49 protein-coding genes, 1 CRISPR repeat array and 1 riboswitch (2 of these 51 cut by a window edge) are annotated in these 57,671 nt (G+C 50.7%); of the genes, 25 read left to right on the forward strand and 24 right to left on the reverse strand.

The annotated features are described in order from the left end of the window. Nucleotides 1-770: the 5' portion of a glyoxylate bypass operon transcriptional repressor IclR gene (gene iclR, locus AC3ISQ_RS01545; RefSeq protein WP_489350232.1), read on the reverse strand. 61 nt of this gene lie to the left of the window's left edge; only the first 770 of its 831 coding nucleotides appear in the window; its start codon is at nt 768-770; its stop codon lies beyond the left edge, outside the window. Nucleotides 771-917: 147 nt separating this feature from the next. Here iclR and metH point away from each other — a divergent pair, with 147 nt between their 5' ends. Both metH and AC3ISQ_RS01555 read left to right on the forward strand, forming a co-directional pair. Next, the gene (metH, locus tag AC3ISQ_RS01550; RefSeq protein ID WP_489353083.1) at nt 918-4,604 is read left to right on the forward strand and encodes a methionine synthase; all 3,687 of its coding nucleotides are present in this window, start codon (nt 918-920) and stop codon (nt 4,602-4,604) included. Between the two features lie 43 nt (nt 4,605-4,647). Beyond that, the gene (locus AC3ISQ_RS01555; protein WP_489350233.1) at nt 4,648-5,214 is read left to right on the forward strand and encodes a glycerol-3-phosphate responsive antiterminator; all 567 of its coding nucleotides are present in this window, start codon (nt 4,648-4,650) and stop codon (nt 5,212-5,214) included. 80 nt (nt 5,215-5,294) lie between these two features. On the opposite strand, the gene AC3ISQ_RS01560 is transcribed toward AC3ISQ_RS01555, so the two are convergent. Further along, nucleotides 5,295-6,743: an FGGY-family carbohydrate kinase gene (locus tag AC3ISQ_RS01560; protein WP_489350234.1), complete on the reverse strand. Its 1,449-nt coding sequence runs from the start codon at nt 6,741-6,743 to the stop codon at nt 5,295-5,297. Nucleotides 6,744-6,767: 24 nt separating this feature from the next. After that, nucleotides 6,768-8,048 (reverse strand): MFS transporter, encoded by a 1,281-nt coding sequence (locus tag AC3ISQ_RS01565; protein ID WP_489350235.1) that lies wholly within the window; start codon nt 8,046-8,048, stop codon nt 6,768-6,770. 406 nt (nt 8,049-8,454) lie between these two features. Between AC3ISQ_RS01565 and AC3ISQ_RS01570 the strand changes: the two genes are divergently transcribed. From AC3ISQ_RS01570 to AC3ISQ_RS01580, 3 genes are all read left to right on the forward strand, one after another. Next, nucleotides 8,455-9,240: an SDR family oxidoreductase gene (locus tag AC3ISQ_RS01570; protein WP_489350236.1), complete on the forward strand. Its 786-nt coding sequence runs from the start codon at nt 8,455-8,457 to the stop codon at nt 9,238-9,240. An 81-nt stretch (nt 9,241-9,321) separates the two neighbouring features. Next, nucleotides 9,322-10,776 carry an FAD-binding oxidoreductase gene (locus tag AC3ISQ_RS01575; protein WP_489350237.1) on the forward strand — a complete coding sequence of 485 codons (1,455 nt, stop codon included), beginning with the start codon at nt 9,322-9,324 and terminating at the stop codon, nt 10,774-10,776. A 49-nt stretch (nt 10,777-10,825) separates the two neighbouring features. Beyond that, nucleotides 10,826-12,172, forward strand: coding sequence for an MFS transporter (locus tag AC3ISQ_RS01580; protein WP_489350238.1), 1,347 nt, complete (start codon nt 10,826-10,828; stop codon nt 12,170-12,172). A gap of 37 nt (nt 12,173-12,209) precedes the next feature. Here AC3ISQ_RS01580 and AC3ISQ_RS01585 read toward each other — a convergent pair whose 3' ends face one another. The 5 genes from AC3ISQ_RS01585 to AC3ISQ_RS01605 are packed head-to-tail and all read right to left on the reverse strand — an operon-like array spanning nt 12,210 to nt 16,590. Then, on the reverse strand, nt 12,210-12,548 hold the full coding sequence (locus AC3ISQ_RS01585) for a PTS lactose/cellobiose transporter subunit IIA (RefSeq protein WP_489350239.1): 339 nt from the start codon (nt 12,546-12,548) through the stop codon (nt 12,210-12,212). A gap of 2 nt (nt 12,549-12,550) precedes the next feature. After that, the gene (locus tag AC3ISQ_RS01590) at nt 12,551-12,859 is read right to left on the reverse strand and encodes a PTS sugar transporter subunit IIB (protein ID WP_489350240.1); all 309 of its coding nucleotides are present in this window, start codon (nt 12,857-12,859) and stop codon (nt 12,551-12,553) included. Further along, complete coding sequence (locus AC3ISQ_RS01595) at nt 12,856-14,331, reverse strand: M17 family metallopeptidase (RefSeq protein WP_489350241.1); 1,476 nt, start codon at nt 14,329-14,331, stop codon at nt 12,856-12,858. The genes AC3ISQ_RS01590 and AC3ISQ_RS01595 overlap by 4 nt, the downstream gene beginning before the upstream one ends. After that, on the reverse strand, nt 14,324-15,292 hold the full coding sequence (locus tag AC3ISQ_RS01600; RefSeq protein WP_489350242.1) for a glycosylasparaginase: 969 nt from the start codon (nt 15,290-15,292) through the stop codon (nt 14,324-14,326). Before AC3ISQ_RS01600 ends, AC3ISQ_RS01595 begins: the two co-directional genes overlap by 8 nt. Nucleotides 15,293-15,312: 20 nt before the next feature. Beyond that, complete coding sequence (locus tag AC3ISQ_RS01605) at nt 15,313-16,590, reverse strand: PTS sugar transporter subunit IIC (RefSeq protein ID WP_489350243.1); 1,278 nt, start codon at nt 16,588-16,590, stop codon at nt 15,313-15,315. 158 nt (nt 16,591-16,748) lie between these two features. Here AC3ISQ_RS01605 and AC3ISQ_RS01610 point away from each other — a divergent pair, with 158 nt between their 5' ends. From AC3ISQ_RS01610 to cas2e, 9 genes are all read left to right on the forward strand, one after another. Beyond that, entirely contained in the window at nt 16,749-17,624 is an 876-nt protein-coding gene (locus AC3ISQ_RS01610; RefSeq protein ID WP_489350244.1) for a hypothetical protein, read from the forward strand. Between the two features lie 107 nt (nt 17,625-17,731). Next, a complete protein-coding gene (gene cas3, locus AC3ISQ_RS01615) occupies nt 17,732-20,401 on the forward strand; it encodes a CRISPR-associated helicase/endonuclease Cas3 (RefSeq protein WP_489350245.1) in 2,670 nt (889 codons plus the stop codon). A 349-nt stretch (nt 20,402-20,750) separates the two neighbouring features. Continuing rightward, on the forward strand, nt 20,751-22,265 hold the full coding sequence (gene casA / locus AC3ISQ_RS01620; RefSeq protein ID WP_489350246.1) for a type I-E CRISPR-associated protein Cse1/CasA: 1,515 nt from the start codon (nt 20,751-20,753) through the stop codon (nt 22,263-22,265). Next, nucleotides 22,255-22,743: a type I-E CRISPR-associated protein Cse2/CasB gene (casB, locus tag AC3ISQ_RS01625; protein WP_489350247.1), complete on the forward strand. Its 489-nt coding sequence runs from the start codon at nt 22,255-22,257 to the stop codon at nt 22,741-22,743. The genes casA and casB overlap by 11 nt, the downstream gene beginning before the upstream one ends. Before the next feature lie 10 nt (nt 22,744-22,753). Beyond that, nucleotides 22,754-23,842 (forward strand): type I-E CRISPR-associated protein Cas7/Cse4/CasC, encoded by a 1,089-nt coding sequence (gene cas7e, locus AC3ISQ_RS01630; protein ID WP_489350248.1) that lies wholly within the window; start codon nt 22,754-22,756, stop codon nt 23,840-23,842. 2 nt (nt 23,843-23,844) lie between these two features. Beyond that, a complete protein-coding gene (gene cas5e, locus AC3ISQ_RS01635) occupies nt 23,845-24,519 on the forward strand; it encodes a type I-E CRISPR-associated protein Cas5/CasD (protein WP_489350249.1) in 675 nt (224 codons plus the stop codon). Then, on the forward strand, nt 24,506-25,099 hold the full coding sequence (cas6e, locus tag AC3ISQ_RS01640) for a type I-E CRISPR-associated protein Cas6/Cse3/CasE (protein WP_489350250.1): 594 nt from the start codon (nt 24,506-24,508) through the stop codon (nt 25,097-25,099). Before cas5e ends, cas6e begins: the two co-directional genes overlap by 14 nt. A gap of 40 nt (nt 25,100-25,139) precedes the next feature. Further along, on the forward strand, nt 25,140-26,060 hold the full coding sequence (gene cas1e / locus AC3ISQ_RS01645; RefSeq protein WP_489350251.1) for a type I-E CRISPR-associated endonuclease Cas1e: 921 nt from the start codon (nt 25,140-25,142) through the stop codon (nt 26,058-26,060). Then, nucleotides 26,060-26,344 (forward strand): type I-E CRISPR-associated endoribonuclease Cas2e, encoded by a 285-nt coding sequence (gene cas2e / locus AC3ISQ_RS01650; RefSeq protein WP_489350252.1) that lies wholly within the window; start codon nt 26,060-26,062, stop codon nt 26,342-26,344. Before cas1e ends, cas2e begins: the two co-directional genes overlap by 1 nt. Nucleotides 26,345-26,437: 93 nt before the next feature. Next, a CRISPR array of direct repeats spans nt 26,438-28,724; the repeat unit is 29 nt; unit sequence GTGTTCCCCGCGCCAGCGGGGATAAACCG. 197 nt (nt 28,725-28,921) lie between these two features. Here the strand turns inward: cas2e and AC3ISQ_RS01655 are convergent. Beyond that, nucleotides 28,922-29,053, reverse strand: coding sequence for a hypothetical protein (locus tag AC3ISQ_RS01655; RefSeq protein WP_489350253.1), 132 nt, complete (start codon nt 29,051-29,053; stop codon nt 28,922-28,924). A gap of 152 nt (nt 29,054-29,205) precedes the next feature. Continuing rightward, entirely contained in the window at nt 29,206-29,832 is a 627-nt protein-coding gene (locus AC3ISQ_RS01660) for a LysE family translocator (protein WP_489350254.1), read from the reverse strand. A 155-nt stretch (nt 29,833-29,987) separates the two neighbouring features. Between AC3ISQ_RS01660 and AC3ISQ_RS01665 the strand changes: the two genes are divergently transcribed. After that, nucleotides 29,988-30,470 carry an Lrp/AsnC family transcriptional regulator gene (locus AC3ISQ_RS01665; RefSeq protein WP_489350255.1) on the forward strand — a complete coding sequence of 161 codons (483 nt, stop codon included), beginning with the start codon at nt 29,988-29,990 and terminating at the stop codon, nt 30,468-30,470. Between the two features lie 47 nt (nt 30,471-30,517). Here AC3ISQ_RS01665 and panS read toward each other — a convergent pair whose 3' ends face one another. The 3 genes from panS to AC3ISQ_RS01680 all read right to left on the reverse strand — a co-directional run bounded on the left by panS (nt 30,518) and on the right by AC3ISQ_RS01680 (nt 35,069). Further along, nucleotides 30,518-31,438 carry a ketopantoate/pantoate/pantothenate transporter PanS gene (gene panS / locus AC3ISQ_RS01670; protein ID WP_489350256.1) on the reverse strand — a complete coding sequence of 307 codons (921 nt, stop codon included), beginning with the start codon at nt 31,436-31,438 and terminating at the stop codon, nt 30,518-30,520. 98 nt (nt 31,439-31,536) lie between these two features. Further along, nucleotides 31,537-32,904 carry a lysine-sensitive aspartokinase 3 gene (lysC, locus tag AC3ISQ_RS01675; RefSeq protein WP_489350257.1) on the reverse strand — a complete coding sequence of 456 codons (1,368 nt, stop codon included), beginning with the start codon at nt 32,902-32,904 and terminating at the stop codon, nt 31,537-31,539. A 109-nt stretch (nt 32,905-33,013) separates the two neighbouring features. After that, nucleotides 33,014-33,208, reverse strand: a riboswitch (Lysine riboswitch). A 52-nt stretch (nt 33,209-33,260) separates the two neighbouring features. Further along, nucleotides 33,261-35,069 (reverse strand): cation:proton antiporter, encoded by a 1,809-nt coding sequence (locus AC3ISQ_RS01680; protein WP_489350258.1) that lies wholly within the window; start codon nt 35,067-35,069, stop codon nt 33,261-33,263. A gap of 228 nt (nt 35,070-35,297) precedes the next feature. Between AC3ISQ_RS01680 and pgi the strand changes: the two genes are divergently transcribed. Further along, nucleotides 35,298-36,944, forward strand: a complete 1,647-nt coding sequence (pgi, locus tag AC3ISQ_RS01685) for a glucose-6-phosphate isomerase (protein ID WP_489350259.1) — start codon at nt 35,298-35,300, stop codon at nt 36,942-36,944. Between the two features lie 51 nt (nt 36,945-36,995). Here the strand turns inward: pgi and AC3ISQ_RS01690 are convergent, their stop codons facing one another. The 4 genes from AC3ISQ_RS01690 to malE all read right to left on the reverse strand — a co-directional run bounded on the left by AC3ISQ_RS01690 (nt 36,996) and on the right by malE (nt 42,460). After that, entirely contained in the window at nt 36,996-38,429 is a 1,434-nt protein-coding gene (locus tag AC3ISQ_RS01690; RefSeq protein WP_489350260.1) for a capsule assembly Wzi family protein, read from the reverse strand. A 306-nt stretch (nt 38,430-38,735) separates the two neighbouring features. Continuing rightward, nucleotides 38,736-39,626 carry a maltose ABC transporter permease MalG gene (gene malG, locus AC3ISQ_RS01695; protein WP_489350261.1) on the reverse strand — a complete coding sequence of 297 codons (891 nt, stop codon included), beginning with the start codon at nt 39,624-39,626 and terminating at the stop codon, nt 38,736-38,738. Nucleotides 39,627-39,641: 15 nt separating this feature from the next. After that, the gene (gene malF / locus AC3ISQ_RS01700; RefSeq protein ID WP_489350262.1) at nt 39,642-41,213 is read right to left on the reverse strand and encodes a maltose ABC transporter permease MalF; all 1,572 of its coding nucleotides are present in this window, start codon (nt 41,211-41,213) and stop codon (nt 39,642-39,644) included. 62 nt (nt 41,214-41,275) lie between these two features. After that, entirely contained in the window at nt 41,276-42,460 is a 1,185-nt protein-coding gene (gene malE, locus AC3ISQ_RS01705; protein ID WP_489350263.1) for a maltose/maltodextrin ABC transporter substrate-binding protein MalE, read from the reverse strand. Between the two features lie 381 nt (nt 42,461-42,841). Between malE and malK the strand changes: the two genes are divergently transcribed. The 3 genes from malK to malM all read left to right on the forward strand — a co-directional run bounded on the left by malK (nt 42,842) and on the right by malM (nt 46,418). Further along, on the forward strand, nt 42,842-43,951 hold the full coding sequence (malK, locus tag AC3ISQ_RS01710; RefSeq protein ID WP_489350264.1) for a maltose/maltodextrin ABC transporter ATP-binding protein MalK: 1,110 nt from the start codon (nt 42,842-42,844) through the stop codon (nt 43,949-43,951). 159 nt (nt 43,952-44,110) lie between these two features. After that, the gene (locus AC3ISQ_RS01715; protein WP_489353085.1) at nt 44,111-45,400 is read left to right on the forward strand and encodes a maltoporin; all 1,290 of its coding nucleotides are present in this window, start codon (nt 44,111-44,113) and stop codon (nt 45,398-45,400) included. Nucleotides 45,401-45,503: 103 nt separating this feature from the next. Further along, on the forward strand, nt 45,504-46,418 hold the full coding sequence (gene malM, locus AC3ISQ_RS01720) for a maltose operon protein MalM (protein ID WP_489350265.1): 915 nt from the start codon (nt 45,504-45,506) through the stop codon (nt 46,416-46,418). 62 nt (nt 46,419-46,480) lie between these two features. On the opposite strand, the gene AC3ISQ_RS01725 is transcribed toward malM, so the two are convergent. Beyond that, nucleotides 46,481-46,762 carry a hypothetical protein gene (locus AC3ISQ_RS01725; RefSeq protein ID WP_489350266.1) on the reverse strand — a complete coding sequence of 94 codons (282 nt, stop codon included), beginning with the start codon at nt 46,760-46,762 and terminating at the stop codon, nt 46,481-46,483. 276 nt (nt 46,763-47,038) lie between these two features. Between AC3ISQ_RS01725 and ubiC the strand changes: the two genes are divergently transcribed. Further along, complete coding sequence (gene ubiC, locus AC3ISQ_RS01730; protein WP_489350267.1) at nt 47,039-47,554, forward strand: chorismate lyase; 516 nt, start codon at nt 47,039-47,041, stop codon at nt 47,552-47,554. Nucleotides 47,555-47,570: 16 nt separating this feature from the next. Next, nucleotides 47,571-48,437, forward strand: coding sequence for a 4-hydroxybenzoate octaprenyltransferase (ubiA, locus tag AC3ISQ_RS01735; protein WP_489350268.1), 867 nt, complete (start codon nt 47,571-47,573; stop codon nt 48,435-48,437). Nucleotides 48,438-48,482: 45 nt separating this feature from the next. Here the strand turns inward: ubiA and epmB are convergent, their stop codons facing one another. Further along, a complete protein-coding gene (gene epmB, locus AC3ISQ_RS01740) occupies nt 48,483-49,511 on the reverse strand; it encodes an EF-P beta-lysylation protein EpmB (protein ID WP_489350269.1) in 1,029 nt (342 codons plus the stop codon). A 39-nt stretch (nt 49,512-49,550) separates the two neighbouring features. Between epmB and efp the strand changes: the two genes are divergently transcribed. From efp to sugE, 3 genes are all read left to right on the forward strand, one after another. Further along, nucleotides 49,551-50,117 (forward strand): elongation factor P, encoded by a 567-nt coding sequence (gene efp, locus AC3ISQ_RS01745; protein ID WP_489350270.1) that lies wholly within the window; start codon nt 49,551-49,553, stop codon nt 50,115-50,117. A gap of 66 nt (nt 50,118-50,183) precedes the next feature. Next, a complete protein-coding gene (locus AC3ISQ_RS01750; RefSeq protein ID WP_489350271.1) occupies nt 50,184-50,315 on the forward strand; it encodes an entericidin A/B family lipoprotein in 132 nt (43 codons plus the stop codon). Between the two features lie 149 nt (nt 50,316-50,464). Continuing rightward, nucleotides 50,465-50,782 (forward strand): quaternary ammonium compound efflux SMR transporter SugE, encoded by a 318-nt coding sequence (gene sugE, locus AC3ISQ_RS01755; RefSeq protein ID WP_489350272.1) that lies wholly within the window; start codon nt 50,465-50,467, stop codon nt 50,780-50,782. A 54-nt stretch (nt 50,783-50,836) separates the two neighbouring features. Here sugE and frdD read toward each other — a convergent pair whose 3' ends face one another. The 4 genes from frdD to frdA are packed head-to-tail and all read right to left on the reverse strand — an operon-like array spanning nt 50,837 to nt 54,140. Then, the gene (frdD, locus tag AC3ISQ_RS01760) at nt 50,837-51,196 is read right to left on the reverse strand and encodes a fumarate reductase subunit FrdD (RefSeq protein ID WP_489350273.1); all 360 of its coding nucleotides are present in this window, start codon (nt 51,194-51,196) and stop codon (nt 50,837-50,839) included. Nucleotides 51,197-51,208: 12 nt separating this feature from the next. Then, nucleotides 51,209-51,601, reverse strand: coding sequence for a fumarate reductase subunit FrdC (gene frdC / locus AC3ISQ_RS01765; protein WP_489350274.1), 393 nt, complete (start codon nt 51,599-51,601; stop codon nt 51,209-51,211). Nucleotides 51,602-51,616: 15 nt separating this feature from the next. Continuing rightward, nucleotides 51,617-52,351, reverse strand: a complete 735-nt coding sequence (locus AC3ISQ_RS01770; RefSeq protein WP_489350275.1) for a succinate dehydrogenase/fumarate reductase iron-sulfur subunit — start codon at nt 52,349-52,351, stop codon at nt 51,617-51,619. Further along, nucleotides 52,344-54,140, reverse strand: coding sequence for a fumarate reductase (quinol) flavoprotein subunit (frdA, locus tag AC3ISQ_RS01775; RefSeq protein WP_489350276.1), 1,797 nt, complete (start codon nt 54,138-54,140; stop codon nt 52,344-52,346). Before frdA ends, AC3ISQ_RS01770 begins: the two co-directional genes overlap by 8 nt. A 385-nt stretch (nt 54,141-54,525) precedes the next feature. Between frdA and epmA the strand changes: the two genes are divergently transcribed. Next, nucleotides 54,526-55,503, forward strand: a complete 978-nt coding sequence (gene epmA, locus AC3ISQ_RS01780; protein ID WP_489350277.1) for an elongation factor P--(R)-beta-lysine ligase — start codon at nt 54,526-54,528, stop codon at nt 55,501-55,503. Between the two features lie 59 nt (nt 55,504-55,562). Here epmA and mscM read toward each other — a convergent pair whose 3' ends face one another. After that, nucleotides 55,563-57,671, reverse strand: the 3' portion of a protein-coding gene (gene mscM, locus AC3ISQ_RS01785) for a miniconductance mechanosensitive channel MscM (RefSeq protein WP_489350278.1). 1,251 nt of this gene lie beyond the right edge of the window; only the last 2,109 of its 3,360 coding nucleotides appear in the window; its start codon lies off the right edge, out of view; the stop codon is at nt 55,563-55,565.

Genomic DNA, 57,671 nt, shown 5'->3' on the forward strand with positions numbered 1-57,671 from the left:
AACTCGGTCACGCGATCGTCGGTAATTCGCGATATCGGGCCAGAAATGGAAATAGCGGCGAACGCTTCCCGATGCTCATCGAAAATGCAGGCTGCTACGCAGCGTAAACCGAGCGCATGTTCTTCATCATCAAAGGAAAAACCCTGTTTACGGATTTGTGCCAAGCCTTCTTTCAGATTGTGCGGCGTAAGAGTGCGCGGGGTATAGGTGTGCATCCCTTTTTTATGCAGCAGTTTGGTGACCTGATCGTCTGGTAACGTGGCGAGAAACGCCTTGCCCGCACCGGAGGCATGCATAGGTAACTTGCCGCCGATCGGCGCTGACATCCGCATCAGCGCGGTACATTGCACTTGATCGATAATCACCGCCTGGTATTCGCTAGTATCCAACACCGCCAGATTGACCGTCTCGCCGGATTCTTCCATCAAGCGGCGCAGCGTCGGATGCACCATCGCCAACAGGTTACGGCTTTGCAAGAAGCTACTGCCGACCACAAAGGCGTGCGCACCCATCGTCCACAGCCCGAGATCGCCGACCTGACGCACAAAGCCTTGCTGTTGCATGGTGGTCAACAAACGGTGAGTGGTGGAATTAGGTAATCCGGCTTGCTGCGCCAAATCGGTTAGCGCCACATTCCCCTGCGCTTCGGCAATATATTCCAATAATTTCAACCCACGAGTCAGCGACTGTACTTGGCCGGTTGCTGCACTGGCTGTCGGAGCGGCGGTGCGAGGCTTTTTACCGCGTTTGGCGGGAGTCGGCGTAGCCATAATGGTTTATCCTTATTTCCGTATCATGGAATTCATTTTCGTTTTTTTAATCGTAATAGCAAGGTGAAAAACTCTCAACAGCACCCGGCAACTTTGCTGCAACAAGCTGTGCTAGGATGGCTCAATAAGCATACGGCAGATTGGGTAATGACAGTGACGAATCGAGTAGAACAACTGCGCCAGCAGCTCGCGCAGCGCATTTTAGTGTTGGACGGCGGTATGGGCACCATGATCCAGAGTTACAAGCTGGAGGAGCAAGATTTCCGTGGTGAGCGTTTTGCCGACTGGCAGAGCGATCTGAAAGGCAACAACGATCTGCTGGTACTGACTAAACCAGACGTGATCAGTGCTATTCACCATGGTTATCTGGAAGCGGGTGCGGATATTCTTGAAACCAATACCTTCAACTCCACCACCATCGCTATGGCCGACTATCATATGGAGTCGTTGTCTGCCGAGATTAACTATCAAGCCGCTTGTTTGGCGCGAGCCTGTGCCGATGAATGGACGGTGCGCACGCCAAATCAGCCGCGTTACGTGGCAGGTGTCCTCGGGCCGACCAACCGTACCGCGTCGATCTCGCCTAAAGTTAACGATCCGGCATTCCGTAATGTTTCTTTTGATGAGCTGGTTGCAGCCTATCGTGAATCGACTCGCGCGCTGGTGGAAGGCGGCGTTGATCTGATCATGATTGAAACCATCTTTGATACCCTGAATGCTAAAGCCGCCGCCTTTGCGGTGCAAACCGAATTCGAAGCGTTGGGTGTATCACTGCCAATCATGATTTCCGGCACCATTACCGACGCCTCTGGACGCACGCTTTCCGGTCAAACCACCGAAGCGTTTTATAACTCTTTGCGTCACGTCGAGCCTCTCACTTTTGGTCTTAACTGCGCGTTGGGGCCGGATGAACTGCGTCAGTATGTCTCTGAGTTATCCCGAATTTCTGAAACTTACGTCACCGCGCACCCGAACGCTGGTTTACCGAACGCCTTTGGTGAATACGATCTCGACGCCGAAGAGATGGCGAAACAGGTGAAGGAATGGGCGCAGGCCGGTTTCTTGAACATCATCGGCGGTTGCTGCGGCACAACGCCGGCGCATATCGCGGCGATGGTTGAAGCTGTAGCCGGTGTGCCGCCACGTCAGTTGCCGAAACTTCCGGTCGCCTGCCGACTGTCTGGCCTTGAGCCACTGACTATCGATGGCAACACGCTGTTTGTGAATATCGGTGAGCGTACCAACGTCACCGGTTCGGCACGTTTTAAACGACTGATTAAAGAAGATAAATACGACGAAGCGCTGGACGTGGCACGCCAGCAGGTAGAAAGCGGCGCGCAGATTATCGACATCAACATGGATGAAGGGATGCTCGACGCCGAAGCGGCGATGACGCGTTTCCTCAACCTGATCGCCGGCGAACCGGACATCGCTCGCGTCCCGATCATGATCGACTCCTCCAAATGGGATGTGATCGAAAAAGGCCTGAAATGCATTCAGGGCAAGGGCATTGTTAACTCGATCTCGATGAAAGAAGGTGAAGAAGCCTTTATTCACCATGCCAAACTGGTGCGCCGTTATGGCGCTGCGGTGGTGGTGATGGCATTCGACGAAGTGGGGCAAGCGGATACCCGCGAGCGTAAGTTTGAAATCTGCCGTCGCGCCTACAAAATCCTGACTGAAAAGGTCGGTTTCCCGCCGGAAGATATTATTTTCGATCCGAATATTTTCGCCGTTGCGACCGGTATCGAAGAGCACAACAACTACGCCGTCGACTTTATCGAAGCCTGCGGCGACATCAAAAAACATCTGCCACACGCGATGATTTCCGGCGGTGTGTCTAACGTTTCCTTCTCATTCCGTGGCAATGATCCAGTACGTGAGGCGATCCACGCAGTCTTTCTGTATCACGCCATTCGCAACGGCATGGACATGGGGATCGTCAACGCCGGTCAGTTAGCGATCTACGACGATCTTAGCGCTGAATTGCGCGATGCCGTCGAAGACGTGATCCTTAACCGCCGTGACGACAGTACCGAGCGCATGTTGGAGCTGGCGGAAAAATACCGCGGCAGCAAAGACAAAGAAGCGGATGTGCAGCAAGCGGAATGGCGCGGCTGGCCAGTGGCAAAACGACTGGAATATTCGTTGGTAAAAGGCATCACCGAGTTTATCGAGCCGGACACCGAAGAAGCGCGTCAGCAGGCACCGCGTCCGATCGAAGTGATCGAAGGACCGTTGATGGCGGGGATGAACGTGGTTGGCGATCTGTTCGGTGAAGGCAAAATGTTCCTACCGCAGGTGGTGAAATCCGCCCGCGTGATGAAGCAAGCGGTGGCCTATCTGGAGCCATTCATTCAGGCGAGCAAGGAGAAAGGATCTTCTGCCGGGAAAATCTTGCTGGCGACCGTCAAAGGTGATGTTCACGACATCGGTAAAAACATCGTCGGCGTGGTGCTGCAATGTAATAACTACGAAATTATCGATTTAGGCGTCATGGTGCCGACGGACAAGATCCTGAAAACCGCGCGTGAAGAGAAGGTCGATATCATCGGACTGTCTGGTTTGATCACCCCGTCTCTGGATGAGATGGTCAACGTGGCGAAAGAGATGGAACGTCAGGGCTTTACCTTGCCGTTGCTGATCGGCGGAGCCACCACTTCTAAAGCGCATACTGCGGTGAAGATCGAACAAAACTACAGCGGTTCCACCACTTACGTACAGAATGCCTCACGTACTGTTGGCGTGGTTTCGGCGTTGCTGTCGGCTACTCAACGCGATGATTTCGTGGCTCGTACTCGCAAAGAATATGAAACCGTGCGTATTCAGCATGGGCGCAAAAAACCGCGTACTCCGCCAGTCAGTTTGGAAAAAGCACGAGCCAACGCCACGCAGATAGATTGGGAAAACTATACGCCACCAGTGCCAAACCAATTGGGTGTATTCCCGGTTGAAGCCAGTATTGAAACGCTACGCCATTACATCGACTGGACGCCGTTCTTTATGACCTGGTCGTTGGCAGGTAAATATCCGCGCATTTTGGAGGATGAAGTGGTGGGCGAGGAAGCCAAACGCCTGTTTGCCGATGCCAATCAGATGCTGGATATGCTGTCCGCTAACCGCAGCCTGAATCCGCGTGGTGTTTATGGCTTGTTCCCGGCTAACCGCGTTGGCGACGATGTGGAAGTGTATCGCGATGAACAGCGTGACGATGTGCTGGTGGTGAGCCGTCATCTGCGTCAGCAAACGGAAAAAACCGACTTCGCCAACTACTGTTTGGCGGATTTTGTTGCGCCGAAAAGTAGCGGTAAGGCCGATTACTTTGGCGCTTTTGCCGTGACCGGCGGGTTGGAAGAAGATGCGTTGGCCGCGGCTTACGATGCCCAGCACGATGATTACAACAAGATCATGGTGAAAGCTTTGTCAGATCGCTTGGCGGAAGCTTTCGCCGAATACCTGCATGAACAGGTACGTAAGCTGCATTGGGGCTTCTCTGCTGATGAGAATCTGAGTAACGAAGAGCTGATCCGCGAGAATTACCAAGGCATTCGTCCGGCTCCGGGCTATCCGGCCTGCCCGGAACATACTGAAAAGGCCGAAATTTGGCGTTTGCTGGATGTTAATCGCCATACCGGTATGGAATTGACCGAGTCCTTCGCCATGTGGCCGGGCGCGGCGGTTTCCGGCTGGTACTTCAGTCATCCAGACAGTAAATACTTCGCCGTGGCTCAGATCCAACGCGATCAGGTTGAGGACTACGCCGCACGTAAAGGCATGAGCGTCAGCGAGGTTGAACGCTGGCTAGCGCCTAATCTCGGTTATGATGCTGATTAATTAACTTCCCCCTCGCCATGAGGGGGTTTATTAAGGGAAAACCGTGTCGATTATTGAGCTGTTAAAGCTGCATCCGGTGATTGCGGCGGTAAAAGATAACGAAAGTCTGCAAGTGGCGGTGAAATCAGACTGCCAGATTATTTCGGTGTTATACGGCAACATCTGCAATATTGGCCGCATTGTGCAGCAGATCAAAGAAGCGGGGAAATACGCCTTTGTACATGTTGATCTGCTGGAAGGCAGTTCGAACAAAGAGATCGTGATTAACTTCCTCAAGATCGTCACCGCGGCTGATGGCATTATCAGTACCAAAACCTCGATGGTTAAAGCCGCACGCCAACAGGGTTTTTACGCCATCCACCGCCTGTTTTTGCTGGATTCCATCTCATTCCACAATATTGACAAACAGGTCGCGCAATCAACGCCAGACTGCATCGAAATCCTGCCCGGCTGTATGCCGAAAGTTTTAGGCTGGGTTGCGGAGAAGATCGATCTACCGATTATTGCTGGTGGCTTGGTTTGTGATGAAGACGATGCACAAACCGCGTTAAAAGCCGGAGCGGTCGCCGTCTCCACCACCAACCACGATGTGTGGAAGTTAAAGTTGTAGTGACTGTTCTCCCATTTCAGCACAATGCCCATTTAAATGGGCATTGTGACTCCCAGTGACCAGTATTATGGTCATCAAGGTTAATCCACCAATGGACTCAACGCCTGTAACAGCGGGTCGAGGTGTTTATTCACCTGTTGATAGACCTGCTGATTGAGCTGATGATAGAAGCGGTGGTTGTCGCTGTTTGGTGTGAAACTATCGCTCATTCGCACCAGCTTCTCCGCTGCCTGCTGGTAGTTATCAAACACTCCCACCGCCATTCCTGCGTTAATGGCACAACCGACTGCCGCCGATCCTTTCATTAAGTTACGGCAGGTTGGAATGCCAAACACATCGGCAAATATCTGCATAAACAAGTCGCTGTTGGCACCACCGCCGGAAATAATCAGTTTGGTGAACGGTGTGTTCAGTTCTAACGCCATTTTATCCATATGATTTTTCATGGTGAAGGCGATGCCTTCCAGCACCGAGCGGTACATATGCGCGCGGGTATGACGACCATCAAAGCCAATCATCGCTCCTTTACGGTATTCCGCTTCAGAAGGTGGTGCCCAGTCGTGGACGGTGATTAACCCTTCACAGCCAGCAGGCACGCGTTCGGCTTCTTGATTGAGTAACTCTTCAATACTGACACCTGCGTCGTGGGCTTCGCAAAGCGCGGCGGCACCGAATTGATCGCGGAACCAACTGATGGTCCACATACCGCGGCGCACCCCCATGCATTCATACAGGTAACGGCCGGGAATAGAGGCTTGGAACGGCCAAAAGTTTTGCGCATCTTTAACGTTAGCTTGGCCGTGTACCATCGCGCCGATGTAGGTGCCAAGGGAAATCAGCGCTACGCCAGCTTCCAACGAGCCTGCGCCTAACGCTTCGACTGCTTTATCGTGGGCGGTCGCGACTACCGGAATACCCGCCGGCAACCCAAGCTGCTGGGCAACTTGCACAGTAAGTTGGCCGAGGATCTCGCCCGGTTTCACCACGTCAAACACCTGATCGCGCGTGAGGTTACAGCTTTGCCACGCAGCAGGATCGGTACTCCAGTCAAGCCGATCGTTATCCATCGGCCACCAACCGATATAATTGGCGCAGGTATCTTTCAGCTCACCAGTCAGGCGATGGGTGATATAGCCAGAAGTGGTGGTGATATAGCGAACGCCTTGATAAGCGTCGATGTATTCATAAGGCTTGTTTAGGCGCTTATCCATCCAGTTGATCACCGGGTAGGCCAGCTCGCCGTTCTCCTTCAATAGCACGCGGCAACAGCGCACGATGCAGATCCCCATCGCCAGAATGTCTTTGCCTTGGCCTCCACGTTCGGCAAAACGTTGCATGGCGCGGCGAAAAGCCACCTTGAGCGAATCCCAGAGATCGTCATCGGGATGTTCCGCTAGTAAAGGTGCCGGAATATCCATTTTGCGTAGTTGCTGTTTACCTTCACAAACGGTGTTGCCGTCCAAATCAAAAATCACCACTTTGGCGCTTTGGGTGCCCACGTCGACACCCATCAAATATTTAGTGCTCATTGAATGACTCCCTTAAACAAGAAACTATTCCGTCACTGTCTGTGTGATTGTGTTTTTGGCGCCAGTGCGTTTGATATTGTTAAATAACAAGAAAGTGAAGAGCACCACCAGACAGACCGCACCTAATCCCATCAACCACATGTTGCGATAGGCTTCGGCGGCGGGTAGGGTGTCTTGCCAATGACCGATGATCGGGTAAACAAAAACATCGGGCAGGAAGCCAATCACCGAGCAGATACCGACGGTAGTACCCATTATGTATTGCGGCGTGCGTGCCTCACCGATACAGGCGAAATACAGGCCGCGTGAGGCGTAACAGGCGAAAGCCAACAGCAGAATTAACCCGATGCCCACACCGACAGAAGTCGGATTCTGGTTGGTAAACAGCAATATCACCAACGTGGCAATACTGACCAGTGCTAATAATTGGATCACCCGTGTTGGAGATTTCAGGCGCGAATAGGTAGTAATCAATCCCCCCAATGGACCACAGATGGCGCGGAAAATCTTGTTGATCACAATCCCCATATAACTGGCCGCGACTAGCGTCATGCCATACATTTCAGTCAGATAGTTAGTGGAGTAGCTGAGAATGGCGTAGATGGTATACACGCCAAAAATAATCATACTGCAATACCAAGTAGTGCTGATTTTCAGCACTGAGATGATGTCGCTTAGGCTGAATTTACGTGGTTTTTCAGTATGGTCGGTAGTTGTGAAACCATCGCTGACATAGAACCAACACAGAATGCCCAGCAAAATATAAACGCCGCTGTAAATTAAAATCACTGTTTTTAGGCTGTTAGGATCTTCTGGCATAAACAGTGAAAACGTCCACATGGTAAACACCGCCAGCGCCATCACTCCAACGCCGCGCAGGCCTTCCATCCAGCCCATGATCTTGCCTTGTTCTTCATGGGAACCTAGCAGTGATGCGGCTTTAATCGACACTGACCACAGCATCAGAATGGTGGTAATGGCAAAAGCCACCTGAATTAAAATCATCACCCAAAATGGTGGGTAAGTCGCCATCAACAACCCCAATAATCCGGTGGCGATCATGGCAAACGTCATCATTTTCTTATGGGAAAACTTATCGGCAATAATACCGCTAGGCGCATAAAGTACGATGGCAGTAATTCCAAAGGTACTCATGATTAACCCGATTTCGGTATTGGAGAATCCCATGAATTTTGCCATGGGTATTTGGTAGATATAACGTAAATAGGCTAGATCGAAACTCACTCCGCCGCTGATGCTTATTATGGCTAGCGTTAGCCAACGGTGAAAATTGGATTCTTTCATGGTGTGGTTCCGCAAGTTTTTATCGCGTTAAACAAAAAAAGAGAAAAGCAACCTTCCCGCTAAGCAGGAAGTTACTTTTCTCTTCGTCTCATTCAGTAACTGTAATAATAAATATCATGTGATACGCTATTTCTCTGTGAGAGCTATCACAAAACTATTTTTGCCGATAAATTTAAAATAATTTACAACCAAATAACCCTATTTGTGTAGATGATGGTCATTCATTATATTAAAGCTTGAACGTTGAAAAATGATTTTGTGAGATTTATCACGGAATGCGTTCATTCGAACATGTTACTTTGCCACCCAGTTACTAGAGCCGAAGAGAAAAGTAACTTCCCCGCTAACCGCAGGGAAGCTTACTTTTCTCTTTTTTTATGCGTTTTTTCAGGCTAAGGGCAAAAATATGTCACTGAATATGTTAAATGAATTCTCACTGGATTTCTTTTCACTGAAAGGCAAAACGGCGATTGTGACCGGTGGCAACAGTGGTTTGGGGCAAGCCTTCGCTGTGGCACTAGCTAAAGCTGGAGCTAACCTGTTTATTCCCAGCTTTATCATGGATAAAGGTGAAACCCGCGAAATCATTGAGCAGCAGGGCGTGCGCGTTGAGTTCATGCAAGTGGATATCACCGAAAAAGGCGCTCCGGCCAGAGTGATTGCACAATGCTTGGAAACCTTCGGTTCAGTCGATATTCTGGTGAATAACGCCGGAATTTGTAAGCTTAATAAAGTGCTAGATTTTGGTCGGGAAGATTGGGACCCGATGATCGATATCAACCTGACTGCGGCGTTTGAATTAAGCTATGAAGCGGCCAAATTTATGATCCCGAAAAAACAAGGGAAAATAATCAATATTTGCTCCTTGTTCTCTTATTTAGGTGGGCAATGGTCACCTGCTTATTCCGCAACCAAACATGCATTAGCCGGTTTTACCAAAGCTTATTGCGATGAATTGGGACAGTACAATATCCAAGTCAATGGTATTGCTCCGGGGTATTATGCAACCGATATTACGGTTGAAACCCGGAAAAACCCGACCACTAATCAGCGCGTATTAGACCATATTCCGGCTAACCGTTGGGGAGAAACGCAGGATTTGATGGGGGCAATGGTGTATTTGGCTAGTCGCGCCTCGGATTATGTCAACGGGCATTTATTAGTCGTTGATGGTGGTTATTTAGTGCGTTAAGTAAAGGGATTAAATAAATAGGGTGGTTCCTATTTAATCTTGTCATACCTCTTTTATTCTTATTATCAGGAAGGGTTATTTATGTCTCTGTCACGTGAAGCCATTGTCGATCGTTTAAAAGAAATCGTTGGTCCAGAACGAGTTATTACCGACGAAGAAGTGCTAAAGAAAAACAGTGTCGATCGTTTCCGTAAATATGCCGATATTCACGGCGTATTTACGTTGCCATTGCCCGCAGCGGTGGTGAAATTAGCGGACACTCAGCAAGTTGCTGATGTATTGGCATTTATGAATCAGCACGGTATCAACGCCGTCCCTCGCACCGGCGCTTCGGCGACCGAAGGTGGGTTGGAAACGGTGGTGAAGAACTCGGTGGTGTTGGACGGCTCCGGCATGAATAACATCATCAATATTGATATCCGCAACATGCAGGCTACCGCGCAATGTGGTGTGCCGCTAGAAGTGTTGGAAAATCAATTACGTGCCAAAGGTTACACCACCGGCCATTCGCCGCAGTCTAAACCGCTGGCGCAAATGGGCGGATTGGTGGCAACGCGTAGTATTGGACAGTTATCCACGCTGTATGGGGCGATCGAAGATATGGTGGTCGGCTTGGAAGCGGTATTTCCAAACGGTCAAATCACGCGTATCAAAAACGTGCCGCGCCGTGCGGCTGGCCCGGATATTCGCCACGTGATTATTGGCAACGAAGGCGCGTTATGTTTCATCACCGAAGTGACGGTGAAAATCTTCAAATATATGCCGGAAAACAATCTGTTCTATGGTTATGTGCTGGACAACATGCAGACTGGTTTCGACATTCTGCGTGAAGTTATGGTGGACGGCTACCGTCCGTCGATCGCCCGTTTGTATGACGCTGAAGATGGCAGCCAACACTTTACTCATTTTGCCGATAGCAGATGCGTGCTGATCTTTATGGCCGAAGGTGCCAAAGGTATTGCGCAGGCGACCGGGGCGGGAATTGAAGAGATCGTTAAACGTTATCCAGAATGCACCAAGGTTGACAGCAAACTGATCGAAACCTGGTTCAACAACCTGAATTGGGGGTCGGATAAAGTCGCTGCCGAGCGCGTGCAAATTATGAAGACCAATAACATGGGCTTCACCACCGAAGTCTCCGGCGATTGGGGCAGCATCAATCAAATCTATGAAAACGTGATCCGCCGCATCCGTGATGAATTCCCTCATGCCGACGATATCACCATGCTGGGCGGACACTCTTCTCACAGCTACATCAACGGCACCAACATGTATTTTGTCTATGACTACAACGTGGTGGGCTGCAAACCAGAAGAGGAAATCGAGAAATACCACAACCCGCTGAACAAGATCATCGTGGAGGAAACCATCAAACAGGGCGGCTCGATGGTGCATCACCACGGCATCGGCAAACACCGCGTACATTGGACCAAAGATGAACACGGCAGCGCCTACTACATCTTGAAAGCGCTGAAAGAGGTGTACGACCCGAACGGGATTATGAACACCGGAACCATTTACCCGATTGAAAAATAGAAAATATGCCCGGTTCGCCGGGCTTTTACGTGTTAGGGAGGGGAACATCATGGCGTCACAATCCGCACCACCAGTGCGTATGGATGATATTCCGCTGAACGCGTTTCATCTAAAAATGGCGGGGCTGACTTTTGGTGCGCATCTGACGGATGGCTATGTGCTGGGTGTGATCGGTTTCGCCTTGGCGCAACTGAAACCACAAATGGGTTTAACGCCGTTTTGGGAAGGCATGATCGGCAGCTCGGCGTTGATCGGTCTGTTTTTGGGTAGTTTAGTGTTGGGCTGGATTTCCGATCACCTCGGACGGCAGAAGATTTTCAGTTTTAGCTTTGTGATCATCACGCTGGCTTCGTTGATGCAGTTTTTCGCCACCACGCCGGAACAGTTGTTCTGGTTGCGAGTCTTGGTGGGGATTGGTTTAGGCGGCGACTACGCGGTCGGGCATACCCTGTTGGCGGAGTTTGCACCGCGCAAACATCGCGGAATTTTACTGGGATCGTTTAGCGTTATTTGGACGCTGGGGTATGTTGCTGCCAGCTTTGTTGGGCACTTTATGACAGAGTTTGGGCCGGATGCCTGGCGTTGGTTATTGGCTTCTAGCGCCATACCCGCGGTGTTGATTATGTTGCTGCGTATTGGCACACCGGAATCGCCACGTTGGCTGATGCGTAAAGGGCGGATTGCCGAAGCGCATCAGGTGGTGAAGCGTTGTTTTGGCGCACACGTGGTATTGAATGACGAAATCGCGGTGGAAACAGCCCACCCTATCCGCACTCTGTTTTCCGCCCGTTATTGGCGGCGTACAGCATTTAACAGCCTATTTTTTGTCTGTTTAGTGATCCCCTATTTCGCCATTTATACCTTCTTGCCGTCGATCCTGACATCTTTGGGACAAAGCCAGAATTTCAGCACCGATTTGCTGTTAAACGGATTGTTGATGCTCGGTGCTTTGGTCGGGATTGCGTTAACGCAATGGTTGCCACGCCGCCGCTTTTTGATTGGTGCATTTTGGCTATTGGCTATCAGTCTGGGGACACTGGCTTTCGTACCGCCGGGTGGGGGAGCGATGTTGATATTGTTCGCTTTGTTTACCTTGACTATTTCTGCCGCCAGTAATTTGGTGGGCGTGTTCCCGGCTGAAAGTTTCCCTACCGATATTCGTTCGCTGGGTGTGGGTTTTGCGACGTCGATGAGCCGCTTAGGTTCAGCGGTGGGTACTGGGTTGTTGCCATTGTCGATGCTGGCGTTGGGGCTGCAAGGAACCACGTTGATTCTGACTGCGGTGCTATTACTTGGCGTATTGGTGTCGGTACTTTGGGCACCGGAAACTAAAGGCATGACGCTGGTGGGCGCTTCCTCGGTAAAGCCCCGCAGCCAGGTGTTAGGAGTCTATTGACATGAAGTATTCCCCGCGTGAGCGGGGATAAGTAGGGCTAACATTTATCGGCGATCTTCTTATGCAGCGCGATCACCTCACGCCCCATTTCCAACATCATGATGGCGTTCATTAGGTGATCCTGCGCATGTACCATCACCAAATGCACCGGGATCTTGCCACTGCCTTCGTCTAGGCCGATCAGTCGGGTTTGCACTTCATGCGCACCGTGCAACGCTTTCTCTGCCTGCTGCATAAACTCTTCGGCTTTGGCAAAGTCTTCTTCCACGCGGGCGCAACGCATTGCCTGCATCACCATGCTACGGGCGCTACCGGCGTTGACGATCAATCCCATCACTTCAACTTCGAGATCAAACTCTTCCATTTCGATATTCATGATTATTCCTCAATGAGTGCCAGTGCTTGATCCAGCACTTTGTCACCTTTCATGGTGCCATAGGCCATCATGTCGATACAGCCGACTTTTTTACCGTGTTCGGCAGCGATTTTTTCGCATTCCGCCAGTTTGTATTTGATCTGGGGTCCCAGTAAGGCGACGTCGAAGTTAGCTACTTCAGTTTTGTAATCGCGTACCGATTTGGCACAGATCTCTACTTCTAACCCGCGAGTTTTGGCGGCTTCCTGCATTTTTTTGACTAGCATGCTGGTGGACATACCCAGGTCACATATCAACAGAATTTTTTTCATCGATGATTCTCCAAATCTTCCAGCAGATGCTGCATTAACAAAGGAATAGGGCGGCCAGAGGCGACGCTGCGACCACTTTCACGCCATAGCGCGGTGCCGCTGACATCCAGATGTGCCCAAGGAATGCCTGCCGGACTGAAACGACTCAAGAAATAGGCGGCGGAGGTACTGATGGCGGCGTTGTTGGTCGGCGTATTGCACAAATCGGCAATGGCGCTACTGACCTGCCCAGCAAAACGGTCATCCAGCGGCAGTGGCCAGACTTCATCACCGCAGCGTTGGCCAGCATCGGTGAGAGCGGTAGATAAGGCCTGGTCCTGCGTCATCATCCCGCTTAATTCGTAGCCCAATGCTTTGACCACCGCACCGGTTAGCGTGGCGATGTCGATAATGTAGCGCGGCGTTTGGTTATCGGCGGTGATTTGCCCGGCGTAAGCAATGGCATCGGCGAGCACCAAACGGCCTTCGGCATCGGTGTTATTAATTTCTACCTGCAAGCCATTATAGGCGGTGCTGACCTCTCCGGGGCGCATGGCGTCGGGGCCAATCATGTTTTCTGCTAGCGCTAATACACCGACGAGTCGCACTGGTAGCTTGAGCTGTGCCGCTGCCAGCAACAGGCCGAATACGTTGGCGGCACCGCACATGTCGTATTTCATGGTGACCATGCCGTCGCCGCCTTTCAGCCATAGCCCGCCGGTATCGAAGGTCACACCTTTACCAACATAAGCGCGATAGGCACCGTTGTTACAACCTTCATAGCGCAACACCAGTAGCCGTGGTGGATTGCTGGCTCCTTTGCCGACCGCGTGCAGCAGCCCTAATCCTTGTTGCTGAATCTGTTGTTCGTCCAGCACTTCGCAGTGCAGATTAGAATAGGCAGTGATTTGCCGGGTGATCTCTTCCACCACCATCGCTGGCGTGGCGCGATCGCTAGGGAGATCGGCGATACGTCGTGCGGCAATCATGCCGTTGGCGGTGGCGTGAGTCTGTGCCAACAAGGTTTTCAATTCGGTCAACTGTGGCGGTAAGCACCACAAAATCAGTTCCTGCCCCCGCACGTTCTCACTCGGTTTTTTCAGGCCGAGATCGCTCAATTGGTAATCCTGATTAAACAGGAAATGCAGTAGCGAAGTGAGTATGGCGCGTTGTTGCTGATTAGCGAGATCAAACCCGCTGGCGTCGAGTACCCATTGGGAACAGTGAGTCGTGCGTAATAACGGGCGTAGTGCGTTAATCAGTTTGTTGGTCAGCGCATCCTGCCAAAAACTGACTGGCAGCAGACTGAGGTGTCCTGCGGGGTGGCAACCGTAGGCGCAATCGGCAACCTCTTGCTGTGCGCGTTGTGTCATCGCGCTGAGCAGATCGCTATTGAGCGCCAGCGTTGAATGCAACGGGCTATCGGGATAGCTGATCACGTAACTATTGGCGCTCAACGCTGGCGTTTGGGCGATGGCCTGATAACTAATCATAATGCGCTTCCTCTTCGATTGGAGCGCGGATGCGCGCGGCGTAATCAATCATCCATTGTTCGTCGGCCGGTTTATAGTGCGTGTGCCCGGCGCGGCGCTCGGCGAGATAAACGGTCGGTGCCTGATTGGCGGTCGCGACGACAAAAGAGAAGGTTTTGATATTGGTGGCAGCGCCGAACTCGCCATTGCGATTCATGCAAACTACCGACAAATCGCCCACACGACCGAAGCGTGCCATCAATTTATCTTCCAGTTCGAACACCACTGAATCCGCGGCCTGCTGTGGTGACATCCCTTGCTCCATTCGACGCACGATCTCGTAGCTGGTGCAGCCTTTCATCAGATCTTCACCTACGCCGGTCGCGGTGGCGGCACCAGTCTGGCTGTCGCAATAGAAACCGGAGCCGATGATGGGTGAATCACCTAAGCGTCCACGGCGTTTCATAAACAATCCGCTGGTGGAAGTGGCCACGGACATCGAACCTCGTTGATCCAAACTGATTGCGCCCACGGTGTCGTGGCCATCGTAAGGGCTAAGGCCTTTATCGATGGTTTCACGGCAGCGCTTGCGATAGTGCTGGAGGGCGCGTTCGGTCAGCATGGTTTTTTCGCTGAAACCTTGGCTCAGCGCCCATTCTCTGGCACCTTGCCCGACCAACAGGCTGTTGAAACGTTCACGGCTCAGGGCATGAGCCACTTTTATCGGGTTGGCAATATCCACCAGATTACCGACCGCACCGAAGGCCAGACTGTCGCCGTCCATAAAGGCGGCATCCAGCTCAACTTCTGCATTTTCCGTGGGCAAACCGCCGTAACCGACCGATTTGTACAACGGAAAGTCTTCCACCGCGACTACCGCATCAACCACCGCTTGTGCCGCCGTGGCATTGTTAGCCAGCGTTTCACTGGCCTGCGTAACGCCTTCTAGCGCCATGCGCCAGGTGGCAATCATTCCCCACATAGGATGCTCCAAATCGGTGGTTATTTACTTTCAGACAGCAAGTACTGCTTATCCAGAATCCGTAAGAACGGCAGGTACAACATGGCACCAATCAATAGGTTGACTATCTGCATCAGGCTGCCGCTTAAATGCCCAGTGACGATAAAACCGCTGATCACCGGTGGTAGCGTCCAAGGGATAAACACCCCGGTGGTGACGGCAACAGCGCCGAGTTTCATCGCCACGTATTGCACGGTGACTAACACAATGGGCACCAGATTGAACGGGATCAGCATGATCGGATTCATGATGATGGGCATACCGAACAGAATCGGCTCGTTGATGTTGAATACCGAGGCACCCGCACCCAGTCTGGCGACTTCGCGCATACTTTTACTGCGTGCGAAGAACAACATGGCGATCACTAACGATAGCGTGGCACCAGCACCGCCCATCCAAATCATGTCGAAGAATTGTTCGGTAATGATATGCGGCGGAGTGACGCCAGCCTGGATCGCGGCGATGTTGTCGGTCTGGTTTTCCATCCACAGTGGACGAATGATGCCGTTAACCATCGAACCGGAGTTGATGCCTACCGACCACAGAATGGTGATGCTCAATACAGTCAGTAACGCGCCAAAATAAGAGGTGCCGAAGTGACGGATTGGCGTAGCAACCACTTGATAAATAAATTGATGGAGTGTTTGGTAAGAGGTGTGTTCGAAGCCGATGCGGATCGCCAATACCAAAATAATCACGATCAGCGCAGGCAGCAGGGCGGCAAAGGATTCTTGCACCGCTGGCGGTACGCCTTCTGGCATCTTGATGATCAGTTTTTTACGTTTCAGCCAGCAGAACAGCTCGGTATACAGCAACGAACCAATCATTGCCACGAACAGCCCTTTGCTGCCAATCCATTCGGTTGGGATTACCGTAACGTTGCCGATGGCTTCGACTTTGATAAACGGCGTTAGGATCAAGAAGCACACCAGCGCCAGAATGCCGCTGGAAACCTGATCTTCTTCATAATGCTCTGCCAACCGATAAGCGACTAAGAAGCTGATAAACAAAGACATGGTTGAGAACACCGCGTTAAACGGGATCTCGATGATGTTGCTCCAGGTCGCGCCGAACATACCGGTCATAAACTGCTGATAGCTCTGATTCGGGAACGAGGAAATGATCAGCAGTACCGAACCGACGATGATGAACGGCATAAAGGAAACGTAGGAGGCACGGATGGCGCATAAATGCCGCTGTTGCGCTGCCTTGGCTGCCAGTGGCATCAACTTGGCTTCGATAAATCCCAACATACTCATGGCAGCCTCTTTAAGAAAAGAATGGTTTTCTGATGGCGACGATTATCAGTGAATGGTAGGCGGATAAATTTGAGACAGTTCACAAAGTGACACTTGATTAATAACAGTCTCATAACGTTGGGTATATAGTCGGTAGGAAAGACTCAGGAGAATAGGCGATGGAAATCAAGCTGCACGCCAATGCGACTACCACGCCGCGTGTTCGGCGTTATATCCAGCAATCAGACAAGAGTGACCGTGCGTTGGCGCTAGAACTGGGGATCTCTGTCGCGACGGTGCGCCGTTGGCGGCAGCGGCAGGATGTGGACGACCAACGTACCACGCCAAAAACGGTACATAAAGTTCTGAGACTAGAGCAAAGTCTGTTGATCAATTGGCTGAGACAAAAACTTCAGGTGTCGCTGGATGAGCTGGTGGTATTGGTGAATCAGGGCTTGGATTTGACGATTTCCCGCGCAGGATTGGATCGTTACCTGCGGCGCTTGGAACAGCCGCATATGCATGTGCTAAAAGCGCAGGATTTGCGTGGTAAGAAGGCGATTAAAGCCGGTTTGTCATTCGGTAAACTGCGCTTATTCTACCAACGAATCAACCTATTACCGGATGATGGCGGTGAGATCCACATCCTTTGGGCACAGGAAGCGGTCAGCGGTTGGATCGCTGCTCAGGCGTTTGCTGGGGCATCGGCGATGTTAGTGGTCAATTGGCTGGAATCGCTGTTATCGCAACTACCGGGCGCTATTCAATGTATTGAGACTGAAAATAAAAAACTGTTTGGCAACGATCAATCTCCGGAGCATCCATTGCAAAAATGGTGTGCTGAACAAGGGATTCCGTTATCGCTGCACGAGCAAACCGATAGCGACATCGCGTTGCGGCTGAATATACCGTTAGCTTTGTTATTACCAGTGGCAGAAGGACATGAACTCAATCACGTCTTACAACAGTTTTGCCACAGCTATAACCAACTGTGGCCGCAGAAGAAATTGAATGACAGTGTGCCGGAAGCGTTTTGGTGGAAACAGGGTATTTAAGTAAACAGTGAAAATCGATTTTATAAATTGTGAACTAGGTCAATGATATAGTGTGAGTATTTGGGACACTACCTGCTGGGTTTAATTACAGGATTAAATGACGGCTGATGGCACCGGGAAATGTTTGCTTTGCTTACTGGGGGAAGACCAATAAGGATGAGTCAGATAGGGCTTATCATTTATTACCTTATCATTGCTTAGATGTCACTGCAGTTGCTGCTTATTGGTGGGATCATTGCACCAGCCTGCGGCAGACTTTTTGTTGTCAGCAATCGGCTAGCGAAATAGAAGTACGAGCATGGTTGCTATTTTTTATTGCGATGCATGACTCTGGGAAATGGGATGTCCGTTTTCAATGTAAAGTCAAAAAATCATGGTTAGCACTACATCCAGAAGACAAAAATAGTGAATTACCTGGATTGGAACAGTGTCGAAATTTTGATCATGGTGCGGCAGGATTATTTTGGTTTATTGATGATTACCAGCCTTTAGTTGCCAGCAACAACGAATTGAGTTTTGGTGAGCGACCGCTTCACCCTTATATTTCTTGGATGCCATGGATAGAAGCGGTCAGCGGTCATCACGGCTATGTACGGAGAGAAACACATTTATCTGTAGATCACTATAAATTGCCACACGCCTTTGACGCCTTATCCGCTCGCGATAAGGCGGCGCGTGGCGAATGGATTGAGATACTTGAAGAGTTGTTTCTTATTCCTGCAGGATTAACCCTTAAATCTATTCCACCAACAGCCTCGCCACTCTTAGCAGGTTTCTGTTCTGTTTCTGACTGGTTAGGTTCCTGGCATAGTGATGACACCTTCTCCTATTGTGCGAAACCGGCAAAAAATAATGTGGAATTGCAGGATTATTTTACATCTCGATATGAAAAAGATGCCGCATTGGTCGTACAACGCAGTGGTTTGTTGACGGAAGTAAATTCTTATGCTGGCGTTCAGGCTTTATTGGATAAAAAATACCGCCCACGTCAGTTACAAATACTGGTTGATGAGATACCTGTCGAACGGGGTTTAACGCTCATTGAAGCACCCACAGGTTCAGGGAAAACAGAAACCGCCCTGGCTTATGCGTGGAAACTCATTGATAGCCAACTAGCGGATAGTATTATTTTTGCACTGCCGACGCAGGCAACAGCCAATGCGATGCTCAAACGAATGGAAGACTTAGCGAACTGCTTATTTGAGCATCCTAATTTGACTCTGGCTCACGGGAATTCAAGATTTAATAAGCAGTTCCAAGAAATCAAGCATAAAGGGAGCAACCCACAAGGGGAAGAGGCCTGGGTGCAATGTTGTGAATGGCTGGCTCAGAGTCGTAAACGGGTATTTCTTGGGCAAATAGGTGTTTGCACTATCGATCAAGTATTGGTCTCTGTGTTGCCTGTTCGTCATCGATTTATTCGTGGTTTCGGTGTCGGGAGGAGCGTATTAATTGTCGATGAAGTTCATGCCTATGACAGTTATATGAATGGCTTACTCGATGCGGTTTTACGCGAGCAACAGTTAGCTGGAGGAAGTGCAATTTTACTTTCTGCGACTTTGTCGGCGCAGCAACGGCAACGGCTGCTTTCCAGTTATGCTAATCCTCAAGCTGTATCTGAGAATAATAATCCTGTTTCAGAATCTTATCCCTTGATCAGTTGGTGTAATACCAAGGGAGCATTATGTCTGGATTTACAGCAACACCCCGAACACCTCCCGCCAGCTTTTCAATTGAACCTAGAGGCACGACATACAGAAAATCTCATGCCTGACTCTGTTTTGCTTAGCAAAATGGTGGATGCTGCGCGTAGTGGGGCGCAGGTCTGCATTATTTGTAATTTGGTGGATGATGCACAGCAGGTCTATCAACAACTGCGAGAGTGCACTGATTCGGATATTGACGTCATGCTGTTTCATGCTCGTTTTACGCTGACCGACCGTCAAGAGAAAGAAGGCGATGTGCTGAGCTATTTCGGTAAAAATGGCAATCGCAGTCGTGGGCGGATATTAGTTTCGACTCAGGTTATTGAGCAAAGTTTAGATGTGTGTTTTGACTGGTTAATCACCCAACTCTGCCCGGTCGATCTCCTGTTTCAGCGCTTGGGCCGTTTGCATCGCCATAAAGAAAACCATCGGCCGGCATCTTTTACCGTTCCCCGCGCTACGGTATTACTACCTGATAGTGAAGGATATGGAACACACGGTTTGATTTATAACCATACCCGTGTGATGTGGCGGACACAGCAGCATATTGAAGCGTTACGGGAAGAACCGCTGAATTTCCCACAAGCCTATCGCCACTGGATCGAGCCAATTTATAGCGAAGTGGAAGATGTGCTGGAACCTGAGTGGGTTACACAAGGAATGGAGCATTATGCTGATGATCAATTCAATAAACGACATAAAGTCAGACGTATGCTGGATTGGGCTGAAAATACGGCTCTTGCCGATGATCATAGCGAAGTTTGTGCTGTCACGCGCGATGGTGAAATGAGTTTGCCTGTTGTGCCTTATTTATCCACTCCACAGGGCAAAAGTCTATTAGATGGGCGAGTCGTGGAACAATTAGACGTATTCCAGTTACAGGAAGCGTTGTCGATGAATCGTGTAAATGTGCCACATTCTTGGAAGGGTTTATTTGAGCAGAAGACGGATGAAGATGGTGTGTTATGGCTGGAAGGGCAAAGTGATTTAGGCCGTTGGCACTTTCAAGGAAAAAAGCTCTCTCTAAGTTATTCGATGGAGACAGGGATGGTAAAAACCATCCCTGTCTAGCCCAAATGGTTTTGGGAACATTTCTATCTTGTGTGCATTCGAGTTCAGAATGACGGTTTATCCCCGCAGGTGCGGGGAACACGCTTACAGAGAGTAGATAAAACTAATAGTAAGTCAAGTTTGCATTAAATTTATCGAGTACATAATGACTTGATAGTTTGTGATTGTGAAGATAATCTAGCCACTCTTTAACAAGGGAGGTTAGCTATGTCCACGTTGGTACAGGGTATTCTTGAGATAATAAAATTGCTAAACACCATCAATCCGTTGGCGATCGTTTTTACTGCTCTGGTTGTGGTGCTAGTAGTGGTATTGAAAAGTTAATGAGCTGTTTCAAAAGGAAATTAATATGGATCTTCTGTCAGAGAAATGGATTCCGGTTCGTGCGCTAAAAGGTGGTTCCTCGCAAGTCATTACGCTACAAACTCTACTCTGTAGCGAAGAACAGTGGGTTTTGTGCCTGCCGCGTGATGATATGGAACTTGCCGCGCTGCAGTTATTGATCTGTTTAGTGCAGGTGATGTTCCAGCCGCAAAACGATGCACAACTCCGACAACATCTTAATAATGTTCTTTCTGAAACCGTTTTTGATGAAACCACGTTGCGCTGGAAAGAAACTTTTCAGCTTCAACACCCCGATTCACCCTTTATGCAGGTTAAAGGTGTTGCAGCCAAAGAACCTACCGAAATGGACAAATTACTTGCCGGATTAACCGGGGCGACAAATTGTTCCTTCATTAATGAGCCGGGGCAGGGCAGTGCGTTATGTGGTGGTTGTGCAGCCATTGCACTGTTTAACCAGGCCAATAATGCGCCGAGTTTTGGCGGTGGATTTAAGAGTGGTTTACGGGGTGGTTCACCGGTAACGACTCTGGTTCAGGGAAATGACCTACGTACCACGGTTTGGTTAAATGTTCTGACTACTGATCGCTTAACGCTATTCCTGCCCGATGAACCCGGTATCGAAAATAAATTTGTCTGGCAGGTGCCGATAAAAAATGCTGCTACCATTCCTGCGGGCAGAATCGGTTTATTGCGAGGGCTATTCTGGCAGCCTGATCATATTGAACTTTGCCCGCCTATTGGTGCAGGCCAGTGCAGTGGTTGTGGCCATCATAGTGAGCAACGCTATGATGGTTTTTTAAAGGCTAAGTTTAATTTTACTATTGAGGATATTTGGCCTCACCCGCATTCACCACGCCTATTACAGACCAAAAAAGACCAACTGGAAGAGAAATTTCTCGCTTTCACGACGGCAATTCCTTCATGGACGCAAATCAGCCGTATTCTGATTGAAAAGCAAAGTGAAAAAAATAGTGAAGGGCATCGCGTTGCGGCTGTTGTTCAGCAGGCGAAAGAGTTGCTTAAAGGGCAAAGGTTGCGTCTGATTATTGGGGGATATCGTAATAATCAGGCTTCAATTCTGGAGCGCCGACATGATGTGCTGGCTTTTAATCAAGGCTGGCAGCAACACCCGGAAATTATTACTGAAATTGTAGACATTGGGCTGGGTTATAAAAGCGCTTTACGCAAAGCGCTTTACACTTTTTCACAAGGTGTCAGCAACAGTGAGATTAAAGGTGCTGGTGTTGCAGTACATGAGGAAGCGGAACGTCAGTATTATCGACAAAGTGATTTAATTATCCCACCGTTACTGGCATCACTGAATTTTGATCAGGCAAAGGACGCATTACGAGTTCTTAATGCTGAGCTTTATAAACTTTGCGAGCGCTTATTTGAAGAAGCGACTCTGCCTTATGTTCATCATCCAAAATTGGCGGTGGCATTAGCTGTCGCTCGCCGTTCGTTATACAAAAATCTTTCTGCACTGCAACCACAAGGAGGTCATCACCATGTCGCTTGATACCATGGCGTTGTATCACGCTTGGACTCGGCTTGATGCTGGAGCTCGGGCACAACTTCGGCGAGTTTCCGAACCTGATGATTTAAAAGATATTCCGGTGTTTTATCGCCTAGTTTCATCTTTTGGTTGGGATGACCCAGCAAATGAAAGACCGTTACTGCGTATGGTGTTTTGCCTGACCGCTGGTCGTGACGCCATTAGCCATAAAGAAAAAGATCCACAGCAGAAATATGGCATCAGTTTAGGCAAAGCGCTGGCGAAAAGTGATTGCATTAATGAACGGCGTATTTTTCAGCTTCTGCGTACCGAATGGCCTACTGATATGGTGCAACTGCGTCGTTTACTGGCACATGCAGAGCCTGAGCTTTATTGGCCAAGTTTTGCCAACCAGTTGATCTGGTGGGATAAGAATAAGAAAGAACGTCAACAATTGCTGGAAGATTTTGTACTCGCCACTCCTCAAAAAAAATCATCGTAAGGACACTGTCATGAATAACTTTATCAACTTTCATATTCTTATTTCCCATAGCCCGTCATGCCTTAACCGTGACGATATGAATATGCAAAAGGATGCGGTATTTGGGGGTAAGCGGCGGGTGCGAATTTCCAGCCAGAGCCTGAAACGCGCTATTCGTAAAAGCGATTATTATGCTCGTCATGTCGGAGGCTCGAGCATTCGCACGATTCATCTAGAACTACTTAGAGATCACCTGCGTGAAATTTTTGCTGATCGCTTTGATAGTGCTCTCATTGACCGCACGCTGGCTTTGCTTTCAGGAAAAACCATTGATGAATCGGAAAAAATTGATGCTGATGCGGTGACTCCTTGGCTTGAAGGTGAGTTTGCTTGGTTTTGCGAACAGGTAAAGTTAGGTGATGCTGAAGGGTTAGATGAGAAAAAACTGATTAAAAAACTGAAAGACCAATGCCTCGCACTACGAGCTAACCTCCAGAATGGTGTCGATATTGCATTAAGTGGCCGCATGGCAACCAGCGGCATGATGAGCGAATTAGGGAAAGTGGATGGGGCGATGTCTATTGCTCATGCTATTACCACTCATACCGTTGATTCTGATATTGACTGGTTTACCGCTGTTGATGATCTACAGGAGTTAGGTTCGGGACATCTTGGCACCCAGGAATTCTCTTCCGGTGTTTTTTATCGCTATGCCAGTTTGAACATTAGCCAGCTTCAGGAAAATTTAGGCGGTGTTGAACGCAGCAAAGCGCTGGAAATCGCTGCGCATCTGGCACACATGTTGGCGACAGAAACGCCGGGTGCCAAACAACGTACTTTTGCCGCTTTTAACCCCGCCGATCTGGTGATGGTCAATTTCTCTGACTTCCCATTATCACTGGCGAATGCCTTCGAAAAACCGGTGAAAGCAAACGAAGGCTATCTCAAGCCATCAATTGAAGCCTTTGCTGATTATTGGCAACGTGTTGCTAAAGGATATGGATTGATTGGGCCCGCGGCTGAATTCCAACTTGCAGGTGGTAGTTTACCGCAAGGGGTGAAGGCCATGGAGAGCCTTGAGCAACTCAAGCAGTGGGTTCGTAATAACGGCGAGGTATAGCGATGAACCAGTATCTGATTCTGCGTCTGGCAGGTCCGATGCAGTTCTGGGGATTACCGACATTTGAAGGTACTCGCCCAACCGCTGCTTTTCCAACACGTAGCGGCTTGCTTGGATTATTGGGTGCTTGTTTGGGTATTCGTCGTAATGACAGCACGAATCTACAGATGTTGTCGGACAGCGTGCGTTTTGCTGTCCATTGCGACAGGGTTACAGCAGATGGGATACCACTCAAAGTAATAAAACTCACTGACTATCATACGATTCAAGATGCGCGAGTCGATTATGCGGGGTTAAAAAGTCATCAAACGATACAAACTTGGCGTGAGTACCTATGTGATGCCTCTTTTACTGTCGCGTTGTGGTGTACACCCTCTTCGGGATTTAACCTGGAAACTCTTAGTGATGCGGTACAAAAACCTCGTTTTACACCTTATTTAGGACGACGAAGTTGCCCTATGACAGCACCGCTTTTTGTGGGGCATTGTCAGGCTGAAGATCCTGTCACAGCACTTGCCGAATATGGTTCGAATGCGGGCGATATTTACAGCGAAGAAGCGCTTAATACGACTAATTCACGTTACAGGATGAGAGACGAACCCATTGTTACCTTGCCACGGCAGTTTGCCGCAAGGGAGTGGTTTGTTATTCAGGGAGGGCGAAATGTATCTGAGTAAAATCTTTATCAACTGGCAATGGGCTAAAGATCCCTATCAGTTACATCGTGCGCTTTGGCAGCTATTTCCGGATCAACCTGAAAAATCGCGGGATTTTCTGTTTCGACTTGAAGAGTTACAGCTCGGAAAAGGTGCAACGGTTTTGCTCCAGTCGTCGCAGCTCCCTTGCGATGCAGCAGTTGCTCAAATAATGGCGAGTAAGCCGATAAATTATCGGCTTAGTCAGGGCGCGAGATTACGTTTTAGATTACGGGCAAATCCGGTCAAAACTATCAAAGACGAACAGTGCAGGCTGAATAATCGTGGGCAAATTAAAAGTTGCCGTGTGCCATTACTTCGTGAAGAAGAGCAAATCGCGTGGTTGCAACGTAAATTCTCGGACTTTGCTCATTTGGAAGGCATTGGCGTTATTCAGGAAAAGGCCATGTTCTTTCATAAAAGTCAGCTTGCTGGAAAGATTCAACCAGTCTGCTTTGATGGTGTTTTGACGGTGTTGGATGCGGATAAACTTCTTACGGTTCTTGCGAAGGGGATCGGGCCTGCGAAAGCAATGGGATGTGGTTTGCTTTCCATTGCTTGAATAGCAAGGCTGCTTTGGTGCCTGAAATGGAGATATTTTAATGAGCTACATCCCGCTTTCCCCTATCCCTTTGAAAGACCGGAATTCAATGGTTTTTTTGCAATATGGGCAAATCGACGTCATTGATGGGGCATTTGTCTTGATCGATAAAACCGGAATTCGCACTCATATTCCGGTTGGATCGATTGCCTGCATCATGCTTGAACCCGGAACGCGGATCTCTCATGCGGCGGTAAGATTGGCTGCAACGGCGGGGACTCTGTTGGTTTGGGTGGGGGAGGCTGGTGTACGAATGTATGCCAGTGGTCAACCCGGCGGTGCGCGCTCGGATCGTTTGTTGTATCAAGCAAAATTAGCTCTGGACGAAGATTTACGTCTTAAAGTGGTGCGAAAAATGTTTGAGCTGCGCTTTGGTGAACCTGCACCTACCCGACGTTCTGTTGAGCAATTACGGGGGATCGAAGGCGCGAGAGTGCGGCAAACCTATGCTCTGTTGGCGAAGAGTTACGGTGTGAAATGGAATGGGCGGCGTTATGACCCCAAAGATTGGGAAAAGGGGGATGTGGTTAATCAATGTATCAGTGCTGCAACATCATGCTTATACGGTATTACAGAAGCGGCGATATTGGCAGCAGGGTATGCCCCGGCCATCGGGTTTGTTCACACAGGGAAACCGTTGTCATTTGTTTATGACATTGCTGATTTGGTTAAATTTGAAGGAGTCGTGCCGAAGGCATTTGAAATTGCAGCGGGGACACCTGTATCGCCAGATAAAGCTGTCCGATTGGCCTGCCGTGATATTTTTCGCAGTCAGAAAACGTTAGCTCGTCTGATCCCATTAATTGAAGAGGTGTTAGCCGCAGGTGAGATTGATTTACCAAAACCTTTTGAAGATGCTCAACCGCCAGCGATCCCTGAGCCTGACTCTCTTGGGGATATTGGGCATCGGAGTCGTGGTTGATGAGTATGTTAATGGTGGTGACTGAAAATGTTCCTCCTCGTTTGAGAGGACGATTAGCTGTTTGGTTATTAGAAGTTCGTGCCGGAGTTTATGTGGGAGATGCTTCGCGTCGGGTACGAGAGATGATTTGGCAACAAATCACTCAATTGGCAGACGAGGGAAACGTGGTGATGTCTTGGGCGACTAACAGTGAATCTGGTTTCGATTTTCAAACGTGGGGAGAAAATCGACGTATGCCGGTGGATCATGATGGTTTGAGGTTAGTCTCTTTCAGCCCATTGTAAAATCAATGAGTTAGTGTTCTTTAAAATTGTGAAAAAGTTGGTGGATTTTTCTCTATAGAAAAACGTGTTTAATAACAGTAGTATAGTTTTAGTGTGTTCCCCGCGCCAGCGGGGATAAACCGTTAGCCATATTTAACTCTATGAAATAGCTATAGTGTTCCCCGCGCCAGCGGGGATAAACCGCGGATCAGGCGACTGTGGTGGATGCGCCACGCGTGTTCCCCGCGCCAGCGGGGATAAACCGAGTCGATGTTGCGCTAGAGCCCGGTGATGTCAGTGTTCCCCGCGCCAGCGGGGATAAACCGATACGCATCAAGACCGTTGGCTACATACAGCGGTGTTCCCCGCGCCAGCGGGGATAAACCGAGAGCCGTTGTGAAAGTGGCTCTCATCTTCGTGTGTTCCCCGCGCCAGCGGGGATAAACCGAGACGTTTGGGTAGGTATTGGACTGATGAGCTGTGTTCCCCGCGCCAGCGGGGATAAACCGCAGGTGATGATCGATAGTTACCTAGTGTATTGGTGTTCCCCGCGCCAGCGGGGATAAACCGCGACTTAACCACCTTGCCAATGCCTATGTTCAGTGTTCCCCGCGCCAGCGGGGATAAACCGTGAAAATGGCATGCTAAAAGGCATCCCAGAATGTGTTCCCCGCGCCAGCGGGGATAAACCGGTGAGCATGTTTCATTTGCCGAGCGCGGCTGGGTGTTCCCCGCGCCAGCGGGGATAAACCGCCAGATTAACCCCCTCATACCGCACCACAACTGTGTTCCCCGCGCCAGCGGGGATAAACCGCTGGCTGACTCGCAATATAAAGAAGTGGCCACGTGTTCCCCGCGCCAGCGGGGATAAACCGTAACATGTGGGTGAACTAATGAGAGTGCAAAGGTGTTCCCCGCGCCAGCGGGGATAAACCGACTTCCGTCACGCTCGAGGAGGCTTGGCAGTTGTGTTCCCCGCGCCAGCGGGGATAAACCGGTGGAGCCGTTCGGTGCAGAACAGGCCATCCGGTGTTCCCCGCGCCAGCGGGGATAAACCGCCGTAGTTGGGGTTGTTTTCACCGCCCGCCAAGTGTTCCCCGCGCCAGCGGGGATAAACCGCATACGTAGATTCACTGCTTGCAGCACTGGACGTGTTCCCCGCGCCAGCGGGGATAAACCGCTATCTTAAAAGCCTGGATAAATCGACGGCGGGTGTTCCCCGCGCCAGCGGGGATAAACCGCGCCCGACGGTGCCCCGTCGCCAAACAACGCAGTGTTCCCCGCGCCAGCGGGGATAAACCGCGACCTTCCAAATCAAACAGCTTGGCATCACCGTGTTCCCCGCGCCAGCGGGGATAAACCGCATCGGAATGATGTTGGCTCAGACCGAGCTTGGTGTTCCCCGCGCCAGCGGGGATAAACCGCAAACGGAATGATCTGACGCGCGGTCTTAATGGTGTTCCCCGCGCCAGCGGGGATAAACCGCCCTCTAATCCTGCAATACCACTTGAAACAACGTGTTCCCCGCGCCAGCGGGGATAAACCGCAGGGCGGATACGTACTCTTGTGAGTAGAGTGGTGTTCCCCGCGCCAGCGGGGATAAACCGAAAAATATGAGTGCGCGGGTAATATTCGTCTTGTGTTCCCCGCGCCAGCGGGGATAAACCGAGGTCAATGCTCGCGGGTACACGATCCATAAAGTGTTCCCCGCGCCAGCGGGGATAAACCGCGTAACGAATGGGTGACCCTCATGGGGAAGGGGTGTTCCCCGCGCCAGCGGGGATAAACCGCGCCAGCGGCGAATGTTAATCCACAGCTCACGGTGTTCCCCGCGCCAGCGGGGATAAACCGCTGGTTCATCTTCACTCTGAGCGCGTCATGGTGTGTTCCCCGCGCCAGCGGGGATAAACCGTTGGAATGTCAGTCGGTGATGGTTGCTGCTTGCGTGTTCCCCGCGCCAGCGGGGATAAACCGAGTCTCTTTCATACACGTCTTGCCGCTGACAGGTGTTCCCCGCGCCAGCGGGGATAAACCGCCCTTCGTATCCCCGGTTGCTTTCAGGTTAGTGTGTTCCCCGCGCCAGCGGGGATAAACCGTGATGAATGACGATCAATTGCTCGTCGGCCCGGTGTTCCCCGCGCCAGCGGGGATAAACCGCGCTGAATGTGTCATTCAGTAAAGCGTTTCAGGTGTTCCCCGCGCCAGCGGGGATAAACCGGGGGCGTGGTACGACGCCGAAAATGCGGAATTGTGTTCCCCGCGCCAGCGGGGATAAACCGTAGTGCTGTGACGTACTCTTGTGAGTAGAGCGGTGTTCCCCGCGCCAGCGGGGATAAACCGACAGGCCAATGATAAAATTAGACACTTGGTTGGTGTTCCCCGCGCCAGCGGGGATAAACCGGAAGTTTAACGTTATATGGGGTCTGTGCTCCTCACTCCACGGTTTTGCGCAGGTTATTCATTGATTGAACACTTTTTTTAGCCATTTTTTGTCGGTAATTTTTTGATGTAGTGCGATAACTTGACGGCTCATTTCCCATCATAATGGCGTCCATCAGGTGATTCTGTGCGTGTACCACCACTAAGTGCACCGAAATTTCACCTCTGTCTGCGCCATAATTTGACAAAGTCTTCTTCCACGTGCGCGCAATGCATCACCATGCTATGGGCGTTGACGATTAATCCCATAACTTCAACTTCGAGATCAAACCCTTCCATTTCGATATTCATGATCACACCTCAATGAGTGCCAGTAGCGGAAGGACATGAACTCAATCACGTTTTACAACAGTTCTGCCACAGCTATAACCAACTGTGGCCACAGAAGAAACTGAATGACAGTGTGCCGGAAGCGTTTTGGCGAGGTGATGTGTCTATTTAGATCACAGCATTTTCCATAACATCCCTAACGAAGCGGCGAGCATAATGATTGCCACGCTTCTGAAAAGCCAGCGTTGTGCATGTGTGCTGGTAAGAAAATATCTTATCTTTAATGCCCCTAAAATAAATATGGCTCCCACGATTAACAAAATGATGATGGTCAGTGGAACCAACATAAAAGCCCATATTTGCAACGAAACGGTATCTAGTGTGATTACTAGTGGCAGTAGAGCCATATAAAAAGCAATGGTCTTTGGGTTGCCCAGAGTAATCGTCAAACCGGATAACCAAGCTGAAGTTAAATCACGCCGACTGATTTTCTGATCAATAACCACAGCTTGTGGATTGTGGTTCCAAAATTGCCAAGAGAGCCAACCAAGATAGAAGATTGCTCCCAGAGTGATTAAAGAAAAAATCGCGCTGTAGGTGTGTGCCACCATCGCCAGCCCGAATACTGCCAATGACAGGTAAATTAAATCACCAATAACGATACCCGCGAGCATAGTAAAGCCGGTGAGAGCTCCGCCACTGACGCTTCGAGCGACCAATGCGGTCATTCCCGGGCCTGGGATCGCTGCAGCTAATCCCAATGCCATGATGTAAGCCAAAACTTGTGCAGGTTCTAACATGATGTATTTTTCCTTTTTCGTGATGTTGTAAGCCATTAATTTAAAAATATTATTAACTTTCTATAAGGAAAGTTGTTGCCTATTATTGTTGATAATGCGACCAATAAGGGCAGTATCTACCCATATTTGGTTCTATAGAGAAAGGAAATTACCCAATGACGTTGAGCCTAACGGATATCAAGATTTTGACCTTGCTACAAAAAGATGCTCGCATGACCAACCAAACATTGGCGGACAAAATAGGGCTGTCTTCTTCACCTTGTTGGCGAAAAGTACGTAAGTTAGAGGAAGATGAGGTTATTCAGGGTTACCGTGCCGTTTTGGATCGTCGCAAAATTGGTCTTGGCGTGATGGTATTTATCCGCATCGTTATTGATTGTCACAGTGAAGCAGAAGCACACAAGTTTGAACAAGAAGTGACAGATTTAGAAGACGTAGTGGCTTGTTACAGCATTGGTGGCGACGCCGATTTCCTTTTGCAGGTCGTTTCACCCGATTTAGATTCTTATGCGGAATTCGCGATGTCGGTTATCAGACGCCTGCCCAGAATAAAAGAAATGCAAAGTATGTTCGTACTTAAAGAGATCAAACCGTTTAACACTTTCCCTATCAAGAAAACACTTAAAGCAAACCAATAATACGCAAGCCACTCATTTTGCTGAGTGGCTTGCGCCATTTGTTGACGCTATTGTTTTTTCTTGATCGGGCGACCTGACCAGTAACCCGCTAACAGCGAGCCGGACAGGTTGTGCCATACGGAGAACAGCGCGCCCGGCAGTGCCGCCAGCGGGGAGAAGTAGATTTTACCCAGCGTAGCCGCCAGACCTGAATTTTGCATACCCACTTCAATCGCCAGTGTACGGCAAGTTGATTCATCGAAACCGAACAGTTTACCGCCCCAGTAACCGCTTAATAACCCGATGCCGTTGTGCAGGATCACTGCAATGATCACCACCAAACCGACAGAGGCGATATGGCTTTGGCTGCCTGCGACCACGGCGCTGATAATCGCTAAAATACAAACCATCGACAGTGCGGGTAAGAAAGGCTCGATCCGTTTTACGGTGTGAGTGAAGGTATGATGGATGATCAGCCCCAGACCAATAGGGATCACCACGATCTTCAGAATACTCAGCAACATACCCATGATATCGACGCTGATTTCGGCATCAACGTACAATCGCGTCAGTAATGGCGTGGCAAAGACACCCACCAACGTAGAGACGGCGGAAATCGTCACCGATAACGCAACGTCACCTTTCGCCAAATAGATCATCACGTTGGAGGCTGTGCCACTGGCGACGCTACCGACCAGCACCATACCTGCCGACAAGTCTGGTGGCATGCGGAACAGCATCGCCAAGATCCACGCCGCGAGCGGCATGATCAGATAGTGCAGAAAGGTTGCCGCAGCGACCGGGCCGGGGCGCGACAGTACACGTTTGAAATCATCGAGTCGCAGCGTGACGCCCATAGCGAACATGATCAGCATGAGCAGCGGGCTAATGTAGGGACTGATACCGGTGAAGGTGCCCGGTGTGTAGTAAGCCGCAACAGAGAGCAGGACGGCCCACAATGGGAACAGACGAGTCAGTTTGGCCAACATGAGAATCGTTTTCCTTAACTACAAAACGCGAAGTAATAAATAATAGTAGAGAAATCAAGAATGCGGGCATGGTGAACCCTGCCCGCGAACGGTGTGACTTATTCGAATAGGTTATGGTGCAGTGTACGAACAACCTGTTCTGCATCGGCACCAGGCACCAAGAAGCACAGGTTGTAGCTGCTGGCTCCGTAACAGATCATACGAATGTTGAACGGGTCGAGAACGCCGAACACCTCTTTGCCCACACCACGCGCTTGAGCAAGCTGGTTGCCGATCAACGCGACTAACGCCAGATCTTCTTCTACTTCCACTCGGCACAGCGAAGACAACTCAGTGAGTAATGAAGTGGTCAACAGGCTGCCTGCGCTGGTAGTCGAACCTGTGGTATCCATCGTCAGTGCCACGCTCACTTCTGAGGTGGTGATCAGATCGACCGAGATATTGTGACGCGCCAAGATACCGAACACTTCCGCCAAGAAGCCGCGTGCGTGCAGCATGTTGAGGCTGTGCAGCGTCAGCAACGTTTGCTTACGGCGCAGTGCCAGAGCGCGGAACAGCGGTGGGTTCTCAGTGGTATTGCACACCAACGTGCCGCCAGCAGCCGGGTCTTTGCTAGAACCGACAAACACCGGAATATCGCTACGTACCGCAGGCAGCAAAGTGGCGGGGTGCAGGACTTTGGCGCCGAAGGTCGCCATTTCTGCCGCTTCGCTAAAGGTGATTTTGTCGATACGTTTGGCGGAAGGCACCACGCGGGGATCGGTGGTGTAGATGCCCGGTACATCGGTCCAGATATCAACACGGCTGGCGCCAAGCGCCTCGCCCAACAGAGCGGCGGTGTAGTCGCTGCCGCCGCGGCCTAACGTGGTAGTGCGGCCTTTCGGTTCACTGCCGATAAAACCTTGAGTGATCACCAACGCTTGCTTCAGGCGCGGAGCCAACAACGTTTGGCACAGTTCTTTCAGTGCTGCGCCGTCTGGCGTTGCGCGACCAAAGTGATCGTCGGTACGCATCACTTTACGCACATCAAACCATTCGGCTTCGACTTGACGCTGGCGCAGGATCTCGACAAACAACAGAGTTGACATCAGTTCGCCGTGGCTGACCAGTTCATCTGTTAACGCGTGAGACGTGGCTAATGCGGCAGCCTCCGACAGCATGGTGATGTTTTCCAACATGCGATCGATTTCATCGCGGATCACTTTAGGATTATCGAGGCGATCGAGAATAGCGTATTGGATGCGGCGAATTTCATCGAGTTGATAGCTGCGCGTTTCGATGTCACAACCTTCGGCCAGCGCGACGAGAAAATTGGTTACGCCAGCAGAAGCGGAAAGTACCACTAAACGGACATTGGAATTCGAAAGAACGACATCGGCGCTGCGATTCATGGCCTCAAAGTCGGCCACGCTGGTACCGCCAAATTTTGCCACCACAGTGTCGTGTTGAGGGGCTGCTTGATTCATGGTAAACCTCGTGTCAGGGATGCCGTTTCAGACGGCATTTTATTTCCATAGCCTTGGCACAAGGAAAGAGCGGTAAACAGGGAGCAGGCGTAGAGGTTAAAGCTACGATACACCCAGAAGCGCCCCACCTTGTTGACCGCCGACGATGCGCGATCCAGGGTGACAACTCAAGGGATTCAGCCCCTGTAGCCGATACGGTGATTGCCGTTGTTCACCGTACCTCGGCGTCGCACCCCCTCCTGTGTCGTCTGCGGAAACCGGCTCCTCTGACACTCTACCTGGGCGACGCGCCTCTTCTGGCTTGCACACGCGGTGTGCAAGTAGGCTGTTAGGAATAGCGGGTTTATTCATCGCTGTCAACGGGCAGACGCTGAGGGATTTTCATCTTGTACCAATGCAATTAGCGTACAAGGTAAAACCGGCACGGCGTTAGCACCTAATGGCTGTAATTTACCGTCTTCTTGCTGATAAAATAGTGGGATAACACCTTGATGCATATTCAGATATTCCTGCCAGCCAAAATTCTCGTTCAACTTAGTGGCTTTGATCACGGCGCCTTTGGCGATCATACTGCTCAAGCGGCCGTAGGTGGCCTCTTGATTAAACAGGACTTCATGACGGCGGAAGCGCGAACTTTCTGAGCTGTTGGTGCGACCTTTCAGCGGGGCACCGGAACGGATGGAGAACACGCGTTCGTCACTAAAAATGTGGCCGAAGTGATAGATCGCCAATGCGTTCTGATGTCGGTTAGGAGATAGCGCCAAGACCTGTGCCGTTTCGCTTAGATCGAGGGTGTTCTCGGCATGTTCGGAGTAAGCATGACCATAATAGGCGGGGATACCGTCCATACGTGCTTGGCGATAATATTCCCAACTGCTGTCAGTGACGACGACCGGGATGTTTAGTTTGAGCAGAGCTTGCGCGATCATCCGCGCCACACTGTTGGCCCCGACAATCAATACGCCGCGTGGCTTACGTTGCTGTACTCGCAACCAACGCGCCATCATGCCACTGGTCAGGCTTTGTAGTACCACGGTACCGATGATGATAGCGAAAACTACGGTTACTAGCTGGTCTGCGCCTTGATAACCGGCACGTTGCAAGGTGAGGGCGAACAATGAACTGACCGCCGCCGCCACGATACCGCGCGGAGAGATCCAACACAGTAATAGACGATCGCGCCAATGCAGGCTGGAACGCCAGGTGGAAACGGCAATACACAATGGACGGGCGATAAACTGCGCCACCAGCAACAATCCCAGCAGCGGCCAACCCATACTGAATAGCGCATGGATATCCAACCGCGCAGCCAGAATGATAAACAGCGCAGAAATCAGGATCGCCGACAGTTCCTCTTTAAACGCTAGAATCTCGCTGGTATCCACATCGCGCATATTGGCGAGCCAGATACCCATTACGGTAACGGTCAGCAGGCCTGATTCGTCGGCAATGGCGTTGGACACCCCAAATGCGGTCAGCATGATCGACAGCACTGCTAGGTTTTGCAGGTAAGCGGGTAACCAAACGCGGCGCAGCGCGATGCCGAGCAGATAACCAAACAGCGCACCGCTAATTAGACCGACGGAAACGGTGAAGCCGAGTGTCCAGAGTAGATGTAAATAGGATTCAGCTCCCTGTTTCGCCACGATAAATTCGAAAACTAACAGCGTAAAGATGGCACCGACCGGATCGATAACGATCCCTTCCCAGCGTAATACCTGATTAATGCTGGCTTTGGGGCGAACCACACGCATCAGTGGGGCGATCACTGTCGGGCCAGTGACCACGGTGACTGCACCGATCAAGGCGGCGAGTTCCGGTGGCAGGTCGAGCAGCAACCAACAGGCGACGCTGATCACCAAGAAGGTCATCAACATGCCGATACTGACCAGATTGCGCACCACACCACCCAGCCCACGGATTTCGTCGACGCGTAGCGTTAATGCCCCTTCAAACAGAATGATGGCGACAGACAGTGACACGACCGGGAACAATAGATCGCCAAACAGCAGATCCGGCTGCACCATATGTACCACTGGCCCCAAAATGATCCCGAACAGCAGCAATGGCAAAATGGCAGGGAGGCGTAGCGACCAAGCCAACCATTGCGCCAACAACGAGCTTAAACTGATGACAACCAACATCAGCGGGGCGGATAATTCCATGAAAACTTCCTTTCCTGAGCGGCATTAACGCCAGTTTTCATACAGTTTAGTGACATTTACGCAACCACAGCAACAGACTGTTAGCGTAAAAATGCGAGCATCACTCTGAAAAAAACGCCACTTTTGACAGATAAAGCCTATCGCAAGAAAAGAGATCGTAATCACAGACTAACGAGCTACAATCGGACAATCACATTCTAATCATTCTCAGTCTAGAAGAGCGTTGCTATGAAAAATATCAATCCTAGTCAAACCGCTGCCTGGCAGGCCTTGCAGCAACATTTTGAACAAATGAAAGATGTTAAAATCAGCGAACTGTTTGCCAAAGACAGCGATCGTTTTGCCAAGTTCTCTGCCACATTCAACGACCAGATGCTGGTGGATTACTCCAAAAACCGCATCACCGTAGAAACCTTGGAAAAACTGCAGGCGCTGGCAAAAGAGACCGATCTGCAAAGCGCGATCAAATCGATGTTTGCCGGTGAGAAGATTAACCGTACTGAAGATCGTGCCGTGCTGCACATTGCCCTGCGCAACCGTAGCAACAGCCCGATTATCGTTGACGGTAAAGACGTGATGCCAGAAGTGAATGCAGTACTGGCGAAGATGAAACAGTTCTGCGACCGCGTGATTGGCGGCGACTGGAAAGGCTACACCGGTAAGCCGATTACCGACGTCGTCAACATCGGTATTGGTGGTTCGGATCTTGGCCCTTATATGGCGACCGAAGCGCTGCGTCCGTATAAAAACCAACTGAATATGCACTTTGTTTCTAACGTTGACGGCACCCATATCGCCGAAACGTTGAAGCCACTGAACCCAGAAACCACGCTGTTCTTGGTGGCTTCAAAAACTTTCACCACGCAAGAAACCATGACCAACGCCCATAGCGCGCGTGACTGGTTCCTGAAAACTGCGGGCGATCAAAAACACGTGGCAAAACACTTTGCTGCGCTGTCTACCAACGGTAAAGCGGTTTCCGAGTTCGGTATCGACACCGACAACATGTTCGAATTCTGGGACTGGGTCGGTGGTCGTTATTCCCTGTGGTCCGCGATTGGTCTGTCTATTGCGCTGTCGATTGGTTACGACAACTTTGAGCAACTGCTGAGTGGTGCTCATGCGATGGATAAACACTTCGCCGAAACTCCAGCGGAGAAAAACCTGCCGGTGCTGCTGGCGTTGATCGGTATCTGGTACAACAACTTCTTTGGTGCTGAAACCGAAGCCATTCTGCCTTACGACCAGTACATGCATCGCTTTGCGGCTTACTTCCAGCAAGGCAACATGGAATCCAACGGTAAGTATGTCGATCGCAACGGCAATCCGGTGGATTACCAGACTGGCCCAATTATTTGGGGCGAGCCAGGCACCAACGGTCAACACGCGTTCTACCAGCTGATTCACCAAGGCACCAAGCTGATCCCATGCGATTTCATCGCGCCAGCTGTCAGCCATAACCCGCTGAGCGATCACCACGCTAAACTGCTGTCTAACTTCTTTGCTCAGACTGAAGCGCTGGCATTTGGTAAAGCGCTGGATGTGGTTGAAGCTGAATTCGCCGCGCAAGGCAAAAAGCCAGAGGAAGTGAAGCACGTAGCGCCGTTCAAAGTGTTTGAAGGCAACCGCCCGACTAACTCAATCTTGCTGCGTGAGATCACGCCGTTCAGTTTGGGCAGCCTGATCGCCCTGTATGAACACAAGATCTTTACTCAAGGCGCGATCCTGAACATCTTCACCTTCGATCAGTGGGGTGTGGAGTTGGGTAAACAGTTGGCTAACCGTATTTTGCCGGAACTGGCAGGGAACGAGAAAATCGGCAGCCACGATAGCTCGACCAATGCGCTGATTAACCGTTTTAAAGAATGGCGTTAATTTGACGGAATGAAGAGGGTGCGAGGCCCTCTTCATTCAACTGATTAAATTCTACAGATTAATCGGTACTTCGAAACTGAAGCCTGCACCGACATCATCAGCCGTGCTGGCGTGATTATTGGTGTACCATAAGCCGGTATCAAATTTCACTTTAGAGTCGAAGTCATAACCCCAACCTAATTGGATACCTTTCAGCGTATCGGATTGCGGGAATGCTTGGTTAATGGTCTGATTATTCGGGTTAACTTTGGCGTACACCAAGCGGGTACTCCAGCGTTGACCATCGTCCAAGACCAGTTCTACACGACCCGCCAACATCTGCCCATCGCCACCCATCGCATGACCTAATGGATAACCTTGTTGGTAATAACCACCTTTGTAGATGTAGTGGCTATAAGTCACGTTATTGGCATCGCCATTCGAACGCGTATCCGAACCTTCGATATACCAGTTAATGGTGGTCGGGCCCCACTCTGGGTGGCCTTCTAAACCCAACAGATAAAAGTTGTGCGATGGCAACATGCCGGATTCATCTTCGCCGACGAGCTGACCGTAGAAGCTGACGGGCATCCCGATCAACGGTTGTAATTTCATCTTGAAGTCAAAACCACCGAGCTGGTTACCGGGATCATTTTGTCGATCGCCCGTATTGTCGTTGCCTACGACCGCGTCCCTGAATGAACTCCAGCTTTGCGGACGCCCATCGCCGCCCCACATCATGATGCGTGAGGCTCCCAGTTCGAGGAAGTTGGTTGGCATCATGGTGAAACGTCCACCAATCAGCTTGCTATCCGGCACGGCAGTATATTGCGACAGTTGCCCGGCGGTTAGTTGATACTGCCAACGGCCAATCCACGATAGCCAGGGTGTTTCGAATGGCGATTGATCGGCACGTTGCAGCATAAAACCGGCGACCGGACGAGCCGCATCGGAGCGGATCAAGCTGCCGTCGTAACCCGGCCCCCACCATTGGGAGACTTCGCCGAATGATAGCCATTGGTTCCAGATTTTCACTGCTCCGTAGGAGCCTTGCAGGTTGTAGTTGGAAGTGTCGCTGGCGCGCTGATCGCCCTCTACCATGCCCTGTAAACGCACATCCCAGAATTCACCGTTGGCACCCAAACCGACAGTAAAACGTTCGTCGGCATATTCGTTTTGGGCGAAACCTTGCGGTGTTCCCGGTTTATCCGTCGAGGTGTATCCGCTCACGCGAATATTGGCTTTTAGTTCACCGACGCGGCGTTGAACGCGGTCGATAACATTTTTTTCGGTATTGGTGACGGGCTTGGCCTGTGCCAACACGGAATGAATTTCTTCTTGGCTAAGCGGCCATGTCGACAGGCTGACGTTAATCACCCCGCGATCGGACAGCCAAGCCAAATCATTACGTAAGTCGTTATCAGGTGTTACCAATCCGCTGGCATTACTGGTAAATGCACAGATAAACAGACTAGCAGCAACCAGCCCATTAAATTTAGAGCGCATAAATCGTCCTTGGTGAAATCAAAATATTGCTTTTATGTAAAAACAGTAAAAAAACAATAATATGGGTTATTTGTTCTGGTGAATGCATGCAATTATATTATTGCTTTGCATATTAATGATTTTATTGGTTTCGTGAGGTGATTGGCTAGATGGGGGCGTAATTTTAGGAATAGGATGTCAACTAATTAAGATAATGGCCGTTAGTTTGCTAATAAATACAAATAACAAATATAAAAATGGCGACTCAGAGAGTCGCCAAAGACACAGGTATTGATAAACAAGTACATCAACGGATGACAACCAAAGTTAACCTTTCACTCCACCCGCGGTCAGGCCACCCACCAACCAGCGTTGAGCCAGTAGGAAGACGGCGGTGATGGGGATCGCCGACAGCACCGCAGCGGCGGCGAAATCGCCCCATAAGTAGTTTTGTGGGTTGAGATATTGCTGCATCCCGACCGCCAGTGTGTAGCTGTTGACATCGCGCAATAGCAATGACGCGACCGGTACTTCGGTAATCGCGGCAATGAACGACAGAATAAACACCACCGCCAGAATCGGTACCGAGAGTGGCAACAAGACGAGTCGGAACGCCTGCCATGGGCTAGCACCGTCCAACGCGGCGGCCTCTTCCAATGAGTTGTCGATAGTTTCAAAATAGCCCTTTATCGTCCATACATGCAGCGCAATACCGCCCATATAGGCGAAGATCACTCCACCGTGAGTATTCAGGCCGATAAACGGAATGTATTGACCGAGGCGATCGAACAAGGCGTATAACGCCACCAGAGATAACACTGCTGGGAACATCTGGAAAATCAACATGCTTTTCAGCAGGGTGCTTTTGCCACGAAAACGCATACGGGCGAAAGCGTAGGCGCAAGTGGTTGAAAGCGTCACGATACCCATAGCGGTGATCACCGCGACCTTAATTGAGTTCCACAACCATAACAGCACCGGGAATGGCGGGGGAGTGACGCTACCGTCGGCGTGAGTCACGCTCATACCCAATGCCAAGCGCCAGTGATCCCAAGAGATCTGTTCTGGGATTAGGCTACCGGTGGCGAAGTTACCGGATCGTAGCGAGATAGCCACCACCATCAGCAGTGGGAACATGATCAATGCAATAAAGCACAACAGCAGTAGGTGGGTGATAAACAGCCGCAGACGCTGGGATCTAGGTTTAACCATTGCCATTTTTCTTTATCTCCCTTAGTCGAAATTCATCTTGCTGGCTTTCAGGTTCAGGATGGCTAAGGCACCAACCAACAGGAAGATCAGCGTGGCTATCGCCGCGGCCAATCCGAAGTCTTGCCCGCCGCCGCCTTCAAAGGCAATGCGGTAGGTGTAGCTGACTAACAGATCGGTATAGCCAGCTGGCGTGGTGGTGCCGATCATATCTGGGCCGCCATTGGTCAACAGTTGGATCAGCACGAAGTTGTTAAAGTTAAAGGCGAAACTGGCGATCATCAACGGCGTGAGCGGTTTGATCAACAGTGGGAAAGTGATGCGGAAAAAGTTCTGCATTGGGCTAGCGCCGTCCATCGCTGAGGCTTCATACAGATCGTCCGGGATCGCTTTCAGCAGCCCCATGCACAGGATCATCATGTACGGATAACCGAGCCAAGTATTGACGATCAGGATCATACTTTTGGCGGTGATCGGATCGCTGAACCATGCGGGTTTGATGCCAAACAGTGCGCTGAGCATCATGTTGATCTCACCGAAACTTTGGTTGAACAACCCTTTGAAAATCAAGATGGAAATAAACGACGGTACCGCATAGGGCAGGATCAGCAACACCCGGTAAATCGCTTTGCCTTTCAGTTCTTCCCACTGCACTACGCAGGCTAGCACCATGCCGACCGCCACGGTGAGTATCACTGTCAACACCGAGAAAATAATGGTCCAGACAAAAATCGAGATAAACGGTTTTTGAATACCTTCGTCATTCAGCACGCGCAGGAAGTTTTTCCAACCAGTAGTCACGGTATAACCGGGGCTAAGCGTTTCCTGAGCCCAATTGCCATCGGCATTCACTGCCTGATAAAAGCCAATTTCTTGGTTCGGACGATACTGTACCTGCGTCTGGTTATTAGTCAGCGTCTGGCCATCTTTCCCAACTGTATAAAGTGGGCTGGTGCCGGAGAACTGGCGTAATGAACTCATGCGCAGTTCACCGCCTTCGGGCAGCACGGCAACAATTTGGCTCAGTGCCTGACGGTTTTGGGTGATCACTCGCAAAGTGGCGCGTTCACCGGTGGGTTCGGTGCTTTCAGGCGTTAATTTCAGCGTTTGCGCACCGCTAAAACTGAACGGTTCGGAGATCAGTAATTGTCCGCTGTCTGGATGGGTTAATTGTAAACGCCACTGTTGATCGGCGGTAGGATACAGCCCAAAAGTAAAGGTTTTACCTGATTGAAATTGGCGTTGCATTAATACTGATTGAGCGCGTTCATAGGTTAACTGATTAGTACTGCTGTAGTTGGTAAAGGCAATGGCGATGGTACAGATTAGCGGGAACAGAACGAACAACCCCATGCCAGCGACGCCGGGGTAAACGTAGCGCCAGGCATAGGCTTTGCGGTTGGCGAAAACATATAGTCCGGCGCTGACCAGCACCAACGTCAGAATGGCGAACAGATATTCACCCTGTGCATACATCAGCACAATCAGATAGCAGGTAATCAGGCTGAATAGGCCGACTAACAACCATTTCAGCAGATCGCTTTGCCACCACTTCGATTTCTTGCGCGCCGCCGATTCGGCGTGAGCTAGTTGCATAGGGCGTTCCTTTCAGACTTGCAACAGCAGGGCGCAAACCACGCCCTGCACTACGAGAAGAGTTACTTGGTGATACGAGTTTGCACGTCGTCTAATGCTGCTTTCACCGTCTGACGACCGCTCACGGCGTTGATCACCGCACTACGCTCGGCATACCAGAAGGCGCTCATCTGCGGGATATTCGGCATGATTTCACCGTTTTGCGAGTTCTCCATGGTGGCGGCAATCTTCGGATCTTTTGCCAGTTGCTCTTGGAACGATTTCAGCGCTACCGCACCTAGTGGTTTGTCTTTGTTGACGTCCGCCAAACCTTCGTTAGTGAGCAGATAGTTTTCCAAGAACTCGGTCGCCAGTTCTTTGTTCGGGCTGGCGGCGTTGATACCGGCAGTCAGTACGCCGACGAACGGCTTGGAAGGTTTACCTTTGAAGGTTGGCAGCAGGGTAACGCCGTAGTTGATCTTGCTTTGTTCGATGTTCGACCATGCCCAAGGGCCGTTGATGGTCATCGCGGTCTGGCCTTTGTTAAAGGCGGCTTCGGCGATGGAATAGTCGGTATCGGCGTTGATGTGTTTGTTTTTCACCAGATTGACAATAAATTGTAGACCTGCCTGAGAGCCCGCGTTCGCAACACCAACATCTTTGATGTTGTATTTGCCATTTTCATACTTGAAGGCATAACCGCCATCAGCAGCAATGATTGGCCAAGTGAAGTACGGTTCTTGCAGATTCCACATGATGGCGCTTTTGCCTTTAGCGCGCAGTTCTTTGTCTAACGCCGGGATCTCTTCCCAGGTTTTTGGCGCTTCTTTGATCAGGTCTTTGTTATAAATCAGCGACAGCGCTTCTACCGCGATCGGGTAGCCGATCAGCTTGCCGTCGTAACGAACCGCGTCCCAAGTGAATGGATAGATTTTCTCTTCGAAGGCTTTGGAAGGATGGATTTCTGCCAGCAGGCCGGATTGGGCATAACCACCGAAACGGTCATGTGCCCAGAAGATGATGTCCGGGCCGTCGCCAGTGGCAGCAACTTGCGGATATTTTTCTTCCAGTTTGTCTGGGTGCTCGATGGTGACTTTGATACCGGTGTCTTTCTCAAACTTTTTACCGACTTCGGCCAGGCCGTTATAGCCTTTATCGCCGTTGATCCAGATAACTAATTTACCTTCTTCAATTTTGGCGAAAGCAGAAGAGGAGAGCACCAACGTGGTTAAAGCAGACAGCATCAGCGTGCGGGCAGAGCGATTCATAATCCAATCCTTCTTTATAGTCGAGGTGCGAGGAGAGTGGTTTTCAGCGTAATAGTGGGTTACATGTCGATACAAACTCATCATCCCCCCCTCTACGCCCCTCAGACGCTTACTGTGATCCAGCTAACATTCCGCCCTATTCTGTGGTGTTAGGCACAAAAAAGGACGCTGATTTTTGCCAAGCAGATCACACAATTGCTTTTAACCTTGAACTTCTCATCCTCCTCGGCATTATCCCATCCCCCCATCTCCTCCCCCATGAAAAATCCTGTTACGGATGATTACCACTTCCACACATTCCCGCACTATCAGCAACATTGATTTCATTGCCCTATCCTGCGTGGGAAACTGAAATTTTTAAGGGATAGAGGGGAATAGCATATGGCTAGCGTTACTTTACGCAGCGTCTACAAGGCCTTTGGCGAGGCTGTGATTTCCAAGGATGTCAATCTGACCATCAATGATGGCGAGTTTGTTGTCTTTGTCGGCCCGTCGGGCTGCGGTAAATCGACTTTGCTACGCATGATTGCTGGTTTGGAGGACATCACTTCCGGCGATCTGTTGATCGGCGAAAAACGGATGAATGAAGTGCCGCCTTCTGAACGCGGCATCGGCATGGTGTTCCAGTCTTATGCGTTGTACCCGCATCTGTCAGTGGCGGACAACATGTCCTTCGGCCTCAAGCTAGCTGGCGCTAAAAAGGCTGAGATTAGCCAACGGGTTAATCAGGTTTCCGAAGTGCTGCAATTGGCGCATTTGTTGGATCGTCGACCAAAAGCCCTGTCTGGTGGACAACGTCAACGGGTGGCGATTGGCCGTACTTTAGTGGCAGAGCCGGATGTATTCCTGCTCGACGAACCGCTTTCCAACCTGGATGCCGCGCTACGTGTGCAAATGCGTATCGAGATTTCGCGTCTGCATAAGCGTTTGCAGCGCACCATGATTTACGTCACCCACGATCAGGTCGAAGCGATGACACTGGCCGACAAGATAGTCGTGCTCGACGCCGGGCGTGTCGCGCAAGTGGGCAAGCCGTTGGAGCTGTATCACTATCCAGCCAACCGCTTCGTTGCCGGTTTTATCGGCTCGCCAAAAATGAATTTCCTACCGGTGAAAGTGACTGCCGCAGAACCTCAGCAAGTTCAAGTCGAACTACCGAATCGCCAACGGGTTTGGCTACCGGTTGAGGGCGAGGGTGTGCAGGCAGGCAGCAATATGTCACTGGGTATTCGCCCGGAGCACCTGCTACCCGGCGATGCTTCCGAGGTGCAATTGACAGGTGAAGTACAGGTGGTGGAGCAACTCGGTAACGAGACGCAGATCCACATCGAGATCCCGGCAATTCGTCAGAACCTGGTTTACCGCCAGAACGACGTAGTGCTGGTAGAAGAAGGTGCCACATTCGCTATCGGCTTACCGCCACACCGTTGTCATCTGTTCCGCGAGGACGGAACTGCGTGTCGACGGTTGCATCAGGAGCTGGGCGTTTAAAGCACTAATACCCTTCGTTTTTCACGTTGCAGCGTTGTTGGCTGCGCCCACTCACCCCAGTCACTTACTTGAGTAAGCTCCCGGGGATTCGCGAGCTGGCCGCCTAGCTGCACCATGAAATCCTTTGGGTATAACGGTCTATATAACTGGAGAATAATGATGACGACTCTGCGCAAACTTCCTCTGGCTCTGGCTATCACCATGGGCGTGCTTTCGTCTTCGGCGATGGCGCTGGATTTTAAAGGTTACGCCCGTTCTGGCATTGGCTGGACCGGTAGTGGTGGTGAGCAAGAATGCTTTAAAGCAACGGGTGCTCCGAGTAAATACCGTCTGGGCAACGAATGTGAAACTTACGCCGAATTAAAATTGGGTCAGGAAGTGTGGAAAGAAGGGGACAAGAGCTTCTATTTCGATACTAACTTGGCTTACTCGGTGTCACAACGTTCCGACTGGGAAGACGCGACACCGGGCTTTCGTGAAGTGAATGTGCAGGGTAAAAACCTGATCGATGCCTTGCCGGGTGCCAATATGTGGGCCGGTAAGCGTTTCTATCAACGTCATGATGTCCATATGATTGACTTCTACTACTGGGATATCTCCGGCCCGGGTGCAGGTTTGGAAAACATCGATCTGGGCTTCGGTAAGTTGTCGATGGCGGTGACGCGTAACGGCGAATCCGGTGGTTCTTACGGTTATATCTACAACCAACTTGATGAACGCCCAACCATTAACGACATCTTCGATGTGCGTCTGGCAGGTTTGGAAACTAACCCAGGTGGTACGTTGGAATTTGGGGTTGATTTTGGCCGGGCCAACGTGCAGGACGGTTACAACCTGGCCGATGGCGCGTCTAAAGACGGCTGGATGCTGACAGGGGAACACACTCAAAGCATTTACAGCGGCTACAACAAATTCGTTGTGCAATACGCCACTGACGCTATGTCTTCACAAATAAATGGCCGTGCTGAAGGCTCGAGTGTCGACAACAATGGCTATCTGTTGCGTGTGTTGGATCACGGTGCCATCGATTTCAACGACCAATGGGCATTGATGTATGTGGCGATGTACCAAGACATTAATCGCGACAACAAGAACGGCACCACTTGGTACACCGTGGGTGTGCGTCCAATGTACAAATGGACGCCAATCATGAGCACCTTGCTGGAACTGGGCTACGACAATGTGAAATCGCAAAACGTGAGCGAAACCAACAACCAGTACAAAGTGACGCTGGCACAACAATGGCAAGCGGGTAACAGTATCTGGTCACGTCCGGCGATCCGTCTGTTCGCGACTTATGCCAAGTGGGATGAAAACTGGGGCTACGCGACTAACAGCGACACCGGTTACAACACAGGTACAGCTTACGCGGATTCTAGCGTGCATAAATTCAGCCGTGGCGATGACGACGAAGTGACCTTTGGGGCTCAAATGGAAATCTGGTGGTGATCATTATTTAGGATAGATCAGCATCTAAGTACCCACTTCCCCAACAGCGGTGCGCTTGCCTGCCCGCTGTTGGGTTGAACGCGTTATGCGAGAGGAAATAACAATGAAAAAGAATTGGTTGTCGCTCTGCCTATCACTGGCGTTAACCGTCGGTGTTCCACTGGCCGCTCAGGCCGCTAATCCAACAGACGTTGCTGTCGCACCTGCTATCAGCGGCGCTACGCTGCAAAGCTTGCCGTGGCAGCCGTTAGTACCGCCAGTTAGCCAAGACATCAAGCTGGATAACGTTAGCCCACAAATTAATCAAGGTGATATTCAAGGTGCGGTGGCGGCTTACACTTTGCCCGCCGATCGCGGATCGCTGGAAGTGACGCTAAGCAGCATCGCCAAGGATAATTCGCTGTATGCGCCAAGCGTGCTGGTGTTGGACGAACATCTGCGCGCAGCGGCGTATTACCCAAGTAGCTATTTTATCTACCAACCACCGGGCGTGATGTCGACCGACCGGCTGGAAGGCACGTTAAAACTGACCCCGGCATTAGGGCAGAAACAGATCTATCTGCTGGTCTACACCACCAAACAGGATCTGACGAAAACCACTCAACTGACTAACCCGGCGAAAGCCTATGCCCGTGGGGTGGGTAACGCGGTACCGGATATTCCCGATCCGATTGCTAATCACACCGGCAATGGCTTGTTGAAGCTGAAGGTAACGGCAGAACAAGGCACCGGTAACGTGATGATCGGTATGTTGCAACCGGCACCCGCTTCGGCACCAGTGGTGGTTGGGAGTACCACACCTGCAAGTCCAGCTGCTGCGCCAGTCGCCGTACCGGTTGAAGTGAAACCGTCAGAACCGATGCTGAACGACACCGAAACTTACTTTAACAATGGTATCAAACAGGCGGTGAAAGCCGGTGATATCGACAAAGCACTAAAACTGATGAATGAAGCTGAAAAACTGGGTTCGACCACTGCGCGTGAAACCTTTATTAGCAGCGTGAAAGGCAAGGGGTAGTACCCCACGCTGCCGATGCTGGCTCTTTGACTTGGTGCGCTTCGGCGCACCTTTTTTATCGGTTAGTCTTGCTCTCGCCAGAGTGAGCGTTTACAGGATCGGCAAATGATGGTGCGGCGATAGTCGGTGAACCGAGCTAACCCGACATCCAACGTATTGAACGAGCGACAGTAATAGCATTTAACATGTTGGCCATGCGCTGTTTCAGGGTGAGCGCGGATATATTGTTCTTTGGTGGGGAGCTGCTCCCATAGCCCGGTTGTAGGTGTATTACCAGAAGGAACATAAATGGCAAATAGAATGCCGATCGTAATGATAGAGCCGATAACGACTACCCAATACATATTCTCTTCCTTGTACTCGCTGTGCGATGTTGGCCTGAGATACAAAATCTATCGCAGTATAAAATTCGAACGCCAATAGTCCACATAAAATGTAATGATTAATCCATGTTCATGACCTTGCTCGCATTGTCACCACTTTGAGTTGCGCCGAAAGTGCCACTGACCTCCGATTACATCTCTCCACGAATCCGCCTGCTGGTTTCGAATTTCTGCGTTACAATGGCTGACTGTTAACAGTTTGTATGGTCGGGGTGGCTCCCGACGTGGAGTTGCGTAATGTTTGGCAATAGGGATTCGATCCTACCGCCGCTTGAGTGGTTATCTGAACAACATCCCCCGGTGCCCGCCGCCGTTAATGACTGGTTGATGGAGTTGGGCTCCATGACTCGTCGCTTTGAACGTTATTGCGATCGCGTGCATGTCGAACCACAGCGAGAGTGTTTTATCAACCGCGAGCAACTCGGTGAAGAGGCTGAACATTTGCCGGAAAGCCCCCGCTATTGGTTGCGCGAAGTTGTATTATTTGGCGATAACCAACCTTGGTTGCTGGGGCGCACGGTGATCCCGCAAGCAACCTTGACTGGGCCGGATCAGGCGCTGGTGGATTTGGGCACTTTGCCGCTGGGGCGTTACCTATTCAGCAACGATGCGTTAACTCGCGATTATATTCATATTGGTCAGCAAGAGTCTTTGTGGGCGCGCCGTTCCCGATTGCGTTTGGCGGGTAAACCGCTATTGCTGACAGAACTGTTTTTATCGGACTCGCCGATTTATCGCGCAGACCGGGTATGACGAGAGGGGAGATATCTTGGAAGGGAGCGTGATTCAAAGCAAATGGCAGGCGTATAGCCATTTGATGCGCATTGATAAACCGATCGGCTCGCTGTTGTTGCTGTGGCCTACACTGTGGGCACTGTGGCTAGCGGGGCACGGTATTCCATCTTGGTCAATCTTGTTGGTATTTGTATTAGGTGTCTTCCTGATGCGTGCGGCGGGTTGTGTGGTTAATGACTATGCTGACCGTGCGTTCGATGGTCATGTAAAACGCACCGCAGGGCGCCCACTCCCCAGCGGACGGGTGAGTGTGAAAGAAGCCAAAATCCTGTTCGTGGTGCTGGTTTTGGTGTCCTTTGCCTTGGTGTTGACGTTGAATGCGATGGCGATCTGGTTATCGCTGGCGGCACTGGTATTGGCTTGGGTCTATCCGTTTATTAAGCGGGTGAGCAACTTGCCACAGTTTGTTCTCGGCGCGGCATTCGGCTGGGGTATTCCAATGGCTTACGCCGCCGTGAGTGAGTCTTTACCTTTGAGCTGCTGGTTATTGCTGCTGGCAAACATTTGCTGGACGGTGGCATACGACACGCTATACGCGATGGTTGACCGCGATGATGATCTGAAGATAGGCATTAAATCTACCGCCATTCTATTTGGCCGCTACGACAAGCTGATCGTTGGCCTGTTGCAGTTCGTCACGTTGTTGCTGATGTTGTGGGTGGGGCATCTGATGCAGTTGGGCGGCGCTTATTACTGGTCGCTGTTGCTGGCAGGCGCGTTGTTTATTCATCAACAAAAACAGATCGCGACCCGCGAACGCGATGCCTGTTTCAGCGCGTTTTTGAATAACAACTATGTGGGGTTGGTGTTATTTATCGGGATTGCGTTGAGTTATCTGTAGTCAGTCTCAGGAATGCTTTGTGCATTCCTTTTTGTACTCAAAAACTCATTGTTGCATTAAGCGCAGGTCCAACGGTGTTTTACTGGGTTCCCCACCAATTTCTCGGGTTAGCGTGGGGACCAAATAACCAGAAATTTGGCTCAGCAACGCTTTCATAATGATACGCGCCTGTTCATCACTCACCATGAAATGTGCTGCACCTTGTACTTTATCCAACACGTGGATGTAGTAAGGCAAAATCCCAGCATCAAACAAAGCGTTACTCAGCGTTGCCAGTGTGTCGGCGTTATCATTGATGCCGCGCAATAGTACGCTTTGATTCAGCAGCGTCACGCCTGCTCGTCGTAGTTGTGCCATACTTGCGCATAAAACCTGATCGATTTCGTTGGCGTGATTGATGTGCGTGACCATCAACACCTGTAAACGTGAGTCTGACAGACGTCGGCACAGTTCTGCGGTGATACGCGCTGGGATGACTACCGGCAAACGGGTATGAATTCGTAGCCGCTTAATGTGTGGGATAGCTTCTAGCTCGCCGATCAACCAATCCAGTTCGTGATCTTTTGCCATCAGCGGATCGCCGCCGGAGAAAATGATCTCGTCTAATTCAGGGTGCTGGTGGATATATTCCAATGCCTGACGCCAGTTGGCTTTGTTGCCTTGGTTGTCCTGATAAGGGAAATGGCGGCGGAAACAATAGCGACAGTTTACGGCGCAGCCGCCTTTTACCAGCAACAGTGCGCGGTTTTGGTATTTATGCAGTAAACCGGGTACTACGCTGTGCTGCTCATCTAGCGGATCGGTAGTAAAACCGGGCGCAGTGGTAAATTCTTCACTAGATGTCAAAACTTGAAGCAGCAGTGGGTCACTGGCATCGCCGGGTTGCATGCGTGCAACAAAGGCTCGTGGAACCCGTAAGGGGAACAAACGGCGCGCATCACGTCCTTGAGGCAGTTCCGGATGGGTATTCAGTGACAGAAGTTGCAGTAATTCGTCGGGATCGGTAATAACATCGGCGAGTTGACGTAACCAATCTTCTCTATCCGCGATGTTTTGGGTTACAATGTGTGCCATTTTTTGGCTAAGCTACCGTTAAATATTTAGAGGGCCATCATGGCGTCTTATTCTAGCAACGATTTCCGTCCGGGTCTTAAAATCATGTTCGAAAACGAACCTTACGCTATTGAAAGCAGTGAGTTCGTTAAACCAGGTAAAGGTCAGGCTTTTGCGCGCGTTAAAATGCGTCGTCTGCTGACCGGTTCTCGCGTAGAGAAAACCTTCAAATCTACTGACTCTTGCGAAGGTGCAGATGTTGTAGATACCAACATGAACTACTTGTACAACGACGGCGAGTTCTACCATTTCATGCACCCTGAGACTTTCGAACAGCATCAGGTTGATGAAAAAACCGTATCTGACGCGGCGAAATGGCTGCAAGACAATGCGGAATGTATCGTGACTCTGTGGGATGGTCGTCCTATCGCCGTTCAGCCACCGAACTTTATCGAAGCAGAAATCACTGATACTGATCCAGGCTTGAAAGGTGATACCGCAGGTACTGGCGGCAAACCAGCAACGCTGTCTACTGGCGCAGTAGTTAAAGTGCCATTGTTCGTACAGATCGGCGAAGTGGTCAAAGTTGACACTCGCTCTGGCGAATATGTATCTCGCGTTAAATAAGTTCTACATTGGGGAGACCCAGGTTTCCCCAATCAATTTTCATTCTGCATCGTTGAAAGGCTTAGTATGAAGAAGAAAGCATTGTTAGCTGTGATCTCCTTATTATTGCTGGCTTCCCTCAGTGGTTGTAACACCTTCCGTGGTTTTGGTGAAGATGTGCAGCATCTGGGCGGTGCGATCTCTCGTGGTGCCAACTAAACCGCTCTATTGTCTGATGTTCGTTATCGTTCAACCGGTACTTTTTTCTCCACTATTTTGCTATAAATTCTCAGTTCAAATCGCCAAGTGGGACGACCCTCTTGCGCATCAGTTTATGGGGACGACCCCGTCAGTTCTGGAGCCTGTTCATGGCGTGGATCATTTTACTTTTTGCTGGCCTGCTTGAGGTCGTCTGGGCTATCGGCCTGAAATACACCCACGGTTTTACCCGTTTAACCCCGAGCCTCATCACCATTGGTGCGATGGTCGTCAGTATGTTGCTGTTGGCGCATGCAATGAAGACACTGCCTGCGGGAACGGCGTATGCGGTATGGACCGGGATCGGTGCGGTAGGCGCCGCGGTGATGGGAATGATATTGCTGGGCGAATCGACCAATATTGCGCGTATTCTCAGCCTGTGTCTGATTATTGCCGGTATTCTCGGCTTGAAGTTTAGTAGTCATTAAAATGAAAAAGGCGGCCATCGAGCGAGGCCGCCTCATCAGCGTTACAGCGCGAACTTACAAGGTGACAACGCCAATCAGCGTTACCACGCTCAGGATCGCTGCTAAGCCGTAGAACACCCACTTACCGGCCGGTACGTGGATTTTCAGATCGTGCATCGCATGGTGCATACGGTGTAAGCCGCACCACAGTGGCAATATGATCATCAACAACAAGAAGATACGGCCAACCCAGCTTTGGCAGAATGCTAGCACGCGGTCATAACCCAGCGCATCGCCAGGGAACAGACCTAACGGCAGCAAAATACCGATCAGTAGTACGATTGCTGGCGCAACGATCGCACCCCACATACCACCCGCGCCAAATAACCCCCAGAAAACCGGCTCATCAGAGCGTTTAGGTGCTTGATTTATCATGTTTCCTCCGGATTATATTAACGCTATGGCGAGAATGACCAAGGTAACGACAATCGTTACCGCCCATAGCGCCTTAACGATCAGCTCCGGTCCCATTTTCTCGTCTTTTACGACGATATTAGCCGCTTTGGGCGCCAGATCGAACCAAGTTTTGGTGTGTAACGCCGCCGCCAGCAAGGCGATGATGTTAATCAGTAGCACCAATGGGTTTTGCAGGAAACCGACAAAACCGGCCCAGCTTTCTGGGCCACCTTTCAGCGCGAACACGCCATACAGCAGGATAATGCTGAACCACACGGCCAGCACAGAAGTCCCTTCACGCATCATGTAGAAACGGTAGAACCCCAGTTTCTGCCACCAAGTTGGCGTCATGGTACGCACATAAGGTTTACGTTGTGTTGTCATTGCTGTCTCCCTCCCTTATTGCGGCTTCAGCATGGCGATCATGAAGTCTTTGGCACTCTCAACCTTGCCTTGCTGAATAGCTGCGGCAGGATCGACGTGTTTTGGACAGACTTCAGAACAGTAGCCGACAAAAGTACAGCTCCAAACACCGTTGTTACCGTTCATCAGCGGCATACGTTCTTTCTTACCGTGATCGCGGGTATCTAGGTTGTAGCGATGTGCCAGCGTAAGGGCGGCAGGGCCGACGAACTCTGGATTCAGGCCAAACTGCGGACAAGCGGCGTAGCACAGGCCACAGTTGATGCAGCCAGAGAACTGGTGATACTTCGCCATTTGCGCCGGAGTTTGCTTGTTCGGGCCATCTTCCGGTTTGCGGTCATTACCGATGATGTACGGCTTAATCGCTTCTAAGCTTTCGATAAAGTGGGTCATATCGACCACCAGATCGCGCTCGATAGGGAAGTTGCCCAACGCTTCGACTTTCATGCCTTCGGTGTATTCGCGCAGGAAAGTTTTACATGCCAGCTTCGGCACACGGTTAACCATCATGCCGCACGAACCGCAAATTGCCATACGGCATGACCAGCGGTAAGAGAGGTCTGGTGCTAGGTTATCTTTGATGTAACCCAGCGCGTCGAGCAGTGAAGTTTGCTCATCGTAAGGGACCGCATAAGTCTCGAAATGCGGCTCAGAGTCGCGTTCCGGGTTATAGCGCATCACTTCGATTTTGAGGGTTTTCATCTCAGCCATTCGCCTGCTCCTTATCCTTTTTCTCTTGTGCTTCGGCTTCGGCACCGTAAACACGTTTGGCCGGTGGCAGTTTGGTAATTTTCACGTCGCTGTATTCCAGACGTGGTGCACCGTTCGGGTTATGGAACGCCAACGTGTGTTTCAGGAAGTTTACGTCATCACGTTCGGTGCAACCTTCGTCCAGACGTTGGTGGGCACCGCGTGATTCTTTACGGTTGATAGCGGAGTGCGCCATACATTCGGCCACGTCTAACCCATAACCCAATTCGATGGTGTACAGCAAATCGGTGTTGAATACGCTGGAATTATCGGTGATTTTGACGCGTTTGAAGCGTTCTTTCAGCTCAGCCAGTTTGTCGATGGTTTTCTGCATTAGCTCTGGCGTACGGTAGATACCGCAGCCTTCTTCCATTGACAGCCCCATTTCGTCGCGGATTTTCGCCCAGTTCTCATTACCTTCTTGTTTCATCAGGTTGCTAAGACGGGTTTCCACATCGCGGCTCTGTGCGTCCAGAATGCTACCGTTGGCCGGATTGTTTTCCAGTGCATGGCGAGCGGCCTGTTCACCGGCTACACGGCCAAACACCACCAGCTCTGCCAGTGAGTTAGAACCCAGACGGTTGGCACCGTGCAGACCGACGGATGAACATTCTCCAACTGCGAACAGCCCTTTGATGCGGGTTTCGCAGTTTTGGTCGGTTTCGATACCGCCCATGGTGTAGTGCGCGGTAGGACGAACCGGGATTGGTTCTTTCACTGGGTCGACACCGACGTAGGCTTTTGCCAGTTCACAGATAAACGGCAGACGCTCCAGCAGTTTTTTCTCACCCAGATGACGTAGATCCAGATAAACCACGTCACCGCGTGGAGTGGCAATGGTGCGGCCAGCGCGCCATTCGTGCCAGAAGGCTTGCGAAACTTTATCGCGTGGCCCCAGCTCCATATATTTGTTCTTTGGTTCACCGAGCGGAGTTTCTGGCCCCATGCCGTAATCTTGTAGATAACGGTAGCCGTCTTTGTTCACCAGAATACCGCCTTCACCACGGCAACCTTCGGTCATCAAGATGCCAGAGCCCGGTAAGCCGGTTGGGTGATACTGGACGAACTCCATATCACGCAGTGGAACGCCGTGGTGGAAGGCCATACCCATACCATCACCTGTGACGATACCGCCGTTGGTGTTGTAGCGATAAACGCGGCCAGCACCGCCGGTCGCCATAACAACCGAGTTGGCGCGGATTTGCACGCGGGTGCCTTCCATCATATTCATCGCGACCAGACCACGTACGTGACCGTCATCGACCAAGATGTCCAGTACGAAGTGTTCGTCGAAGCGTTGAATCTGTGGATATTTCAAAGAAGTTTGGAACAGGGTGTGCAGCATATGGAAGCCGGTCTTATCGGCGGCAAACCATGTGCGTTCAATCTTCATTCCGCCAAAGCGACGAACGTTCACAGAACCGTCGGGTTTACGGCTCCATGGACAACCCCATTGTTCTAACTGCGCCATTTCACGTGGACAGTTATGGACGAAATGGTCGACCACATCCTGTTCGCATAACCAGTCGCCACCGGCAACGGTGTCGTGGAAATGGTAATCAAAGGTATCGTGATCTTGCGTAACGGCAGCAGAGCCACCTTCGGCGGCTACCGTATGACTACGCATCGGGTAGACTTTAGAGATCAGCGCGATTTTCAGTTGGGGATTGGCTTCCGCTGCGGCTATCGCTGCACGTAAACCAGCACCCCCAGCCCCTATAATGGCAAGATCGGCGTTAAAGGTTTGCACTGCATTCCTCCAGTATTATCATGAAAATAAAAACTATCTATGCTTAATATTTATGAAAATTCTTTGGTTGCTCACTCACTACATTGTTTATTTTTAGCCTAATACTAAGGATAGATAACTCCTGACAATAATTAGGGCTATGACTATACCTAAAGTTAAGTAGCAGAAATTTGATGTGATCGATTATTTTGCCTTTTATCTGATGCTTGGAAGGCATTCCTATAAAAGTAGTCTCTTTTATGTCATTAACCTTTTATTTGTGCTATTTGCGGTGATTTATATGGAAACAAGGGTGTTTATGTATTTTATGGTTTTAATCTAGGTATTGAATCATCGTGGTTAACGAGTAGACTGCATCCCCCTGTTTGATTGCGGAGTAATTATCATGAGCGAAACGGCAAGCTGGCAACCAAGTGCACCCATCGCCAATTTGTTGAAGCGCGCAGCGATTCTGGCTGAAATTCGGCGTTTCTTTGCCGATCGTGGCGTGTTGGAAGTTGAAACACCGACGATGAGTCAGGCGACGGTGACGGATATACACCTGTTCCCGTTTAAAACGCATTTCGTCGGCCCAGGGGCGGCAGACGGTATGACGCTGTATATGATGACCAGCCCGGAATATCACATGAAACGCCTGTTGGCTGCGGGCAGCGGTCCTATCTACCAAATGGGGCGTAGTTTCCGTAATGAGGAAGCGGGTCGGCACCATAACCCAGAATTCACCATGTTGGAGTGGTATCGCCCACATTACGACATGTACCGCTTGATGAACGAAGTAGACGACTTGCTGCAACAGGTTCTGGACTGTGAAAAAGCAGAGGCGTTGTCTTATCAGCAGGCGTTCTTGCGTCATCTAGATATTGATCCGTTGTCGGCGGAAAAGGCGCAATTGCGTGAAGCCGCTGCCAAGCTCGATCTGAGCAATATCGCTGATACCGAAGAAGACCGCGATACTTTGCTACAACTGTTGTTCACCGTGGGGGTCGAGCCACATATTGGCCGCGAAAAACCGGCGTTTGTTTATCACTTCCCGGCTTCTCAGGCGGCGTTGGCAGAAATCAGTACCGAAGATCACCGCGTGGCGGAACGCTTCGAGGTGTATTTCAAAGGTATTGAGTTGGCGAACGGTTTCCGCGAATTGACTGACAGCAGCGAACAGCGTCAGCGTTTTGAACAGGATAATCGCAAGCGTGCGGCGCGTGGTCTGCCGGAACACCCGATCGACAATAATCTGTTGGATGCACTGCAACACGGAATGCCGGAGTGTTCGGGCGTTGCGTTGGGAGTCGACCGTTTGGTGATGTTGGCGTTAGGGGCAGAAAGTTTGGCGGATGTCGTTGCCTTCCCGGTGATGCGCGCTTAAATCCCCTTCATCATATAAAGAAAGGGTTCGGCATGTTAAGTGCCGAACCCTTTTTGCTTTTACAGCCCGCCAGTTTCGCGTTTGGTTTTGCGAGCTGGGGTAGAAGACGGTGTACGGCCATTGTTGGTGAGACGCCCCAAGGTTTCGCTACGTACTTGGAACGGTGGGTACGGCAAGGTGAGGCCATGCTCGCGGTAACCTGCCAAGATAGATTGATGAATCTCGTGACGCAATGGCATGCGGTGACCCATCTCGGCAGCGTAAAGACGCAATTCGAAGATCTGGATACCCTGTTGCAGGTCGGCCAGATAAGCCTCTGGCGGTGGGTTCTCCAACACCAATGAACAGCGACCTGCGGCATCGAGCATGATTTTGGTCACTTCCTCGGTGTTGGCTTCTGCTGGCGCTGGCACTGTTAGTACCACACGGGTTACGGTGTCAGACAGCGACCAGTTAACGAACTGCTCGGTAATAAATGCCTTGTTCGGCACGATGATCTCTTTGCGATCCCAATCCGAAATGGTGGTCGCCCGAGTGTTGATCTTGGTGATCGTCCCGGTTAGGTTGCGGATCGTCACGGTATCGCCGATGCGGATCGGTTTCTCGAACAGGATGATCAAGCCAGAGATAAAGTTGGAGAAGATCTCCTGCATGCCAAAGCCTAACCCGACGCTGAGTGCGGTCACCACCCATTGCAGTTTCGACCATTCAATACCGATCCAAGCGAAGCTGAGGATCGCGCCAAACAGCAACAGCAAGTATTTGGTGATGGTGGTGATGGCATAACCGGTGCCTGGAGTTAGATCCAAATGCTGTAAGACCGCTAGCTCGAGCAAGGCTGGCAAGTTGCGAACTAACTGCATAGTGACGATCAACACCAGAATCGCGATCAGCACGGCAGCCAGCGTTATTGGGTGCTGGACGTCGACGCCGTTAACGGTGGAAGTGACGTCCCACAGTGAGATGTTTTCCAAGAAGCTAAAGGCCGAGTGGATCTCTGACCAGAGAACGATCACGCACACCAGTGCGATCATCGTCAGGATCGAGCGAACCAGACGCAACGATTGGGCGCTGATCGCATCAAGATCGATCTCGGTATCATCCACATCCAGCGAACCTTCGGTACTGCTGATGAAGTGGGTATGTGGCGAGTCTTCCTCGCCGCGCGCACGTTGCGCCAGAATATCGGCACGGCGCTGCTTGGCGCGATCGAAGGCAATGCGTCGCCGCTGGATCAGCATCCAACGGCGAATAATATGGTAAACCACCAACAGGAAGAACCAGATGGCGACAGAGGTTTCCAAACGCGCCAACAAATCCTGTGCGGTGGTCAGATAACCGATTACCGAGGCCAGTGCCGCGATAATCGGGGCGGAAAGCAGCAAGCCCCACAACGCGGTGTTGATCATATTCTCGCCGGAGCCGTTTTTATCCAGATACAGCGGGATACCGGCTCGCTTCAGGCTCTGAGTCACCAATGCCAACGCCACACACAGCAAGATAAAGCACAGACGACCTAGGGTGTTGGAGAACTCGCGATCGTTAAGATTATCGAAGGTGATCAACGCCATAATCAACGGCACGATCAGCCAGACTGACATTTTGTAATAACGCATGGCACGAGAAACCTGCTTTGCAGGCCAACCAAAGTGGACGATAAACAACCCCTGTGGGTGGGCGAATGCTGCGCTGATCATGCATACCCACAGGATGGGCAGAGTGGCAGTCACACCATAACCAATGGCGACGGCCACCGGATACGGCCAGGCATTTTGCAAACCAAAGCCCAAGGCGGCCCAGAGTACTGGCAGCGGCAGTGCCACCAGAATCGACCAGAATACAGTGCGTAACGTCAGGTAAAATTGATCCTGCGTGACTTTGCCGACCTTGTTGCTGGCTCGCGCTAAGAAGGCATGGTAGTGCTTACGCGAGCTGATACTGAATATCACCAACAGCAGGGCACCGAAAATAGGAATCAGTGTTTCTTTGCTAGTCACCATCATCATTGATGCGCCGCTGAGCTGCGCGAGCGTATCAAGCGACAGTAAGCGGGTTAGATCGTGGGCGACGTTAACTGGGTATGACAGGCTAATTGCGCCGACGTCCGGCACCCAAAACAGGTAACGGTGGGTGGCGTCTTTAATTTCATTCAGCGCTTCAACTAACTG

The sequence above is a fragment of the Serratia sp. KH_031 genome, assembly GCF_057839655.1.

Bases quoted from the DNA above. Each gene is read 5' to 3' on its own strand.
- casB (WP_489350247.1), top strand. From the start codon at position 22,255: ATGTCGCTTGATACCATGGCGTTGTATCACGCTTGGACTCGGCTTGAT.
- AC3ISQ_RS01590 (WP_489350240.1), bottom strand. From the start codon at position 12,859: ATGAAAAAAATTCTGTTGATATGTGACCTGGGTATGTCCACCAGCATG.
- AC3ISQ_RS01600 (WP_489350242.1), bottom strand. From the start codon at position 15,292: ATGTGGGGAATGATTGCCACCTGGCGCATGGCGCTAGAAGGCGTTACG.
- AC3ISQ_RS01580 (WP_489350238.1), top strand. From the start codon at position 10,826: ATGGCGTCACAATCCGCACCACCAGTGCGTATGGATGATATTCCGCTG.
- AC3ISQ_RS01665 (WP_489350255.1), top strand. From the start codon at position 29,988: ATGACGTTGAGCCTAACGGATATCAAGATTTTGACCTTGCTACAAAAA.
- AC3ISQ_RS01605 (WP_489350243.1), bottom strand. From the start codon at position 16,590: ATGAGTATGTTGGGATTTATCGAAGCCAAGTTGATGCCACTGGCAGCC.
- AC3ISQ_RS01565 (WP_489350235.1), bottom strand. From the start codon at position 8,048: ATGAAAGAATCCAATTTTCACCGTTGGCTAACGCTAGCCATAATAAGC.
- casA (WP_489350246.1), top strand. From the start codon at position 20,751: ATGGATCTTCTGTCAGAGAAATGGATTCCGGTTCGTGCGCTAAAAGGT.
- AC3ISQ_RS01655 (WP_489350253.1), bottom strand. From the start codon at position 29,053: ATGAATATCGAAATGGAAGGGTTTGATCTCGAAGTTGAAGTTATGGGA.
- AC3ISQ_RS01770 (WP_489350275.1), bottom strand. From the start codon at position 52,351: ATGGCTGAGATGAAAACCCTCAAAATCGAAGTGATGCGCTATAACCCG.
- cas2e (WP_489350252.1), top strand. From the start codon at position 26,060: ATGAGTATGTTAATGGTGGTGACTGAAAATGTTCCTCCTCGTTTGAGA.
- epmB (WP_489350269.1), bottom strand. From the start codon at position 49,511: ATGGCACACATTGTAACCCAAAACATCGCGGATAGAGAAGATTGGTTA.
- AC3ISQ_RS01690 (WP_489350260.1), bottom strand. From the start codon at position 38,429: ATGCGCTCTAAATTTAATGGGCTGGTTGCTGCTAGTCTGTTTATCTGT.
- AC3ISQ_RS01560 (WP_489350234.1), bottom strand. From the start codon at position 6,743: ATGAGCACTAAATATTTGATGGGTGTCGACGTGGGCACCCAAAGCGCC.
- malG (WP_489350261.1), bottom strand. From the start codon at position 39,626: ATGGCAATGGTTAAACCTAGATCCCAGCGTCTGCGGCTGTTTATCACC.
- cas6e (WP_489350250.1), top strand. From the start codon at position 24,506: ATGTATCTGAGTAAAATCTTTATCAACTGGCAATGGGCTAAAGATCCC.
- pgi (WP_489350259.1), top strand. From the start codon at position 35,298: ATGAAAAATATCAATCCTAGTCAAACCGCTGCCTGGCAGGCCTTGCAG.
- frdC (WP_489350274.1), bottom strand. From the start codon at position 51,601: ATGACAACACAACGTAAACCTTATGTGCGTACCATGACGCCAACTTGG.
- sugE (WP_489350272.1), top strand. From the start codon at position 50,465: ATGGCGTGGATCATTTTACTTTTTGCTGGCCTGCTTGAGGTCGTCTGG.
- malE (WP_489350263.1), bottom strand. From the start codon at position 42,460: ATGAATCGCTCTGCCCGCACGCTGATGCTGTCTGCTTTAACCACGTTG.
- metH (WP_489353083.1), top strand. From the start codon at position 918: ATGACAGTGACGAATCGAGTAGAACAACTGCGCCAGCAGCTCGCGCAG.
- AC3ISQ_RS01595 (WP_489350241.1), bottom strand. From the start codon at position 14,331: ATGATTAGTTATCAGGCCATCGCCCAAACGCCAGCGTTGAGCGCCAAT.
- AC3ISQ_RS01575 (WP_489350237.1), top strand. From the start codon at position 9,322: ATGTCTCTGTCACGTGAAGCCATTGTCGATCGTTTAAAAGAAATCGTT.
- cas1e (WP_489350251.1), top strand. From the start codon at position 25,140: ATGAGCTACATCCCGCTTTCCCCTATCCCTTTGAAAGACCGGAATTCA.
- epmA (WP_489350277.1), top strand. From the start codon at position 54,526: ATGAGCGAAACGGCAAGCTGGCAACCAAGTGCACCCATCGCCAATTTG.
- cas5e (WP_489350249.1), top strand. From the start codon at position 23,845: ATGAACCAGTATCTGATTCTGCGTCTGGCAGGTCCGATGCAGTTCTGG.
- malK (WP_489350264.1), top strand. From the start codon at position 42,842: ATGGCTAGCGTTACTTTACGCAGCGTCTACAAGGCCTTTGGCGAGGCT.
- efp (WP_489350270.1), top strand. From the start codon at position 49,551: ATGGCGTCTTATTCTAGCAACGATTTCCGTCCGGGTCTTAAAATCATG.
- lysC (WP_489350257.1), bottom strand. From the start codon at position 32,904: ATGAATCAAGCAGCCCCTCAACACGACACTGTGGTGGCAAAATTTGGC.
- AC3ISQ_RS01610 (WP_489350244.1), top strand. From the start codon at position 16,749: ATGGAAATCAAGCTGCACGCCAATGCGACTACCACGCCGCGTGTTCGG.
- AC3ISQ_RS01680 (WP_489350258.1), bottom strand. From the start codon at position 35,069: ATGGAATTATCCGCCCCGCTGATGTTGGTTGTCATCAGTTTAAGCTCG.
- cas3 (WP_489350245.1), top strand. From the start codon at position 17,732: ATGGCACCGGGAAATGTTTGCTTTGCTTACTGGGGGAAGACCAATAAG.
- AC3ISQ_RS01725 (WP_489350266.1), bottom strand. From the start codon at position 46,762: ATGTATTGGGTAGTCGTTATCGGCTCTATCATTACGATCGGCATTCTA.
- AC3ISQ_RS01585 (WP_489350239.1), bottom strand. From the start codon at position 12,548: ATGAATATCGAAATGGAAGAGTTTGATCTCGAAGTTGAAGTGATGGGA.
- AC3ISQ_RS01660 (WP_489350254.1), bottom strand. From the start codon at position 29,832: ATGTTAGAACCTGCACAAGTTTTGGCTTACATCATGGCATTGGGATTA.
- malM (WP_489350265.1), top strand. From the start codon at position 45,504: ATGAAAAAGAATTGGTTGTCGCTCTGCCTATCACTGGCGTTAACCGTC.
- frdD (WP_489350273.1), bottom strand. From the start codon at position 51,196: ATGATAAATCAAGCACCTAAACGCTCTGATGAGCCGGTTTTCTGGGGG.
- ubiC (WP_489350267.1), top strand. From the start codon at position 47,039: ATGTTTGGCAATAGGGATTCGATCCTACCGCCGCTTGAGTGGTTATCT.
- AC3ISQ_RS01715 (WP_489353085.1), top strand. From the start codon at position 44,111: ATGACGACTCTGCGCAAACTTCCTCTGGCTCTGGCTATCACCATGGGC.
- panS (WP_489350256.1), bottom strand. From the start codon at position 31,438: ATGTTGGCCAAACTGACTCGTCTGTTCCCATTGTGGGCCGTCCTGCTC.
- malF (WP_489350262.1), bottom strand. From the start codon at position 41,213: ATGCAACTAGCTCACGCCGAATCGGCGGCGCGCAAGAAATCGAAGTGG.
- AC3ISQ_RS01750 (WP_489350271.1), top strand. From the start codon at position 50,184: ATGAAGAAGAAAGCATTGTTAGCTGTGATCTCCTTATTATTGCTGGCT.
- AC3ISQ_RS01570 (WP_489350236.1), top strand. From the start codon at position 8,455: ATGTCACTGAATATGTTAAATGAATTCTCACTGGATTTCTTTTCACTG.
- cas7e (WP_489350248.1), top strand. From the start codon at position 22,754: ATGAATAACTTTATCAACTTTCATATTCTTATTTCCCATAGCCCGTCA.